The following is a 56,238-nucleotide window of genomic DNA, read 5'->3' as shown; positions in this document are numbered from 1 at the left end:
CCTCGGTGAAGCCCCACTGCCGGCGCACCGCGAGGGTGCCGAACGCCGGCGCGAGGGGCATGACCACGGCCTGGGCCGGGATCGTGCCCGGGTCGCCGCCGAGCACCATGAGCACCGCCACACCGGCGCCGACCAGCCCGCACAGGCCGATGAGGCGCAGCGAGACCCGGTCGATGGGGCCGCCGCGGATGTACGAGACCTTGGTGATGCCGCCGATCGCGAGCGCGAAGGACATCCCGAGCAGGATGATCGCCTGGGTGCTCCACACCTGGTCGCCGGAGATCATCGGGGCCAGGCCGAAGTGGAACAGCACCGTGCCGCAGCCGAGGAACGCGATGGAGCGGTCGAGCCACTGCCGCCAGCGCTCCCCCGCGCTCGTGATGCCGAGCGGGACGCGTCCCATGCCCCACATCGCCGCGAGGAACCCGGCCCCGGCGAAGCCGGCCGCGGCCGGGGGCATGACGGGCAGGATGGACGTGTCCCGGAAGCCGGCGACGGCGAGGATGGTGTAGCCGACGCCGACGGCGCCGAACGCGAACGTCATGAGCCGCCAGAACCGGCGGGCCGGGCGGCTGAGCGGGGCCCGCCGGAGCAGGTCGAACGCGGCCGCGGCGGCGATCACGGCGCCGGCGGGCAGCGCCACGAAGGACACGGCGGCGGGGCCCACGCCGGTGAGCACCCAGACGACGAACCACAGTGCGCTGGCGGCCGCGATCACGAGCGTGGCCACGACATAGCGCATCGGGGCGCGTTCGGCGGTCACGGATCGACCCATCGGCCGCCGGCCGCGCCCCTTGAAGGCTTTCCGCGCAGGTCACACCCGCTCGAAAGTTTCATCCTGGTTCCGCAACTTTCGACTCCGAAACCGCACGGCACGCCACAAACGGCCAGTTCACGGCCGATACCGCCGTTCCGGAACGGATTGACAAGCTCCGCGGCCCGATCCCACACTGCCGCCATCGACGAGCGTCGACCCGAAAGGACCCCGCATGAAGGCAAGGCTGCTCTTCGCCGGCGCGTGCGCCGCGGCGCTGGCCGCGACCTCGCTCGTGCTGGCCGGCACCGCCCACGCCGAGGCCGATCGCACGGTCACCGCGAACACGACCGGCACCCACAACGGCTACTTCTTCTCGTACTGGAAGGACAACGGCAACGTCACGATGAACCTGGGCGCCGCCGGCTCGTACAGCGTCCAGTGGAGCAACATCAACAACACGGTCGTCGGGAAGGGTTGGAAGCCCGGCTCGAGCCACACCGTGAACTACTCGGGCACGTTCAACGTCAACGGCAACGGGTACCTCGCGCTGTACGGCTGGACGACCAACCCGCTGATCGAGTACTACGTCGTGGAGAACTACGGCAGCTACAACCCGAGCACGGGCGCCCAGCGGCTCGGCTCGGTGACGACCGACGGCAGCACGTACGACATCTACCGCACCCAGCGCGTGAACCAGCCGTCGATCATCGGCACCGCGACGTTCTACCAGTACTGGAGCGTCCGGCAGCAGAAGCGCACCGGCGGCACCATCACCACCGCCAACCACTTCAACGCGTGGGCCGCCCTCGGCCTGAACCTCGGCTCGCACGACTACCAGATCCTCGCGACCGAGGGCTACCAGAGCAGCGGCAGCTCCAGCATCACGGTGAGCGAGGGATCGGGCGGCGGCGGCAACCCGACCCCGACCACGCCGGGCGTGACGACCCCGCCCCCGAACAACGGCGGCGGCGGCGCGTGCAAGGTGACGAACTCGGTGAGCCCGTGGAACACCGGCCTCACCGACAACATCACGATCACCAACACCGGCTCGTCCGCGATCAACGGCTGGGCGCTGAAGTTCAGCCTCGCGGCCGGGCAGACCATCACGTCGGGCTGGAACGCGACCTACTCGCCGTCGAGCGGCCAGGTCACCGCGACCAACGTGAGCTACAACGGCAGCATCCCGCCGGGCGGCTCGACGACGATCGGGTTCCAGGCCAACCACACCGGCAACAGCGCGGCCCCGACCGGCTTCACGCTCAACGGCGCCGCCTGCTCCTAACGCTCGAGCCCGGGCGGGAGCGGGTCGCGGTGGAGGATCACCAGGCCCGCGACCGCCCGGGTCAGGGCGACATAGAGCCGGCTCATCCCCCGCGGCTCGGCCTTCGCGATGACGCCCGGCTCCACCAGGATGACGTGGTCGTACTCGAGCCCCTTCACGAGACTCACCGGCACCACGGGCCCGGGCAGCGCCGGGGCGAGCGCGTCCGGGGCGATCACCGCGACCGTCGCCCCCGCCGGGGCCTCCCGCAGCGCCGAGTGCACCGCGGCGTGCAGATCCTCGACGCGCCGGACGTCGAGGGTGCCGCCCGGGCGGTACGAGCGCGTCGGCTCGATCCCCGCGGCGAGCGCCCGCGCCGCGTAGTCGGCGATCACCTGGGGGACCCGGTAGCCGGTCGGCAGGTCGAGGTGGCGCACCTCCCGCTTGCGCAGCCGCTCGATCAGCTGCGGCCAGCCGGTGACGGCGAGCGGGTGGGTCGCCTGCCCGAGGTCGCCAACGACGGTCATCGAGGCGAACTCCGCGCGCCGCGCGATCATCCGGCACTCCATCGGCGAGAGGTCCTGCGCCTCGTCGAGGATCACGTGCAGGTACGGCTCCGGCTCGGGCGTGTCGTCCGGCGGCGGGTCCGGCAGGAGCGGCTCGGCGAGCCGGGGCACGTAGCCCTCCTCGCCGTGCGGGTCGAAGCCGTCGCCCCAGCCGACGACCCGGTGCCCCTCGCGCCGGATGACGGCCTCGGCCCAGCGCTGGGCGGCGCCGATCTGGTCGTTGTCGATCCCGGGGCCGGCCTGGGCCATCGGCGTGAGCAGGCCGGGGGCGTACAGCTCCCAGCCGTCGCGCAGGCCGCAGCTCAGCACGAACGTGGACACGAGGCGGGGGCCGGCGCCGAGCTCCCGCAGCCGCCACTCGGGCTCGGGGGCCCGGGGCGGGGCCGGGGGCTCGCCCAGCAGGACGGCGAGCTCGTCGAGGAGCGGGACGTCGTCGACGGACCAGCCGGGCTCGTCGCGGTACGACCGCGACAGCCGCTCGGCGTCGGCCGGTTCGAGGCCGATGACCCGCCCGGGCTCGGCGAGCCAGCGCAGCACGGCCGCCGGGGTGAGCGGCGGCCACCACGCGCGCAGGAACCGCGCGAACTCGCCGCGGTCGCGGGCCTCCTCGGTGAAGAGGCTCCGGTCGAGATGCCCCTGGTCGAGCCGGGCCCACAGCGCGTCGATCAGGGCCCCGGCGGCCCGGGAGCGGGCCTCGTTGGGCTTGCCGTCGTCGCGCACCCGGCGTCGTACCGCCCGCAGGTCGTCGCGTCCGAGCGTCAGGACCTGCCCGGCGTACACCATCCGCAGTTGCTCCGGAGCCTCCGGCGGCGTCTGCCACACGAGCTCGGTCAGCACCGCCCGCATGCGCTCGTGGCCCTTGATCGCGGCGAGGGCGGCGGGGTCGCGGCGGGTGGCGGTGACCCCGTCGACGAGCTCGCCCACGGCCCGCAGGTGCACGCTGTCCTCGCCGAGCGACGGCAGGACGCGGGCGATGTAGGTGGTGAACACCGTCGACGGGCCCACCACGAGGATCCGCCCGCCGGTGAGCCGGCCCCGGTCGGTGTAGAGCAGGAACGCGGCCCGGTGCAGGGCGACCTGCGTCTTGCCGGTGCCCGGGCCGCCGGTGATGAGCGTGACCCCGCGGGCGGGCGCCCGGATCGCCCGGTCCTGCTCGGCCTGGATGGTGGTGACGATGTCGCGCATGTGCGGCCCGCGGGACCGGCGCAGCGCCGCTAGCAGGGCGCCCTCGCCGAGCACGCGCAGGTCGCCGGCCCGGTCCGGGGTCAGCACGTCGTCGTCGAGGTCGAGCACGTGCCGGCCCCGGCAGATGATGACGCGGCGGCGCACCACGCCGAGCGGCTCCCCGGAGGTGGCCCGGTAGAACGGCGCGGCAGCGGGCGCGCGCCAGTCGATGAGCAGCGGCTCGACGCCGTCGCGGACGCCGAGGCGGCCGATGCGGTAGGTCTCCCCGTCGTCGAAGTCCAGGCGCCCGAAGACGAGCCCCTCGTCCTCGGCGTCCAGGTCCCGCATCCGCGCGGCGGCGCGCAGCACCATCGCGTCGCGCTCGACCAGGCCGGTCAGCGTGCTGCCGGAGGAGCGGTTGTACCCCTCCCGCTCCAGCGCGCCCGCCTGCGCGCGCATCTGCTCGAGGCGCTCGTAGACCCGGTCGACGATGTGCTGCTCGGCGGCGATCTCCTGCGTTCTGACTTCGGGCACAGTGCAGCGTAGGTCCGTTCCGAGCGGCGAAAATCGGCATCAGGGCCGATGAGAACGGGTTGACGATTCCGTACAATAAAGACAGCGATTCCTTTCGCCGTGCGGCATCGTCTCAACCGTGGTGCAGGACCATGCCGCCTTCGCCGCCCTCGCCGAGGCCCACCGCCGCGACCTTCGCGTGCACTGCTACCGGCTCGTCGGCGCGCTCGCCGAGGACCTCGTGCAGGAGACAGAACTGACGGACAAATCCCACGTCAGAGCCGTTCACGAGCCAGACATCCCGGACGGGCTGCTGTGGGTCGGGGGTAGCTCGTAGCCGAACGTGGCAGCCAGGGCATGAACGTCAAGAAGATCTTTCGGGGCTGGTTCGTAAGCGGTCTTGAATCGAAACATCCACGCTGGTGCGATGCAGTGCACATGCAGTCCGCCGAGAGTGGCTCGTCCGGTCAATGACTCCGCAGGGTACTCGATCCCGTAGACGTTCCTCCCTCGCTCGTCGAACTCGAATACGTGCACGTCGATTTCCCGCCCCTGAGCATCACCGAGCACGAAATTCCATGCCGACTCGTCCGCCCTTGGCCTCGGTGTGTAACCTTTCGCGTTGAACCAGCCGCGCAGAGCTTTCTCATCCGCACGACTGACGGCCACGTCGAGGTCAGCGTGCTCGCGCAGCTCGAGTCCTACGAGCGCGTCAACGCACCAGCCGCCATCGACCCACACGGTGATCCCGTCAGCGGCGAGGCCGCCAACAATCTCGGTCACGTCCTGCACGGTCATCTTTGGCACGGATCCACGGTACCGGCGCGCTCCGACGCCGGTCGCTACCGGACCTGCCGGCCGCGAAAGCGCCATCTCAGCAGTGGTGGGACCGCTGTAATGCCGTGGTGTCGAAACTCGCGTACACAAGATCCAGCAACACCTGCGCGCGCCCGGCGACGCGGCGTTGCGGCTCCGGGCGGTCCGCACTGGCGGCGCTCCGAGGAGCCGATCGCGCCGCTGATCAACGCGATGGAGAAGATCGTCTTCTCGGCCACGCTGCGCGGGCCGCTGGGCTTGGAGCACTCCCGTCTCGCCGGCTCGGACCTGGCCGCCACCGTCGCCGGCCTGCGCCGGCGGCCCGGCGGCGACATCGCCGTGACCGGAGGCTCGGCGCTCGCCCGGGCGGCGGCGCGGCAGGGTCTCGTCGACGAGTACCAGCTGATCGTCCACCCGGTCGCGCTCGGCGCCGGCCGGCCACTGTTCGACGCGGCCGCGCGGCCGCGGCTGCGGGACCGGCGCGACTACGACAACGGCGTGCTGCGGCCGACCTACGTCCCGGCCGACGCCGGCTGACCCGGGCTCAGGCCGCGGCCGGGCCGGCGGGCAGGGCCGGGACGATGGTGAACACCTGATCCAAAGCGGTCATCCGGAACGTGCGCAGCAGGCGCTCGTGCGGGCTCACCAGCGTCAGGCCCTGGCCGCGGCCGGCCAGGCGCTGGTAGACGCTCACGAGCACGCCCAGGGCGCTGGAGTCGATGAACTGCACCGCGGCCACGTCGACGCAGAGGGCGGCCTCGTGCTCGTCGAGGATCGCGTGCAGGTAGCGGCGCAGCTCCGGCGAGGTCGCGATGTCGAGGTCACCCGCGGCGGTCACCACCGTGGCGCCCGCTCCGGGCCGCACCGACAACTCCACGAGGTCCCCACATCCGCGTCACCGGCCCGGTCGGACCGTCCGCCGATGGTAGCCCCCGGGTGACGCGAAGTGCGCCACCGCGATCGAGCGCGTCAGCGTTCCGCGGCCGTTCACCCGGAAGGCGTACGTCAGGTGTTGGCGTTGCGCGCGGCCACGGGCCAGCGATCGGCCACGCGGCCGCCCGAGACCGCGATCAGCTCGTCGGCCAGGTTGACCGCGGCGCAGACGTGGTTGGGCGCGACGCGGAGGACGTCGCCTCGGGCCGGTACCGCGGCGTCGCCGGGAAAGGTGACGGTGGCGTGGTGCTCCGACAGCGCCGTGATCCTCGCCTCCGGCCGGTCCGGGAGCCGCCCGCCGCCCGTCACCCACGGCGGCTGGTCGGCGCCGAGCGCCTTGCTGCCGGCGTCCAGGATGGCCCGGGGGCCGGTGACGCTGACCACGGTCGCGGCCACGGTGAGCGCGACGGCGGACCAGTCGCAGGTGCCGAGCTCGACCTGCTGCGCGTCGTTGAGCAGGTAGACGCCGGGCCGCAGCTCGTTCACGACCGAAGGATCGCTGAGCGCGGCCGTGGGGGTCGAGCCGCCGCTGCGGACTTCCGCCTCGAGGCCGGCCGCCCGCAGCGCCCCGGCGGCCTCGACCAGCGCCGCGGCCTCGTCGGCGGCGGCCCGCGCCCGGTGGCCGGGGAGGTAGCCGTGGCCCGGGAACGTGAACACCCCGCGCACGTCCAGCCCGGCCCGGGCGGCGGCCGCGGCGAGCGCACCGGCCTCGGCGGGCCGCACGCCGCTGCGGTGGTGCCCGCTGTCGACCTCGACCAGCACCGCGAGCCCGGGCACGGCGGCGGCCAGGAGCTCGGCGGCCTCGGCGGAGTCGACGCCGACCCGCAGCGCGACGCGCTCGGCCAGGGCCCGCAGCCGGTGCGCCCGGGCGGGCGAGGCCCAGATCGGGTACGCGATGAACAGGTCCTGACACACCTCGGCGAACACCTCGGCCTCGGCGACGGTCGCCACGGTGAGCCCGGCCGCCCCGTGCTCCAGCTGCCGGCGCGCGATCTGCGGCGACTTGTGCGCCTTGGCGTGCGGCCGCAGGGCGATCCCGCGCGCGGCCGCGGCGTCCGCCATCGCCCGGGAGTTGCGGTCGAGGGTGTCGACGTCGACCACCACGTACGGCGTGCTGAGCTCCATGCGCGCGATCGTGCCATGCCGGGCCGCCGGGGTCCTTGGTATGGTGCGGGCCGACCCCTCGCCCTCCCGGGAGCACCCGATGCCGACCATCCGCGCCGTCCCGGTGCTCGCCGCGCTGCTCGCGCTCCTCGCCGGCTGCACCGGTGGCACCGCCAAGTGGGTGTCGCCGCAGCTCGACCCGGGCGCCCAGGGGCCGCTGCCGGCCGCCTCCGCCAATCTCCCGCCCGCCCCCGTCGAGACCTACACCTCCCCCGCGTCCCGGACCAAGGCCGCGAAGGAGGTCACCTTCACCATCTCGAAGGGCACGGCCAGCCCGGCGACCGGCCGCGTCGACGTGTCCCAGGGCCAGGTCGTGCGCATCACCGTCACCAGCGACGCGGCCGACCGGGTGACGGTCACGGGCTACGACCGCGGCGTCGACCTCAAGCCCGGCAAGGCCGGCTCGCTCACCCTGGAGGCGACCAAGACCGGGCTGTTCCAGGTCGAGACGCGCGCCTCGCACCTGGTGCTGCTCCAGATCGTGGTGCGCTGAGCGCAGGCCGCCGGCGGCTACACTGGCAGTGATGGCCGATGATGGGCAGACCGCGAAAGTCCTGCGCGCCTGGGAGCATCAGGCGGCGGCGTACGACCGGCAGATGGCGTTCTTCGAGCGTGTCTGGTTCGGCGGCGGGCGGGAGTGGCTCACCTCCCGCGCGCGGGGACGCGTCCTCGAGGTGGCGGTCGGCACCGGGCTGAACCTGCCGCTCTACCGGGCGGACACGACCGTGACCGGGGTCGAGCTGAGCCCGGCGATGCTCGCGATCGCGCGGGAGCGGGCGGCCGGCCTCGACCGGACGGTACACCTGCTGCGGGGCAACGCCGAGGCGCTGCCGTTCGCGACCGGCACCTTCGACACCGTCGTGTGCGGGCTGTCGCTGTGCGGCATCCCGCGGCCGGGCGCCGCGATCGCCGAGATGCTCCGCGTGCTCGTGGGCGGCGGGCGGCTGCTGCTGGTCGACCACGTCGGCAGCACCTGGCCGCCGATCCGCGCCGCGCAGTGGCTGGTGGAGCGGTTCACCATCCGGGCCTGGGGCGAGCACTTCACCCGCCGGCAGCTGCCGCTCGTGCGGGGCGCCGGGTTCGAGGTCGTCGAGGTGGAGCGGCGCAAGGCCGGGACCGTCGAGCGCGTGCACGCCCGCAAGATCGTGGTGTGAGCGGCCTGGGGCGGTAGGGCGTCGGGGCCGCCCTCGCGGACGGCCCCGACTATCCACTACACGAGCTTCCAGGGGCCCCAGGGGTCACCCGGGGTCTGGTTGCGCGTCCACCACTTGGCGACGTACTTCTTGCCCTGGTACACGACGACATCCCCAGTGTTGAAGACGCGCGAAGGCGTCCACAGGGCGGTCCCGTCCGGCGTCGTGGCCATCTGCTGCCACGGGCCGTAGGGGTCGCCCGGCTTCTGGTTCTGCGTCCACCACAGCGCCGTCCACACGGAGCCGTTGTACGACACCGTGTCGCCGTTGTTGTAGACCTTCGACGCGTCCCAGGCCGGCACGGGCGGCGTCACCGGGGCGTTGAGCCCGACGACGACCGGGTCGTGGTCCGAAGCCGTGAACGGGTCGGCGCCGTTGAACAGCAGCGTGACGTTGTAGTTGTACCGGCTGTAGGCGAACGCGATCGCCTCCTGCGCGTTGATCTGCCAGACGTCGGCGCCGGTCACGAGCGCGCGAGCGCCCGCGTTGGCCAGCACGTGGTCCAGCGACCCCTGCAGTCCGTCGAAGGCGTAGGTGGCCTCCGACGGGTCCAGGGTGGAGCCCAGGTCGGTGTACCCGGCCTGGTAGAGCACCTGCATCGGGTCTTCCTGGGTGTACGAGTTGAGGTCGCCCACCAGGAACACCCGGTTCGTGCCGATCACCGACGCCTGCTGCGAGGCGAACGCCACGGTGTCCTGCGCCTCCCGGACGCGGGTCGCGTTGAACGAACCCTGGTCCTTCGCGGGAGACGACGTGTCCTGGGCGTCGCCGTCGTACATCGGGGTGCCGGAGCCCTTGGACTTCCAGTGGTTCGTGACGACCAGGAACGCGTCCGCGTCCTGGGCGCCCGCCTTCTTGAAGCCCTGCGCGAGCGGCTCCCGCGCGATCGAGAACGGCTGGCCCGGAGCCGACGACGTCAGCAGGATCGCCGAGTCGCCGACCAGCGCCACGTCCGCCGGCTTGTAGATGAACGCCGAACGGATCACGTCCTCCTCGGCGAGGGCCGGCAGCTTGTCGGCGCTCGGCGAGGGCACGTAGGCCCACACGTTCGCGCCGGCCGCCGCGTTGAGCGCGTCGACGAGCTGGGCGAGGGCCGCGTCGCGGCTCTTGCCGAACTTCGCCGAGTTCTCGACCTCTTCGAGCGACACGATGCTCGCGCCGAGCCGGTTGATACCGGTCACGATCTTCGCCTGCTGCCGCTGGAAGCTGGCGTCGTTCGCGGCCCCGCGCGGGCCGGCGCTGTTGCCCGGACCGGTGCACGACTTCACGCTGACGCGCGTCTCGGCCCGGTCGACGTACCACGTGCAGGTGCCCATCCCCGCCGCAACGTACTGCTCCCCCGTCAACGGGAAGTAGTTCTGCACGTTGAACGTGGCCAGGCGCAGGTTGCCGCCGACGTTGGCGGGCTGCGCGTTGGCCGTGCGGGTGTCGCTGAAGGTCGCGACCGCGTGGCCGTCGTCGGTGACCTGGCTCGTCGGCTGGAAGTTCCAGAGCGAGAAGCGGTACTCCAGGATCACCGGCTGGTGGAACGCGACCTTCGAGCCGACGCTGACCGGGTTGGTCGGCGTCAGCCACGGCAGCGCAGTGCCGGTGTTCGAGCCGGTGCTGTAGTTGACGCTGGCACCGTCATCGAGGGTGATCTTCCGGGCGGCGTTGTCCGCCACCACGGCCTGCGCCTCGGGGCTGCCCGGCTTGCCCACGTCGGTGGGCTGCCGCAGCGGGGCGTCCCCGGCGACGAGGGTGAAGGAGCCGTACCAGTTCGCGTCGTAGTTGTCCGACACGGTGAACGTGCCCTGCGGCGCGATCAGCTCACCCTCGTGCGCCTCCTTCTGCGCGTCCGTGGTCAGGCTCGACCACGGCAGCGTTGCGGGCACGACCGCCGGCAGCGGCGTGGCGAGCTTGGTCACCGACGGCGAGGAGATCTCGGTCTCGCCCTGGAACTCCTGGACGGTACCGCTGACCCGCACGCTGTCGCCGATGCTCACCTGCCCGGCCGAGATCGACCCGAACACGAAGACCGCGTCGGAGGCCCCGGGCGTCGTGTCCGCCGCCTCGGTGCCGCCGCTGCCCCCGGTCTGCAGGAAGAAGCCGTTGAAGCCGCCGGTCGTGTAGACCGCCGTCACAACGCCTTCGGTGGTCACGAACCGGCCCGCGTACGGTGACGTGTCCGTGTTCGTGCCCTGGATCGCGGCGATCGCCAGCACCTCGGTCGCGGCGTTCACCGTGAAGGTGAACGTCGCCGAGGCGCTCGCGCCGGCGGCGTCGGTCGCGGTGACCGAAACCGACGACGAGCCGGCCGCGCTGGGCGTGCCGGTGACGACCCCTGCCGACGAGATCGAGAGCCCTGCGGGCAGGCCCGTCGCCGTCCAGCTGTACGGCGTCGTGCCCCCCGTCGCCGCCAGGTTCAGCGGCGTGATCGCGGTGCCGGTGATGGCGCTCTGCGCGCCGGGGTTCGTCACCGCGAGCGGGCTCGTGCCCCCGTCCGAGGCCGCGTTCTGCGGCTCCGGCGTCGCCGTGTGGAAGTCGGCGGCGTTGTTGTCGGTGTCGGCGCCGGCCGTGTCCCGCTGGTAGCTCAGCACCAGCGAGTTTCCGGACGTCACGGACCCCTCGGGGGAGTTGCTGGTACCCCAGCCGATCTTGTCGATGACCGAGCTGTCGGTCGGCAGGACACCCGAGGCACTGGCGGCGAGGTAGAGCGTGCCGCCCCCGGCGCCCGGGTTGACGCTGGTGCCGGTGTTGAGGTCCGCCGCTGGCAGCGGCGCCCCCGGGTTGGTGCTCGCCCCGTTGCTGGGCAGCTGAATCAGGAAGTGACCGTGCGCGGCCACCGTCCCGGACAGCGCGAACACCTGGGAACCGCTGGGCACGACGGTGCTGGTGGGCGCCCGGTACTGCAGCGTGCTCCCACTCAGCGCGATCGGGCTCGCGGTCGGGTTGAACAACTCGATGAACTTGTTCAGATAGCTCGCACCCGACGAGCCGCCGTTGACGTAGGCCTCACTGATCACCAGGCCCGTGCCCGCCGGGTTGGCGGACGCGGGCTCGGCGAGCGCAGGTAACGCCAACCCGGCCATGGACAGGGATAATGCGACGGAGACCCGCCGGACGAGCACACGGGACATAGACCCGGACCTCCAGTGGTCGGTTTCTTGTTTCCGCCGGCCCGAAGGCCGACCTCGGGACGTTAAATGTCCTGATGCGACGGTCGGCAGACGAAGGCTGAACGGCGTGTAAACCCTAAGGCAGATCGACGAGGCCGAACCCGATGGTAGGGCGGGGTGTAGGGGTCTTGGGCGGGGTCAGATTTGTGACTGGTCCACAAGACGGTCGGCCAGTTCGGCGGCGGCCTCGGGCGTGAGCTCGCCGATGCCGAGGAGCGCGCGGACGTACAGCGGGGCCAGGATGTGGTCGACGACGTCGATGGCCTCGGGGGCCGCCTCGCCGCGGTCGCGGGCCCGCTGGAGCATCGCCTCGAACTGCCGCCCGCGCCCGGCCACGAACGCGTCCCGTGCCTGGACGTTGGTGGTGGACAGCGCCACGACCAGCCGCAGCATCGCGAGCCCGGCGGGCCCGCTCACGTCGCGGGCCACCCCTTCGGCGTAGGCGCGCAGGTCACCGCGCAGGGTGCCGGTGTCCGGCATCGGCGAGTCCGCGGTCAACCGGGTGATGGCGACGTCGGCGACGAGCGCGTCCAGGTCGCCCCAGCGCCGGTAGATGCTGGTGTCGGCCACGCCCGCCCGCGCCGCCACGTCGCCGACCGTGAACGCGCCGTGCCCGCGCTCCGCGACCAGCTCGGCGACGGCCTGGTGCACCGCGGCCCGGACCCGCGCGCTGCGCCCCCCGGTACGCCGGACCTTCTCGTCTTCGCCCACGCGGCGAGCTTAACGCAGCTCACAGTTGCGTTAGTACCGCCGGCGCTTCTATGTTCTTAACGCAGTGCACGACTGCGTTAACCGAGGAGAAGAGCCCGATGACCACGATCGTCGACCGCATCGAAGCCGCCATCGCCACGACCGGCACCGTCGTGCCGGGCCTGGGCCCCGCCCTGGACGCCCCGTCGCTCTGCCCCGGCTGGACCCTGCGCGACGAGCTCAACCACCTGGTCGGCGGCATGCGCATCTTCGCCGCGGAGCTGTCCGGCACGGACGCCGGCGGCGAGCACGAGTCCGACTGGCTCGGCGACGACCCGGCGGCCGCCTACGCCGCGGCGGCCACCCTGGACGGCGAGGCGTGGCGGCGCCCGGACGCGCTGAGCGGGACGGTGCGGCTGGGCTTCGGTGCGATGCCGGCACGGATGGCCACCCTCATCCACCTCACCGAGCTCGTGGTGCACGGCGCCGACCTGGCCGTGTCCACGGGCCGCACCGACCGCCTCGACGCCGAGCAGTGCGCGTATCTGCTGGCCACGATGCGCGAGATGGGCATGGAGGCGTTCCGCCGGCCGGGCATGTTCGGCGCCGAGCTGCCCTGCCCCGAGGACGCCCCCGCGCATGAGCGCCTGCTGGCCTTCCGCGGCCGGGAAGTGGCCTGACGGCTACTCGCGCTCGGCGCGGCGCAGGCCCCCGGGCGGGGTCCACCACTCGACGACCAGCAGCGTGGCCTCCGGGTTCAGGTGGGTGTGCACGACCTCGGTGATGTCGGCGTGGAAGCGGTCGCCGTCGGGCTGCTCGCCGGTGCTCGTGAGCACCGCGCGGCCGGCGATCTTGGCCTCGCCCGGCCACTCGGCCTCGGCGCCCTCGACCGGGTCGACGGTCGCGCTGTGCAGGGCGAAGCGCGGCTCGCGGCGCAGGTCGACGCCCTTGCGCGCGCCGGTCATGGAGCCGAACACGAGCTCGCCCGCCTCGAACTGCGCCTCGATGCCGCTGATGCGCGGGCCCCCGCCGGAGCGGATCGTCGCGATCGTCTTGTGCCGGTGCGCGTCGAACAGGGCGCGGACCCGCCGGGCGAACTCGGGCTCGGCGCGCTCGACGTCCTGCCATGCCGTCATGCGCCCCATGATTCCACCTCGGCGCCGCCGGAGGTGCATTGTGGACACTCGGCGGCCACGCGCAAATCGCGCGCGGACGCGGGAGCGCTCGGCGATACTGTCGGTCATGAAGCTGGCCGAGGCTCTCGCGCTGCGCGCCGCCGCGGTGCGCCGGGTCGAACAGTTGCGGGCCCGGATCGCCGCCAGCGCCCGCTACCAGGAGGGCGAGCCGCCCGTCGAGGACGCCGCGGCGCTGCTGGCCGACGCCGGCGAGACGCTCGGGGAGCTCGAGGGGCTCATCCGGCGCATCAACCGTACGAACGCCACCGTCGAGGTCGAGGGCGGCACGCTCACCGACGCGCTCGCGCGCCGGGACGTGCTGCGGATGCGTCACGCCGTCGTGACCGGCGCGGCCCAGGCGGCCGCCGGCGACGCCCAGCGCGGCCATCGCCAGCTCCGCTCCGAACTCAAGATGATCGTGGCGCTCCCGGTCGCCGACCTGCGGCGCGAGGCCGACGACCTGGCCCGCCAGCTGCGCGAGGTCGACACGCTCATCCAGCGCACGAACTGGGAGGCCGACCTGCTGGACTGAGGCGCGGAGCAGGTAGCCGACGTGGAGGCGCGTACCACCGAGGGCCGGCGGTTTCCGACCCACGCTGGTGCGCCAAGGGCAGGCGCGGGGGTTCGACTCCCCCACCCACAACGCACGCCCAGCACGGCACACAAGTGACGGTGCACGGAGCACGGCACACAACCAGGTGCGGATCCACGGCGGCGAGGGCGGGCAAGGGGTACTCCGCGCCGCACAGCCGACGGCCGGGCGGAGTGGTCAGGAATCGAGAAGCGGCGGCGGCATCGTGACCCCTAGCGTCGGCGGCATGAACAAGTGGGTTCGCCAGGTGCATCGCTGGCTGTCCGTCGCCTTCACGGTGACCGTCGTCGTGTGTTTCGTGGCCATCGCGCAGCAGGATCCCGCCGCCTGGATCTTCTATCTGCCGTTGCCGCCGCTGGCATTGCTCATGCTCACGGGGCTCTACATGTTCGTGCTGCCCTACGCCAGAAGGCGCCGCGAGGCCCGGCCGGTGTAGATCGGCGGGGCCGGCCGGGAACACGGGCCCGGGGTGCGGGCAGTCATCGGTATGTTGCACTACATGGCCGACCCGCGGGAGGGGCCGCCCGACGTGGCGGACCTCTTCGACCGGTACGGCGCCGAGCTGCGGCACTACTGCGCGGGCCGGGTCGGGGGCACGCTGGCCGAGGACATCGTCGCCGAGACGTTCCTCATCGCGTTCCAGCGCCGCGACAAGCTGCTCGACGGCCCGGTGCGGGCGTGGCTCTACGGCATCGCGTCGAACCTGCTGCGCCGGCACCGCCGCACCGAGACCCGCGCGCTGCGGATGCTCGCCCGGACCGGTCACGATCCATTGGTACCGGACGTTGCCGACCGCGCCGTCGACCGCGCGCACGCCTCGGCGGTGAGCCGGGAGATGGCCGCGGTGCTCGCCCGGCTCCCGGCCCGCCAGCGCGACGTCCTGCTCCTGTACGCCCTGGCCGACCTCGACTACGACACCATCGCGCGCACGCTCGGCATCCCGCTCGGGTCCGTGCAGTCGGCACTGTTCCGCGCGCGGACGAAGCTGCGCGCCGCCCTGGCCGCCGCGAACTCCGAGGGGGAGCTGTGAGCACCGACGACCGGTCCGACCTGAACGCGGTGCGCGCGCTCGCCTCGCCGCGCACGGCCACAACGTTCGAGGAGCTGACCCGGCTGCGGTACCGGGTCCTGCACGGCGACGCCCCACGCACCCGCCGCCGGGCCTGGCTCGCGCCACTCTCCGCGGCCGCCGTCGCCCCACGCACCCGCCGCCGGGCCTGGCTCGCGCCGGTCGCCGCGGCCGTCGTCGCGCTCGCGGTGCTCGCGGGCGTCGGCGTGGCCCTGAACCGCGGCGAGCCCCAGGGACCCGGCCTCGCCCCGGCGCCGTCGGGCACCCTGGAGCTGGGCGCCACGATCGACCCGCGGGCCGGCTGGGACGACCTGGTGCGCGCGGCCGGCGAGACCGAGCCGCTCGCGGCCGGCGGCCAGGACCAGCTGCACGTGCGCATGACCATGCTGGTGCCCTCCGGCGGCGGCAGCCCCGAACTCGTCCCGCAGGTGCGCGACACCTGGTACGAGGTGCGGGGCATGATCCCGGTCCGCGACCTGTTCGACGGGCGACCGGCCGGGCCGGGGCCGAACGGCGAGGACGAGACCGGGCTCGAACGGCGGAACTTCGCCGAGGCCGGGCCGGGCGTGGTCCACCCCACGCCCGAATGGCTGGCCGGGCTGTCGCCGGATCCGTCGGCGCTGCTGGAGCAGCTCGGTTCCGGCGAGTCCGCGGACGCCCTGTGGAGCACCTGCACGTCCCTGCTCCTGCGGGTCGATCCCCTGCTCCCGAGCGGCGTGCGCGTCGCGCTGCTGCGGCTGCTCGACCGGATCGACACGCTCGTGCTGCAGGAGGTGACGGTCGGTGGGCAGCGCATGATCGGCGCCGGCCTGCCGACCGGCCAGAGCCTGGCGATGGTGCTGTTCGACCCGCGCACGGCGCACGTCACCGGCTGGGCCCACCTGACGCGGGGCGGCTACGGCCCGTCATCGTCGCCGGGCGTGCGGGACACGCGGCCGTCGCCACGGAGTGTGCGGGTCGACGATCAGCGGCTGTACGCGTACGAAATCGTGCAGCGCTGATCCGTGGTGAGGTTCGACGGCGCCGTTGCCGGGGCGCCACCCAGCGTCAAGGTTCGCCCCGCGCAACATCCGGCATCTGTCGGACTTCCCCGCCCGGCCGTACCCTTGGGCTCAGATATCGATGCTATCCAATAGAGCTTCACAGGGAGGAGCGGGGGAATGTCCATGCCTCAGCGAGGCCGCCGATGGTCCGGCGTCGCCGCGGCGGCCGCGGCGGTGTGCCTGGCGGCCGTGTTCGGTGGCGGCCCGGCCGCGTCGGCGTTCAGCCCGGCGTCGCGCGCCGGCAGCTGCGCCAGCCCCGGGCAGAAGCTGGCCAACCCCGGCTTCGAGCTCGGCACTGTTGCCTGGACCGGCGGCGCCGGCGTGATCGGGCAGTGGGCCCAGGAGCCGGCCTTCTCGGGCAACTACAACGCGTTCCTGGACGGCTGGGGCACCGTGCACACCGACACCCTCAGCCAGACCGTGACCCTGCCGGCCGGGTGCTCCGTCGCCACGCTGCGCTTCTGGCTGCACATCGACACGTACGAGTTGACCACCGTCAACGCCTACGACAAGCTGACCGTACAGGTCAACACGACCACGCTGGCGACCTACAGCAACCTGAACAAGGCCGCCGGCTACGCCCTGAAGACCTTCGACCTGGCCGCGTTCGCCGGGCAGACGGTCACCGTCCGGTTCACCGGCACCGAGGACAGCTCGCTGCAGACGTCGTTCGCCGTCGACGAGACCGCCCTGTTCGTCTCCTGAGTCGCTACCCCGAAGCCAGCCATGTGAAATTTACGCGGCGGACGGTTCGGCTCACGCCGCGGACCACACGGTCACCTACCGCTGGATAGACATGAGCCTATAGGTGTCTGACGATGGAATTTCCGCCGGGTACTCCGAAGGGTGCCGCCGTGAAACGTTTCCTGACCGTCTCCGTCGCCGTCGTCATCGCCCTGACGCTCGCCCCCGCACCGGCCCACGCGGACACACCGGTGACAGCGCCCTCGCAACTGGAAGCCGTCCACGTCTCCGACACCGGCGCCGACCTGTGGTGGAACCGCAACGGCGCGGCCGCCTACGACGTCGCCGAGGTGCTCGCCGGCGGCCAGTGGTCCGAATACCGCCGGAACCTGACCGGTGCGCTCGCGCTGACCGGACTGACCCCGGGCGCCACCTACACGTTCCGGGTCTACTCCGTCCCGAAGCCGGGCCTGGATCTCGCCAACAGCGAGCCGTCGGCACCGGTCACCTTCACAACCCTGCCCGGGCCGGACACCCAGCCGCCCAGCACCCCGACGGCGCCCACGTTCAGCGCGGTCACGCCCACCTCCTTCACGGTCTCGTGGGCGGCCGCTACCGACAACGTCCAGGTCACCGGCTACCAGCTCCAGCGGCTGTTCGGCACGACCTGGGCCACGGTCGCCACGGTCGCGCCCGGGTCGCGCACCTACGCCTTCACCGGACAGACCCCGGCAACGGCCTATACCTTCGCCGTGATCGCCGTCGACGCCCGCAACAACCAGTCCGCGCGCTCCCCCGCCGCCACCGTGACGACGCCGGGCGCCCTCACCTGCCAGGTCGCGATCAGCACCTCGCTTCCCACGATCGCGGTGACCGTCCTGGTGCAGAACACGACGCCGGACCCGGTGACCTCCTGGTCGGTCCGGTTCACCCTGCCACTGACGATCAGCATCACCGGCGCCTACAACGCCACCGCGACCCGGGTGGGGACGGCCGCCACCCTCACCCCGGGGCCCGGACTCACCACGATCGCCCCGGCCGGCGGCGTCGCGGTGGTGAGCGTCGGCCTCTACACCGTCACGCCGTACACGCCACCCAGCAACTTCAGCGTCAACGGCATCACCTGCCGGTGAGCTCCCAGCCGCGGCGTCCCGGTCTTCCTGTACGGAGTCCGGTGAGGTGGATGCGGACGAAGCGGCGCCAGGCGGTGTCGTCTCCGTCGGGCGAGGCGGCGACGACTCCTCGGAGCGCGACGATGAGTGCCTTGATGTCGTCTCCGGTCACGCCGGGCGCGAGGCTTCCCGCGTCGACCGCCTTCCGCGTGAGCTGCCGGACCTTGTCCGCCGTCTGCGCCCTGACGTCGTCGCCGGTGACCCGGTCGGTCAGGGCGGCGGCATAGCGCCGGTTCTCGGCGGTGAAGGCTCCGGCGAAATCGAGGAACCGCTCGAGCCCGGCGCCGGGGTCGGGATCCGCGAGGGCGGCCGCGGCGGCTTGGTCCATTTCCTCGATGAACAGTTGCGCGATGGCGTCGAGCAGTGCGTCTTTGCTCGCGAACCGCCGGTAGATCGTGCCGACGCCCAGGCCCGCGCGCAACGCGATCGACTCCATGCTCGCCTGGGGCCCCTGCTCGGCGAAGACCGCACGGGCGGCGTTGATCAGGATCTCGTCGTTGCGCAGAGCGTCCCGGCGGGGCGCACGGGACGGGTTCGAGCTCGAGGCCATGTGGTCAGCCTATCAAAACGGAATACTCCTTCACCTTAGTGCTATGGTGAATCCATATTCCGTTTCGACCCCAGGGGCTGCTCATGCGGACGACCACCGGCTGGCAGAGTCTCGACCCGGCCACCAACGCCCTGACCCGCGTCACCATCGAACGGCGCGACCTGCGCCCGGACGACATCGCCGTGCGCATCGACTACTGCGGCGTCTGCCACAGCGACCTGCACCGCATCCACGGCATGCTCGGCGAGCAGAACCTCGTGCCCGGCCACGAGGCGACCGGCGTCGTGGCCGCGATCGGCCCCGCGGTCACCGGGTTCGCCGTCGGCGAGCGGGTCGCGATCGGCACGATCATCGACGCTTGCGGTGAATGCGCCATGTGTACGGCCGGGCAGGAGAACTACTGCCACAACCGCCCGACCACCACGTACGGCGGGATTGACCGCATCGACGGCACCCCGACCAGGGGCGCCTACAGCCGCGAGTACGTCCTGCGCGAGAAGTTCGCCTTCCACCTGCCCGCCGGCCTCGACCCGGCCGCCGCGGCGCCGCTGATGTGTGCCGGTGTCAGCGTCTGGGAGCCGCTGCGCGCAGCGGGCGTCGGCCGGGGCACCCGCGTCGCCATTGCCGGTCTTGGCGGGCTGGGCCACCTGGCCGTCAAGCTCGCCGCCGCGCTGGGTGCGGAGGTCACGGTCCTGAGCCGCAGCGCGTACAAGGAGCAGGACGCCAAGGACCTCGGAGCGACAGGGCTGCTCGTCACGACGGACGACGCCCAGGTCGCCGCCGCGCGGGGCCGCTTCGACTTCATCCTCGACACCATCTCCGCCGACCACGACCTCTCGCCGCTGATCGGCATGCTCGACCTCGACGGCACCCTGTGCGTGCTCGGCAACCCCCTGCTCGCCGGGCCGAAACTCTGGGAGCTCGGCGCCGGCCGCAAGAAGATCACCTCCTCGGGCACCGGCGGCCTGCGGCAGACCATCGAGGTGCTCGGTTTCTGCGCCGAGCATGCCATCACCGCCGATGTCGAGATCCTTCCCTCGAGCGCCGTCGAGACGGCCCTGGACCGCCTTGCCGCAGGCGATGTGCATTACCGCTTCGTGCTGGACATGTCGGACCTCGACGCAACCGCCTGACCACGCGCTCGACGATGCGCGCAACCGCACCACCCGGTGAGGGGGTGAGGCGATGGGGGACAGCCGGTATGCCCGGGTGCGGAAACCCGCAGCCGGAGAGTCCCGCTGGCGTCGACGTCCCGTAACACCGTCCGAGCGAGTGTGGACCTAGACCTTCCACACCCCCTTTGAGCAGGTGATTACCATGACTACTCGCCAGGTCGACCCGGTGCTGAGCATGGCTCTGTTCGTCTCCGACGCCTCGAAGACCAGCGACCTGGACGACGCCATGGTCCGCGAAACTGTTGATCGCACGCTCGAGCAGCTCGGGCCGGACGAGTGCTACGCCCGGGCCGCCGAAGTGTTCGGCGACCGCTCCGACGTCGCTCTCGGCCGGATCCAGTGGGCGCGGGCCCTGTGCGCCCGCGCGTTCGCGCCCGCGCTCGCCGGCGCGGCTGCCTGACGCTCCGGAGCGACATCTGATCCGAACCGACAGCGCCGGCACCGCCGGCGCTGTCGGCGTGACCGGGGTCAGGGCCGGCGCAGCCCCGGTGTCGTGCCGCTGACGGCGGCGACCCGGCCGCCGGCGAGCTGGAGCAGTGAGACCGGCACGCCGGGAGCTTGCGCGATCGCCGGCCAGTGGGCTACCGACCCACCGGGCCGTAGCCGCCTGAAGGCTGCGGCGCATCGCCGAACAGTCGTCCTGCATGCCCCGCACGCCGCGGAAACCCATCGCGATGGCGAACTGCTCGGTGGCGTGCGCCGGGCCACCCCATTGGACCAGCCCCTTGCAGAGGTTGGTCGCTAAACCACCTACCGGAGACCTCTTCAGCTATCGATCACCGCCACACCGCAACATCGACCCGTTACGAAACACTGGCTAGACGATCGTCGGCTTGGGTTTCGCCGTGGCCCTGTGGGTAGGTCTCGACATATTCGGTCAGCCTGTCGTGCCGAGTGTTGAGCGTTCGGGTTGGTGACGTTGCGGACCGCAAGGTGCGGTCCGACCTGACACGAGTTCCTGCGACGGGAGGTCGACGAGATGACTGCGGCTAAGCAGGAGAAAGGTGCGGTGATCGTCACCGGCGCGAGCCGGGGCATCGGCGCCGCGATCGCCGAGAAGCTGGCCGAGGACGGGTACGGCGTGGCGGTCAACTACTCGGCGGACGCGGCCGGCGCCGAATCGGTCGTCTCCACCATCCGTGGCCGCGGCGGCCGGGCCATCGCCGTACGCGCGGACGTGGCGGCACCGGATGCGGTCGCGGACCTGTTCGAACGCGCCCAGCGCGAGCTGGGGCCGCTGGCCGCACTGGTCAACAACGCCGGAACAATCGGCGAGCAGGCCCGCATCGACGAGCAGAAGGCGGACGAGCTGACCCGGCTGATGCAGATCAATATCGTGGGCCCGATGGTGTGCGCCAAGTACGCGGTGCGAGCGATGTCGACCGCGCACGGCGGCAACGGCGGATCCATCGTCAACATCGCCTCGGTCGCCGCCCGGGCCCTCCCCGGCGCACAAGGACTTGCGCCGTACCAGGCCACGAAGGGCGCAATGGTGACGTTCAGCCGTGGCCTGTCGAACGAGGTTGCCCCTGAAGGGATTCGCGTCAACAGTGTCTCGCCAGGCGTCATCGAGACGGACATGGCGGGGGCCTCAGGAATGACGGAGGCCGGCGCGAGCAGCCCGCTCGGCCGCGTAGGCCGGCCCGACGAGATCGCCGATGCCGTGTCGTGGCTCGTCTCGCCGGCGGCGTCGTACGTCACCGGCACCGACATCACCGTGTCTGGCGGGCGATGACCTGTACAGGTTCTCTGGTTCAACCTCCCGGCCACGAACCGTGCAGACGAACAAACAGGCACCGCAATCACGGTCGGCGATCGGCATAGCTCGATATGTGGTGGTGGCGAACGCCGGCGTGACCAGCGCGACGGCGGCGACGACGCCGAGCGCCACCGCCGAGCCGAGTGCTCCTGCTCTCATCTGGTGATCTCCTACCGAGTGCGATCTCGGCGCCGGGGGTGGCGCCTACCCGGCAGGCGTGCCATGCCGCGCCATGACGGGGAATCACCTGACCGTACGTACCGATCTCCTCCCCCATGGTCACGGTCACAGGGGGATGAACGGCATCACCGGCCACCTTTATGGGCGATCTGCGGCATCGGCGGCCCTGACTAATCTAGGGCGATGCCGCCCCGCAGAATCGATGCCGACGAATGCAGGTACGACGGCGACACCTACGCTGACGTGTACGACGACTGGTACGACAGCCAGCTGGACACCGCAGCGGCGGTCGCGTTCCTGAAGGATCTCGCACCGTCCGGCCGGGCACTGGAACTCGGCGTCGGCACCGGCCGGATCGCCGTCCCGCTCGCCGCCGAAGGCCTGGACGTGACCGGCGTCGACACCTCGCCGCTGATGCTGAAACGCTTGACGGATAAGGGCGGCACCGTCACCGGCGTACAGGCCGACATGGCGTGCGTCGACCTGCCCGGCGGCTTCGACCTGATCTACGTGGCGTTCTCCTCGCTGTTCCTGCTCGACTCCCAGGATGCGCAGGTCGCGTGCTTCGCCCGGATGGCGCGGCTGCTCTCGCCGGGCGGCCGGGTGGTCGTCGAGGCGTTCGTACCGGACGCCACCCGTTACCGGCAGGACCAGAACGTGTCCCTGGAGAACATGACCGCCGGCTCGGTCCGGTTCGAGCTTGCCGAGCACGATCCGGTCGAGCAGGTGATCCGGGCGACTCGGGTGCACATCGGTGACAGCGGCATCCGGCTCTTCCCGTACCGGTTGCGCTACGCCACGCCGTCCGAGCTGGACCTGATGGCCCGGCTATGCGGGCTGCGGCTTGCCGGGCGTGTCGGCGGCTACGACCGGCGCCCCTTCACCCGGGACAGCCGTTCCCACGTGTCCGTGTACCGGTCGGACGACGCATGAACGAACTCGACGACCTCCTCGCCGCCGTCGACCGGGACGCCGCACGCGACCGGCACACCCTGTGGTTGACCGCGAACGAGGGCCTGATGTCCCGCAGCGCCGCCCGCTACCTGGACTCCGACTTCGCCAACCGGTACTTCAGCGGCGGCGGCGACGAGGACGCCGTGGTCACCAACCCGTACACGCCGTTCATGTCGCGGGGCCGTCCCGGCCTAGCCCGGCTGGTCGCCACCGCTGGATGGCGCGCGGCCCGAATGCTGGACGCCGCCGCCGTCAACCTCGACTGCCTGTCCGGTATCCACGCCATGACCTGTGCCATCCTCGCGCTCACCGATCCCGGCGACACGGTGATGTCGCTGGAGGTCGGCGACGGCGGCCACTACGCCACCCAGCACATCGTCCGCCGGTGCGGGCGGCGCTGGGTCCCCGCCCCCGTCGATCCCGGGACCTGGCTGGTGGACACCGGACGGCTGCGCGCCGACGGGGTGCGCCTGCTCTACCTCGACGGGTCGTATGAGCTGCGCCCGCAGGACGTACGGGCGATCCGGCGCGCGCTGGGCCCCGACGTGCGGCTCGTCTACGACATCAGCCACAGCCTGGGACTGGTGATGGGTGGCGCGCTGCCCAGCCCGCTCTCCCTCGGCGCCGACGCGGTCTGCGGCAACACGCACAAGACACTGCCCGGACCGCATCGCGGCCTCATCGCGTACCGGGAAAAAGATCTGGCGGTCCACGCCGACGGGATCATCGGTGGTGGTCTCTACTCCAGCAACCATCCGGTGACCCTGGCGGCCCTGTGCGTCACAATCCTGGAGATCGACCGCTGGGGAAAGGCCCTGGCACGGCAGACCGTCGCGAACGCCCGGCATCTCGCGGCCGCGCTAGCCGACCGCGGCTGGCCGGTGCGGCAGACCGGACCCGGCACGCACACCGACACCCACCAGGTACACGTGCTGTCCGAGAGCCTCGGCGAACACCGCCTGCTCTACGGACGGTTCTCCGCCTCGAACATCGCGCTCGGCTTCGACAACTGCCTGGGCCGGCGGACGTTCATCCGCCTCGGCACCCAGGAGGTGACCCGGCGCGGCATGACCGGGCAGCACCTGGACGCTATCGCGGACCTGCTGTTCGCGGCCGGAACCGGGCGGGACGTCTCCGCCGAGGTGGCCCGGATCGCGTTGGGACACCAGCGGGTCCACTTCTCCTTCGACTGTTCTCCCGATCAGGAGTGCGCGCAATGTCAATGACCGAAGACCGGATCCGGGACCGTACCACCGCCATCGCGCGCCATCTGAACGGCATCGCGGCCATGGACCGGGAAGCCGCCAAGTTCCTGCACCTGACCGCCAACGAGAGCCTGCTGTCCCGGACCGCCCGCCGCGGCCTCACCCTGCCACTGGCCGACCACTACTTCATGGGCGGCGGCGACGACCTCGGCATCGTGGACTTCCGCCCGTTCACGTTCCGCGGCCTGCCCGCCGTCGGTGACCTGGTGGACGCCGCGTCCGACGCGCTGCGCACGCTCCTGCACGCCGCCGACGTGAACCTCAAATGCCTTTCCGGGGTACACACGATGATGTGCGCGATCCTGTCGCTGACCGAGCCCGGCGACGGCGTGATGACTGTCGACATCGGACACGGCGGCCACTTCGCCACCCCCGTCATCGTGCAGCGGACCGGACGGCGGCACTTGAGCACGAGGTACCGATTGGACGATCTGCGCTTCGACGCCGAACGGATCGCCGAAGACTTCCACCGGGCCGGGGCGAAGGCGCTGTATCTGGACGTGTCCTACTACCTGAACCCGCACAACCTGCGGCAGATCCGCGCCGCGCTCGGCGACGAGGCGGTCATCATCTACGACGCCAGCCACACACTCGGCCTGATCATGGGGGGCCTGTTCCAGGCGCCGCTGACGGAGGGCGCCGACGTGCTGGTCGGCAACACCCACAAGACCCTGCCCGGACCGCAGAAGGGCCTGATTGCGTTCCGCGACCCGGAAATGGCGCAGCGGGCCACCACCATCATCAACAACGGGCTGGTGTCCAGTGTGCACACCGGGAGCATGGTCGCCCTCGCGATCACCATCCTGGAGATGGAGGCGTACGGCCGGGCCTACGCCAGGCAGATCGTCGCCAACTCCAACGCTCTCGGCGCGGCCCTGGAGGATGAGGGCTGGACGCTGCGCCGGGCCAACACCGGACGGGTGTCGGAGAACCACCAGGTGCACCTGCTGATGGGCGATCAGGGCGAACGCTACCGCACGCTGTACGCGGGCCTGGTGGACAACCTGATATCGCTCAACTTCGACAGCACCCTCGGTGCCGGCGTGTACGCGCGGCTCGGCACCCAGCGGATCACCCGCGCCGGCATGGGCCCGGACGAGATGCGTCAGGTCGGCGCACTGCTGAGCCGGGCGCTGCGCGGCGACGACGTACGCTGCCGGGTCGCCGAGTTGAACGCCGGATTTCCCCGCGTCGCCTACTCCTTCGACGACCTCGCCGAGGTACAAGGGTGGCTCGGATGAGCGTGCTGACCGACCACGGCATCGTCGACGCGGGCGACCCCCTGCTGCACGAGAGCGGCGCACCGCTCGACCCGGACGCCTTCTTCGACGGATCGGCCCGTTTGCTGCGCCGCGTCGGAGACCATGTGCGGGACGTCGTGATTCCATCGTTGTGCGGGCGGAACGGGCGGTGGCATCCGACCGGCTTCATGGTGTACCCGTTGGGTGCGCATCCGGTCTTCGGCACGTTGCGGCTGCACATCTGGCCGGCCGGGACACGGCGGCGGGTCATCCAGGGGCGCGGCGATCTCGGGCCGATCCACGACGGTGACATCCACGACCACGCGTGGAACATCACCTCGCTGGTGCTCACCGAATACCACGACAACATCTACTCCGTCGGCGCGGCGACGGGCGTCGCGTCCGATGAGGAGCTGTTCCGGCGGTTCTCGGTCGCCTACCGGCCCGGCAGCTACCAGTCGTTGGTCACCGACGGCAGTCAGGTTCTCGCGCGGGCGGTCGAGCACCGGGTGGTCGGCGGCGGGGAGATACACACCATCCGGGCCGGGGTGTTCCACGCGCCGGTGGTGCCCCTCGACGTGACCGGTGCGACGCTCGTGCTCAGCTCCCCGCGCGTGCAGGCCACCGGACCGAATGTGCTGATCGGCGGCGTCGGCGACGCGGTGATGGGTGCGCGGACGCCGGTCACCGTCCGGGACGCGCAGGCGGCTCGGGATCAACTGATGAGTGCCGCATGACCGCAGTGCAGGTGCTGCGATCCGGTTCGCCGCGCGTGCCGTGGTTGACCGGGCTGCGGTTCGACGACGCCGTGCTGCCGGCCGGATCCGCTTCGGTCACCGTGCTGTGTTGTCTCGACGGGCCGTTCGATCCGGTGCTGCTGCGGGAGTGCCGGCGGGTGCTGGACGACCGGGGTGTGGCGTTCTTCGGGTCCACAGTGGACCCGGCAGCGCTTTCCGATGCCGGTTTCTGCGACCGGTACGTCGCCCCGGCGCCGGCCGCGCTCACGTCCGAGCGGCAGGTGCTGATCACGCACGCCGGTCCACGCCTTCCCGCGCCTCCTGCCGTTGCGCGTTCCGTCACGTCCAACGCGCCGGCGCAACGCACCACGATGGTCATTCCGGTACGCAACGAGCGGCGCAACCTGCCGACGTTCTTCGCGTTCCTGGAGAACGCCACCAACGAGCTGGACTCCACCCGGGAGTTCGTGGTCGTGGTCAACGGGTGCACCGACGGCTCCGAGGAGGTGGCCCGGGACCTGGCCGCCGAGTCCACTCTGGACGTACGGGTCGTGACGTCGCCGCCAGGGATCGTCGCGGCCTTCCGGACCGGCATTTCGCAGTCCACAATGGACGGCTTCGTCGGCAAGCTGGACGCGGACGTCATCGTGCACCCGCGCCTGCTCGACGCGCTCGAATCGCACCTGGTCGCCGACGACCGGCTGTGGGTGACCCACGCCGAGCCTCTGCCGGCCGACTCGTTCAGCCGGTTCAGCGAACCCGACCACCGCGCGGAGAGCGCCAGCCCACGGCGCTACTTCAACGGCAAGGCCAGCCTCTACCGCGGCAACCCGTTTCAGTGGAAGGACGTGGACGGCTTCGCCGCGCGGCTACGCGCCGAGGACGTGTTCTTCTCCTTCTACCTGACCTGGTTCGCCGGACTCGACGCGATCGGCCTGGCACCGGGTGCGTACGTGTACCAGAAGACCATCCGCGACCTGCCCGACCTGGTCCGGATGCTGTCCCGGACCAGGTCGGAGATCGGCCGGCTGGTCCGGGCGTTCCCCGGTTTCGCGCTGCTCAACCCGGTGTTCGACCAGAAGGTGTTCAGCCCGGCCTGGGCCGAACTGCTCGCCGAGGCCGCCGCACTGACCGAGGACACCGAGGAATGGCTGTGGCTCGAATCGACGAAGTAGACCTGCTGGTCGTGGGAACTGGACCGGTCGGGTGCGCGATCGCGCGTACCGTGCGCACCCTGGCGCCCGGCGTACGGATCCTGCTGGTGGACGCCGGTACGGCGGGGACCGGCCAGCACCGGGACAACGTGGAACCGCCCGGGCCGCCGGAGCCGCCCGTCTTCGACACCGGCCAACACGCGACGGGTGCCGAGCCGAGACCGGCCACCAGCCCGGTATTCGGCCCGGACAGCGACCTGCCCGGATACGCGCAGGCCACCCGATCGGGCGGGCTGGGAACCACGTGGACCTGCGCCACCCCGACACCCGACGGGACCGAACGCGAACCGGCCATCCCGGCACCGGAGTGGGCGGCCGCACTGGCGGAGGCGCGGCGGCTGCTGCGGGTTCGGCCCGACTCGTGGCCGCGGGTCGACGGGCTGCTGGACGCACTGCGGGCCGGGTACCCGGATCTGCCGCCCGACCGGGGTGTTGCGATGATGCCCACCGCGATGACCCGCACCGGTGACCGTCCACACTGGACCGGACCGGCGGACATCCTCGGCGACGTGAAGTCGTTCGAGATCTGGTCGTCGACCACATGCCGGCGCCTGATCCTGCGAGCCGGACGTGTGGTGGCCGTGCACCTCAACGACACCGAGATCCGGGTGGGTGCGGTGGCGGTAGCGGCGGACGCGGTGCGCACACCCCAGTTGCTCTGGGACTCCGGGATCCGCCCCGCCGCGCTGGGCCGATACGCCGCCGACCACCTGCAGTTGCTCGCCGCCGTCGCCTGGCCGGGCAGCCGGGTGCCCGCGCGCTGGGGCCGGGACCGCACCGCGGCAATGCTCTGGGTGCCGTACAGCGACCGCCACCCGTACCACGGCCAGGTCATGCTGTTCGACCAGAGAGCCGAGGACGACGCGATGGTGGTAGGCCTGAGCTGGCTCGTCCCGCCGGTGATCGACGCGGGCAACCACCTCACGTTCGACCCCCCGCACGTCACCTACCCGCTGAGCGACGAGGATCACCGCCGGGTTCGCGGGGCCACCGACGACATCCGCCGTGCCATGGTGGCCCTCGGCGATCGGGTCCTGCCCGGTGGCGAACCCCGGCTGTTGCCCCGCGGATCGTCGCTGCACCTGACCGGGACGGTACGGATGGGTGGCCGCCCGGACGGGACCAGCGTCTGTGACCCGCACGGCCGGGTATGGGGCGTGCCGAATCTATTCGTGGCCGGCAACGGGGTGCTGTCCGCCTCGACCGCCGGCAACCCCACCCTGACCAGCGTCGCCCTGGCGCTGCGATCCGCGGCCGCGACGGTGCGCAGCCTGAAGCCCTGAAGGACGGACATGTCCACCAACCCTGTCTTCTCCTGCCTGCGACCCGGATCGGAACTGCACCGGACGTACTTCGCCGGCTCCCTGGGCGGGTACGCGGACCGCCTGCTGCGTGCCCTGTCCGGCACCGACGAACCGTCGGCCGTCGCGGACCTGCGGCAGGCGGCGAAACTGTCCGGCCCGGCCGGTGTCTACGACGGCCTGGCGATGCTGCAGGCCGCGCTGATGCCGGAACCGGAACGGCTCGCCTGGGGCCGGTACATGTCCCCGTACTCCCTCGCCACGGCCATCGCAGCGCACGTGCCGTCGGGCGGCGCGGTGGTGGATCCGGCCGCCGGCATGGGCGCCCTCCTGGCCGCCACGCGCGGCGGATCCGGGCTGGAGAAGAGCCCCGACCTGGTGCGCTGCGGCCGTTTGGCGCAACGCCTGTGCCCCGACGACGCCCCGTTCCGGCTCGACGAGGGCGACGCGTTCGACCCGTCTGAGGGACCCCGCGCCGACACCCTGGTGGCCAACCCGCCATGGGTACTGCGTGCGGAGCTGTCGCCGCAGGCCCTGCACCGCCTGGCGGCCCAGCCCCGGTACGCCGACCTTCTCCGGCACGAACGGTTCGACGTGTGCGTGCCTCTTCTGGTCGAGGCGGTGTGCACCCGCCTGAAGCCGGGCGGCCGGTTCGCCGCAGCCCTCCCGGTGTCCATCGCCACCGAACGCATCTGGACCCGCTTCCGCAACGGCGACTTGTTCCAGCGGTGCGGCGCCGCGGTGTCGCTCGGGTTCGTCGACCCGCCGGATCCGAGCGCCTTCCCGATCCAGTTCACACTATGCGTCGGTCAGGTGTCCGCAGACTGACGCCAGCGGCACCACCCCGGCCGCCACCGTGGTGTCGATCGGGTCGACCGGGCACTACAAGGTCCTGTTCCCCGGAGCCGGTACCCCGGCGGCGTGGTCCACGTGAGGTTGTCGCGGGTGTGGCCGGCCTCGGCGAGGAATCCAGCTGGGCGACGGCCACTGGATCGGGCACGGCCGGGCGACGGATGGCCAGTTCGTCGATCACGACGTGGTAGGTGGGCCGCCGAGGCGTTGGACCAATGGCCACCGCGCCGCGGTTACACGCCGGCTGGTGGCGGACTTCCACACGTCCGCCACCAGCCGGATCGGCGACACCTACCGCCGGGTCAAGGTCGCCTCACCCTGGGCTGGGTGGAGCGGGCCGCCGTCGATGTCCGACGCGCGGCGCCAGTGGTCCGAGGTAGGCGTTGCGGAGTAGCCACTCGGTGCTGTTACCACCAGCCGCTGCAGCTGGTGTTGCATGCACGCAGCAGAAGCTTGCGCACGTCGGTGTAGCTGCCGCTGCCGGTGCCGCCCCGACCCGTCAGGTTGTAGACCAGGCCGTCCTGGCTGGCCTGGACGTACACACGGGACGATGCGCTGTTCACCGAGAGCGTGCCGTAGTACAGGCCGTCGCCGTCGGGGTCGTTCCAGCTCTTGCACACAGAGGCCGTACCGCCGCCGCCGGCGTACAGTGTCGTGCAGCCGCTGGCCGCGTGGGCCGCAGTGGCCGGCACCGCGACCGAGATGCCAGCCACGGCGGCCGCGACGGCCAGGGACTTGACCAGTTTTCCAGGCATTGTTCCTCCCGATTCTCGACGCGGGCATCCGCGTCCAGACACGTCGCGCCGGCTCGATGGCCGCAATCGCGTAGCGCTCCCGATGGCTGAGACGGCTGTCAACGTGTCGACATCAAGAGGATGGAATGCCGGTATAGAGTTAATGCTTAACGAATTCCTAATTGTCGATGGGCGGCCCGGTAGCAGCATGATCGATACGCCGACGGAGATTCGTTTGCTGGGGCCGGTGGAGATCCACGTCCAGGCACGGGTCCTGCCCATCGGCCCTCCTCAGCAGAGACTGGTGCTGGCCGCGCTGGCGCTGGACGCCGGCCGCACGGTACAGGTGGAGAGCCTGATCGACCGGGTCTGGGACGAGGTCCCCAACGGAGCGCGCCGGACGCTGCACGTGCTCATCGCTCGCCTGCGCCGCATCCTCCAGCACGGCGACACGGTGGTCGCGCCAATCGTGCACCGTTCCGGTGGATATGTCCTTGACATCGATCCGCGTCTAGTCGACATACTCCGCTTCCGCAACCTCGTGGAGCGCGCCAACGAGCCGGACTGCTCACCCCGCGACGAAGTCCAGTTGTTGCGCGAGGCCCGGCAGTTATGGCGTGGAGATCCGCTTGCGGATCTGTCCGGAAGATGGGCGTTCGGTATCCGCGACACCTGGTTGCAGCACCATGTGGCCGCCGTAACGGCCTGGGCCCGGGCCGAGGTGGCGGCCGCCAACCCGGCCGCCGTCATCAGCCCGCTCGTGGAGCTGACAGCCGCCTATCCGCTCGTCGAGTCCTTGGCCGAGGTTCTGATGCGGGCGCTGTTCGCCGTCGGCCGCACTGCCGATGCGCTGGACCGTTACCTGGCGACCCGGCAGCGCCTCGCCGACGAGCTCGGCGTCGACCCGGGGCCCGATCTGGAGGGGACCTACCGGGCGATCCTCCGCGGCGATCTGGAGGTCCGGTCAACCCGGACGCCCGCGTCCCAAACGGCAGCACCGCGGCGGGTAGTGCCGGCGCAGTTGCCCGCCGATGTGGCAGGGTTCTCCGGCCGCATCGAAGAGCTCGGCCAGATCGATGCCGTTCTGGCCCACGCCGGCGCGCCGGACTGGGACAGGTATCCGACGGCCGTGCCCATCCTGGTGATCTCCGGCACGGCGGGGGTAGGCAAGACCGCCCTGGCCATCCGGTGGGCGCACCGGGTCGGTGACCGGTTCCCCGACGGTCAGCTGTATCTGAACCTGCGCGGATACGACCCCGATCAGCCGATGACCGCAGCCGACGCGCTGGTCCGGTGCCTGGCCGCGCTCGGGATACCCAACGCCGAGATCCCGGTGGACCTGGAGGACTGCGCGTCGCGGTACCGCACCGAGATCGCCGGCCGCCGTATGCTGATCGTGCTGGACAACGCCTCGTCCGTCGAGCAGGTGCGGCCGCTGCTGCCCGGCACCGGCTCCTGCGCGGTGCTGGTCACCAGCCGTGACAGCCTCGCCGGCCTGGTCGCCGTGCATGGCGCCCGCCGGCTCGACCTGGAGCTGCTGCCGCACTCCGACGCGATCGCCCTACTCCGGCGCCTGATCGGGGCTCGTGTCGACGCGGCCCCGGCGGCGGCCGCCGTTCTCGCGGACCAGTGCGTCCGGCTGCCGCTCGCCCTGCGCATCGCCGCCGAGCTCGCCGTCCTGCACTCTGCCACACCACTGGCCGACCTTGTCGCCGAGCTGGCGGACCGGCAGCAGCGCCTGGACCTGTTGGACGCCGGTGGCGACCCGCGCGCCGCGGTGGCTGCGGTCTTCTCCTGGTCGTTCCAGCATCTGCCGCCGGCAGCGGCCCGCGCCTTCCCGCTGCTGGGCCTGCATCCCGGCCCCGACCTCGATGTCTACGCAGCGGCCGCCCTCGCCGGCACGACCCTGGCGCAGGCACGCCGTATCCTCGGCGTGCTGGCCCGTGCCAACCTCGTGCGTACCACCAACGCCGGCCGGTACGGCATGCACGATCTGTTGCGCGCCTACGCCACCAGCCTGGCCACCGCGGACGCCGCCGCCGAGGAACCGCAGAGTTCGCTCGGCCGACTGTTCGACTATTACCTCGCCGCGGCGGCGTCCGCGATGGACGTGCTCAACCCCGCCGAAACGCATCGCCGCCCCCGAATTCCACCGCCCGCTACGCCCACCCCCGAGTTCGCCGATTCGGACATGGCCCGCAAGTGGCTGGACGGCGAGCGGTTCACCCTCGCCTCGGTCACGGCCTACACTGCTGCCCACGGGTGGCCGGACCATACCGTACGGCTGTCCAACACCCTGTTCCGCTATCTCGACAACGGCTACTACACCGATGCGCTAGTCATCCACCGGCACGCCAACGGCGTGGCGGAGCGTAACGGCGATCACGTCGCGCAGGCCCAGGCGCTGCTCAATCTCGGCGTGACGGAGGCACGGCTGGCTCGCTATGCAGCGGCGGCCGACCACCTCAGACGATCGATCCTGCTGCACCGTCAGGCCGGCGATCTGATCGGAGAGGGCCGGGCGTTGAGCAATCTCGGCAGTGTCGAGCAACGGCTTGGTCGCTACCAGGCGACCGTCGAGCACAACGAACAGGCTCTGGCGCTGTTCCGAAAAGCCGGCGACGTGATCGGCGAAGCTCGCGCGCTCGACAACCTGGGCTTCACCGAACGACTGCTGGGCCGCTACGAGGAAGCCAGCGCGTACCACGGCCGTGCCTTGGCGCTGTTTCGCGAGGCCGGCGACGTGATCGGCGAAGCCGCCTCACGGGACAACCTCGGCACCGCGCAGCAGCTCCTAGGCCGCTACGAAGCCGCCGAGGAACAGTTCAGTCACACACTTGCGCTGTACCGCGGACTGAACAATCCCCGCGGCCAGGCCTGGGCAAAGCACAGCCTCGGCGATCTCCATACCCGCCTGGGCCGGGCCGATGAGGCCGCCGAGCATCACCGGCAGGCCCTGGCCCTCTTCCGTGAGATCGGTGAACGGGACGGCGAGGTGTGGGCGCTCAACGGCCTCGGGGAGGCCGTCCACAACGCCGGCCGACCGTCCGAGGCCCTCGTTCACCACCGCAACGCCCTGTCCATCTCGACCGAGACCGGCGCGCGGGACCAGCAGGCCCGAGCCCACCGCGGTCTCGCCCGCGCCCACCACACACTCAGCGACACCACCCGTGCACAGGAACACTTCGCAGCGGCTCTCGCCCTCTACACCGATCTCGACATGCCCGAAGCGAACAACGTACGCACAGATCTCGCCGCCCTGGCCGCGCGTAGCCCCTTGACGTCTCCGTCCGGGCCTGGAGGTCCCTCCGCCCCGGCGACCGCATCGCGTTCGCGACCCCGCCACTGACCGAGTTCCGCCTCGCCGCGGGGCATCCTGCTGCCAACGGACATCACCCAGCGGCTCGCCGGGGCGGGGACGGCGCGCAAGGCCCGTCCGGGCGCAGCGGGCGTCAAGCCGGCCGCCGCAGCAGTGCGCGCATGACGCCGGCCGGCGGGTGTGCACCGACGAAGACGTGCCTGCGCCCGGGCCGCCGGTCCCAGACGTGGGTGCGCCTGCCCGCCGGCTGGCGGATCGTGCACACCCACGCCTCCCGCGAGCGTCAGGGCACGAACACGACCCGGTCCGGCGTTCCGGCGGCGGTCCACGCCGGCCCGATCTCGGCCAGCGGCACGGCCCGGGCCCGGACCTCGATCGCGCCCTCGGTCACCGCGGTGGCCAGGGCCGGCAGCTCGGCGACGATGTCGCGAGCCGGGACCGAGCCGATGCCGCTGCCGACGATCTGCAGCCGGGCCGAGCGCAGCGCCGCGGACGGGATGGCCGCGCTCTGGCCGGCGACCGAGCCGATCTGCACCCACGTCAGCGGCGCGCTCCGGTCGCCCCGGGCGGTGAGCATCGGGATCAGGGCGGCGGCTGTCGGCTCGCCCCACACGTAGTCCAGGACGACGTCGACGTCGGCGGCGCGCTCGAGCTCGTCGAAGGTGACGGTCGCGTCCGCGCCGAGGGCGCTCAGCGCGGCCAGGCGGACCGGGTCGCGCCCGGCCGCGACGACCTCGGCCGCGCCGGACAGCTTGGCGATCTGCACCGCCATCCGCCCGGCGTTGCCGGTGGCCCCGAGCACCAGGACCCGTTGCCCGGCGGTGAAGCCGATGCGGCGGCGCAGGGCGATCCAGGAGGACATGGCCGGGTTCATCGCGGCGGCGATGCGCACCGGGTCGACGCCGTCGGGCAGGACGACGCTGCGGCGCGGGTCGATGAGCGTGCGCTCGGCGAACGTGCCCAGGACGGTGTCGTCGAGCACCGCGTAGCGCAGGTTGCCCTCGCCGTCACGCACGACGCCGTCGACGCCGGGGACCAGCGGGAAGCGCCCGGCGCTGGAGTAGTGCGCGCCGGTCGCCCGGGATCGGGTCAGGTGGTGCAGGCCGGCCGCGAGGACCTCGACCGGCAGCTCGCCGTCGCGGCCGGCGCCCGGGTCGGGGTGCTCGCGGTAGACCGGGACGGCGTCGGGGGACGTGAGGACGGCGGCGCGCATGGAACCCTCCAAGGCAGATGGTTTGCATTACCAATATTCTCTCATGATGGTTGGTACTGCCAATCATGTCAACTAGGATGGCCGCATGACATCCGACGACGACGCGCTCATCGACGGCCTGGTCCGCAGCGCCTTCCAGGTGATGGGCGCGCTGACCCGCATCGGGGCCGAGCACGACCTGTCGCTGACCCAGCTGCGAGTGCTGGGCATCCTGCGCGACCGCCGGGCCCGGATGACGGAGCTGGCCGCGCACCTCGGCCTGGACAAGTCGACGCTGTCCGGCCTCGTCGACCGGGCCGAGCGCCGCGGCCTGCTGGCGCGCGGCCGCAACCCCGGCGACGGCCGCGTGGTCGACGTCTTCATGACCCCGGCCGGCCACGAGCTGGCCGAGCGCGTCGAGGAGCAGCTCCGCCGCGCCCTGGCCCCCGCCATCGAGCGGCTCGACCGCGGCCGGCGCGACGACCTCGCCGGCCTGATCGAGCCGCTCGTCACCCCGCCGCTGCCGGTCGAGGTCCGCCCGGCCCCGCGGCGCTGACCATGACGGCGTCATACGGGGCGGCACTGAGCGCCGCCGCTACCTCTGGACCGGCGCCAGGACTGTCGGCCCTGCCGCGGACTGCCGCGGACGAGGGCGGCCCCCCGTCGCGGTCATGAGCGGCGCGTCAAGAAGTCGCCGGTGACCTCTCCCTTTGCGGGTCCGCACACGGCGCCTCGCGGTCGATCGATCACGCGGTTCAGCTGAGGCCGTACGCCTGCGTCTGAACGGCTTCCAGGAAGGCGGTCAGGGCGGGCGTCCGGGGGCCGTCGCGGGTGACGGTGAACAGGCGGCGGCGGAGGTCCGTCTCGGCGATAGGGCGCACGGCGATCGCCGCGTCGTCGCGCGGGATGGTCAGCGGCGGCAGCAATGCGACGGCGCCGGTGGCGCGGACGAGTTCCAGTTGGACGTCCGCGTCGCTGGAGCGGTGGCGGAGGTCCGGCTCGTACCCGCCGAGCGCGCGGCACGTGCCGACCACCATCGCATGGTGGCCCGTGCCTTCGGCGGACGCGGTCCAGACGTCGGCGCGCAGGGCGGCCACCGGGACCGAGGTTGAGGCAACGGCCAGGGGGTGGGCGGCGGGCAGGACCAGTCGGAGCGGCTCCTCGTACAGCACCTCGAAGCGCAGGCCCTCGGCTCGGGGGCGGGGGTGGCCGTCGTACTCGTCGCCGATCACCAGATCGACCGTGCCCAGGCGGAGGCCGGGCAGCGACTGCTCCAGTTCCAGCTCGAAGATCTCCACGCGCAGCCGCGGGTGCTCGGCCTGCATCCGGGCCACGGCCGGGATGAGCAGCCGGCGGGCCGCGGACTGCAGGCCGCCCGCGCGGACCGTGCCGCGGACCTCGCCGCTCAGCGCCGCCAGGTCGGCCGTCGCCGCCTCGGCCGCGGCCAGCAGCAGGCGGGCGTGGCCGGCGAGCAGGCGGCCGGCGTCGGTGAGGCGCACGCCGCGGCCGGCCTTCTCGAACAGCCGCGTGCCGGTCTCCTTCTCGAGCAGGGTCAGCTGCTGGGAGACCGCGGAAGGGCTGTAGCCGAGCGCCGCGGCGACCGCGCCCAGCGTGCCGCGCTCCTCGAACTCGCGGAGCAACCGGAGACGGCGAAGGTCCATGCAGAAAATCTAACGAATCAGCTCCACGAATCGTCACTGGACCCGATGAGTATGGTGGCCCATGCTCGACGCCGTGGGACCCGCACTGTGTCTGCTCTCCGCCGCGTGCTTCGGCGCGATGGCCATCTTCGGCAAGTTCGCCTACGCCGCCGGGGTCACCCCGGCCACGGCACTGCTGGTCCGCTTCACCATGGCCGCGGGGATTCTGGCGGTACTCCTGGTGCTGCGCCCCACCCTCCGCCGCACAGGCCGGGCGCTGCGCCGCCGCGCCGTGCTCATCGCCCTCGGCCTCGGCGCCGTCGGCTACGCGGCGCAGGCCGGGTTCTACTTCGCCGCACTGGAGGTGATGGATGCGGCGCCGCTGTCCCTGATCCTGTACACGTACCCGGTGCTCGTCACGGTCGGCGCGGTACTGCTGGGAAGGGACCGCCTGACGTCCAGGCGCACGGCCGCGCTCGTGGCGGCGTCCGGCGGCACGCTGCTCGTGCTGCTCGGCGCCGCCGGCGGCGGTTTCCGGCCCCTCGGCGCACTGCTGGGCCTGGGCTCGGCGATCACCTACACGGTGTACATCCTCGTCGCCGACACCGTCGTGGACGAGCTGCCGCCCGTGCTGCTCACCACGCTCGTGATGACCGGCGCGGCCGGCACCTTCGGCGTGCGGGCGCTGCTCACCGGGGACCTGGGCCTCGGCTTCCGGCCGGTGGGATGGTGGTGGCTGGGCTGCATCGCGGTCGTGTCCACCGTCATGGCGGTGCTCGCGTTCTTCGCGGGCCTGCGCCGGACCGGCCCGTCGACGGCGGCGATCCTCTCGACGTTCGAGCCGGTGGTGACCGCGGCCCTGGCGGCCGTCGTGCTCGGCGAGTCGCTGACGCCTGCCCAGCTCGCCGGCGGCGGCCTTGTGCTGGCCTCGGCCGTGGTCCTGCAGATGGGTCAGACCATGAGATCGGCGTCGGGCACGGTCGCCGTCCCGGCCCCGACGAGCACGACGACACCGGTCTCGTCGCCCATCTCCAGGTCCTCGTCCGTCCAGCGCAGCGGCAGGTAGCCACCGAGGGCGACGTGACTGACCACTGAGCCGTTCCGCGGCATTCAAGTGCGTGCTCATCCAGGACCTCGACTCGGGCACCGCAACCTGGCCGTAGTGATCGAACTCGCTATGTCTCGAAGTGCATTGTGGCGAGTGCGTCCTTGGCGGCATCCTGTTGCGGTGGCGGAGGCCGTGGCCAGAGAGCCAGCGGGGCGGCGATGGCCGTTCGCGGCGCGGGAAGGGCTGCTCGATCAGGTCTTGAGCGCGCTGGGTGCGGCGGCGCTCGGGGGCCCACCGACGGCCGTCCTGCTGTGCGGGGAGGCCGGGGCGGGTAAGAGCCGGCTCGCCGAGGAGAGCGTCGAGCGGCTGGTCGCCAACGGGCGGCCCACCGCCCGGGTCACCGCCAGCGCCAGCCTGGCCCAGATCCCGCTCGGTGCGCTGGTCGCGCTGCTCGGCAGCGGCCCCGGGGGCAGCGCCGCGCTGGGTGAGGTCGGGCGGGACCCGCTGCGGCTCTTCGCGCTCGCCCGGGATGTCGTGCTTGCCCGCGGTACCGGCGGACGGCTCTTGCTGTTCGTGGACAACCTGCCGCTGCTCGATGCGGCGTCGGTCGCGCTGGTGGCTCAGCTGCTGCACGCCGGGCTCGCCGATCTCCTGGCCACCCTGCGGGCCGGGGAGCCGCTGCCGGACGCCTTTCTCGCGCTGTGGAGCGGCGATCGGGCCGTACGGGTGGACGTACCGCTGCTCAGCCGGGCCGACTGCGACCGGGTGCTCGCCGCCGCCCTCGGCGCGCCCGTCGCCGCCCGCAGCGCGGCCGAGCTGCACCGGGCCAGCGGTGGCAACGTACTGTTCCTGCGGGAGCTGGTGCTCGGCGCCCGCGCCGCGGGGACCCTCGTCCAGGTGGCCGGGGTCTGGCGGCTCAGCGCGGCACCCGGCGGGACGCCTGCGCTGCGGGACCTGATCGCCGCCCGGCTGCGCGGGCTGGACCCGGCGGAGCTGACCGTGCTCCAGCGCCTCGCGCTGTGCCAGGGCCTCGCCGTCGACGAGCTGCCCGGCCCCGACGACCGGCGGATCCTGTCCCGGCTCGACGAGGCCGGGCTGGTCGGCGTCGAGGAGATGGGTGAGCGGCTGTTCGTACGGCTCGCGCATCCGCAGTACGCGCCGGTGATCACGGCCGGGCTCTCCCGGCTGCGGGCCGCCGACCTCCTGCTCGAACAGGTCGCCCGGCTCGAACCGGTGGCCGGCGAACCCGCCGACCAGCTGCGGGTGGCCATCTGGCGGCTGAGCGCGACCGGCTCCGCAGACCCGGGGCTGCTGCTGCGCGCCGCGCGGGTCGCCCGCGCCGGGCACGACTTCGCGACGGTCGAGCGGCTCGTCGCCGCCCGGGACGGCGTCACCGACGATGACGCGCCGGAGGCCCTGCTGCTGCTCGGCGAGGCCCAGCGCGAGCTCGGGCGCCCCGCGGAGGCCCTGGCCACGCTGCAGCGGGCGGCTGAGCTGCCGGCCTCCGCCCGGCTTCGGGTGCGCATCGCCACGGTCCGCGCCGCCGTGCTGGCGTACCAGCACCAGCGCACCGACGCCGCGCTCGCGGTGCTGCGCGAGGCGCGCCGCGCGGCCCCCGGCCACGAACCGGCGCTGGTGACGGTCGCCGCGACCCTGCTGGGCAGCGCGCACCGGACCGCCGAAGCCCTGGCCGAGCTGGCCGCGGCCGGGCCACCCCACCGGCTCGGCGTCGACGACCGGGCCCGGTGGGCGGTGGCGGCGGCCCGGGCCTACACGGCGGCCGGCCGCGGTACCGACGCCCTCGCCGCGGCGGACACCGCCGTCGCCCTCACCAACGGCGACGCGACCCCCACAACCCACACGACCGCCGGCCACAGCGCCGACGCCCTCGCCGCGGCCGACACCACCGTCGCGCCTGGGGGCGGCGAGGCGGGTCTCGCGGGGCAGCCGCACCGGGCCGGGCCGCTCATGGTTCGGGCCGAGGTGCTGGCCGACGCCGGGCGGATCGACGAGGGCATCGCCGTGGCGCGGGTCGCGCTCGTGCGGGCCGTGGACGACGGCGTCGAGCGGGTGGTGTGCTCGGCCGAGTGGTGGCTGGCCCGCAACCTCCTGCTCGCCGGGCGGCCGCGTAGCGCCGCGCGCTGGTGCCGCGACGTGGTCAGCGGCGCGCGGGTGCACGAGCTGCCGACGCTGCTGCCGCTCGGGCTGGCCGGGCTCACGGTCGCCTCGGCGTGGCTCGGTGACGCCGCCGGGGCCGCGGCCGCCTGGGCACAGCTCGCCGCCGGGCCGGATAGCGCGGCCGAGCCCCGGGACCCGTGGCTGGCCGCGGCGGAGGCGTGGTGCCAAGCGGTCAACGGCGACGCCCGCGCGGCGGTCGGGACGCTGGTCCGGGCGGCCGACGCGGCCGTCGAGCGGGGTCACGTCGCGGCGGCCGCGGCGCTGCTGCACGACGCGGCCCGGCTGGGACAACCCGGCGTGGCCGCGGCCGGCCTGGCCCGGCTGGCCGAGGCGGCCGACAGCCCGCTCATCGCCGCCCGGGCCGCCTGCGCGACGGCGGCGGCGCGGCGGGACGACGCCGGGCTCACGCTGGCCGCCGAGTGGTTCGAGCGGCAGGGCGCCCTGCTGTTCGCCGCCGAGGCGGCCGCGGCCGGGGCACAGGCCGCCCGCGCCGCCGGCTCGGCCCGCCGGGCGGCGGCACTGCTGGCCCGGGCGGCCGCGCTCGCCGCCCGGTGCGAGGGCGCCGCCACCCCGGCGCTGGCCCTCACCGAGCCGGCGCAGGCGCTGACCCAGCGGGAGCGGGAGATCGCCACCCTGGCCGCGGGCGGGCTGACGAGCCGGGACATCGCGCAGCGGCTGCGGCTGTCCGTGCGCACGGTCAACAACCACCTGCAGGCCGGCTACGGCAAGCTCGGCATCACCGGCCGCGACGAACTGCACCGGGCCCTCGGCCGCACCGCATAACAACAGCCAAGCCACGCCAGACGGCCGCGCAAGACGAGCCACCCGGACGCGCCGGTCGGCGGTCAGTCCACGACGGCGGGGCGCAGGGCCTCGATCCGCTCGACGACGGCGCTCACCGCGGCCGGCTCGACCCCCAGATCGCGCAGCGAGGCGGCCAGGTGCTCGCAGAGCCGGTCGAACGCCTCGCCGGTGATCGCCCGGCCGGCGTGGGCCTCGGCCAGCTCCCGCCCCGTGTAGAGGGCGGGCCCGTCCAGCGCTGCCGCCAGGAAGGCGTGCTGGTGGGCCCGCAACCGGCCGAGGTCGATGCCGGCGAACCACGGTGCCAGGTCCGGGTCGGCCACGATGCGCTGGTAGAGCACCGTGACCGTGGCCCGGATCACCGTGGATCCGCCCAGCTGTTCGTACAACACCGGCGGCCGTCCTTTCCGCGTCCCAGCGGTACGAACTGTACTGCCGCGGGTCAGCTCAGCGGCACGACGTCGGTGAACGCCAGGCGCTTGGCCGGCCCCGACCCGTCGCCGTTGACCGAGGCGGTGAGCGTCTCGAACTCCTCGACCACCAGCCGGCCGACGCTCGACGGGGTCGGCATCGTGCCCTGCCACACGGCGACCGCGCCACCCGGCTGCAGGGCAGCGGCCAGGGTCACCGGCGGTGCCGCCGCGCCCGCGTCGACCCAGCCGAGCTCGCCGCCCACGCCGGGGTCGCGGACCTGGGCGGTGACGACGACCGTGCCGGGGCCGGGGCCCGCGCCGGTGGCCTGGAACGCCGGGCCGGTCATCGTCACCTTGGCCTGGCCGGGGCCGGCCGCGTCCCGCTGCACCGTGACGGTCCGGTCGGGGGCCAGGTTGGCGAAGTCCAGCACGACGGGCGCGGACAGCTTGCAGCCCTGGATGGCATCCGGCTGGTACCGCACCAGCGCCAGGCGCACGAACGGCGTGTACCCGGGGCCGAGGCTGACGTCGATGTCGCAGTACCACAGCCCGCGGGCGGGGTCGTAGGCCACCGCGTGTCCGGCGACGTCGACCGGCTCCGGCGCGCCCTCCAGGTCCAGCGCGGTGCCCTGGACGACCGCGTTGGGGAACGAGTTGACGGTCGGCCCGGCCGGGAGGTTGCCGGCGGTGAGGTACACCGGGTCCTCCCCGACGAGCGTGGTGAGCGCCTTCATGCGATCGCGGGCGCCGGCCGCGGCGGGCGTGCGGTCGATGACGACGCCGAGCAGCTCCCCGTCGCCGGAGGTGAACCACGGCCGCTCGAGGTACACGCGCAGGCCCCCGCCCTTGCGGATGCTCGTCGTCGTGTCCCCGGCCACGGTGCGGTTCCAGCGGTACTGCGGGATCGTGTACGCCACCACGGGCGCCGCCGGCTTCGCCGTGGCCAGGATGTTGCGGGTCACCGGCGCCGTGGTCTCCCGCGTGAACGGCGGCACCGCGTAGTCGACGGTCACGGTGTGCCCGAGCGGGATGCCGGACGGGTCGGTCCGGGCCAGCGTGCCGGAGTCGAGGTCCACGGTGTAGTCGCGGCCCTCGGCGTATTCGCCGTGCTCGTCGCAGACCCGCACCGAGCCGGGGGCGAGGCCGTCGACGTCCAGGACGACCTTCGCCGCGCCGAGCGTCACTTCCTTGCGCTCCGCGAAGAAGTGCGTGAACGCCGAGGTGGCGACCGCTTTGTAGGTGACGGTGCGATGCCGGGTGTCGCCGAACTCGTGGCGGGCGCTGATCGGCAGCGATTGCTCCATGTCGGGGTCGTCGGTCACGGTGAAGCCGAACGCGGCCGCGGTGACGGTCCGGCTGACCGGCGCCGGGGTGCCCGGCCCGCGGTCGACCTGCTCGGTCCACTCGCCGTAGACGTCGACCCGGGCGGTGCTGGCCCGGTGCAGGTCGAGCACGTCGGTGTAGGCGGCGAAGGTGCTGCCGGCCGCCCGCTGCGGCTGGAACGCGCCGAACTCCGGGGTGGCCAGCGGCTGGCGCACCGCGTGGACGAGGGTCAGGGTGCGGTACGGCGTCATCATCCAGTGCCGCCCCTCGACCGCCGCCTGGTGCAGGGCGGCCAGGGTGCCCGCGGAGGGCTTCGAGTCCTCGATGAGCTGCCAGACCGCCAGCTGCGGCAGGTCGTCGTCGTAGACGTAGCAGCTCACCCGCAGCTCGGTCCGGGCCGCCTTGGGCAGCGACACCTTCAGCTCCTGGGCGGCCGGGTCGTACGCGGCCCCGGGCGCGCCCTCCTGCACCTTCATGCGGACCGGCCGCTGCTGGAACCAGGGGTCGCCGGCGTTCGGCGCGAAGCTCGCCTTGAACACGCCTGCCTGTCCGGGCAGGCCCTGGACGGCGACGCCGCGGGCGATCGGGTCGGGCAGGTACGGCAGCTCCAGCTGGTCGACGTCGAAGTGCACCTGGTCGATGCGGCCCGGGTCGGGGCTGGCCTGCTTCGATGCCTCCAGCGACCCGCCCTCGCGGGAGGTGATCTGCGCCCAGGCGGCCGGGTCGAGCGCGCCGCCGCTGTCGAAGCGGCCGTGCTGCTCGGCGACGATCTGTGCGCTCTGTGGCGGTACCAGATGGGCCTGGGTGTCGCTCTTGGCCGGGGTGTCGTAGTTGGAGCGGATGACGAGCCGGCCGACGTCCTCGCCGGTGGTGCGCGCCCGGCGCAGCGCGACGACCGGCGACTGCACCGGCTCGTAGCGGCCGAAGCGTACCGGCGGGGTGAGCGTGGCCGGGTCGGCACCGGCCGGGCTCGCGGTGAAGCGCACGGAGCGGCCGGCGATGTCCACCGCCCGCATCCGGAACCGGTAGGTGCGTCCGAAGCGCAGCGCCGGCAGGGTGCCCGGCGCCGCGCGGAAGCTGACCTGCAGCGGGTACACCGTCGGGTTGGGCTTCTTCTCCGGCGTCTTGTCGACGTTGTCGGCCGGGTCGATCGCCGTGCCGGGCTTGGGCGCGGAGAGGCTCCAGCCGTTCCAGCGGAACATGGTCTCCTGCAGGTACAGGTCGGGCGACGACCCGTCGGCGGCGCTGGTCGTGCCGAGGGTGAGCGTGCCCTCGTCGGTGATGTCGAGATCGGTGCCGGTGCCGGTGAAGGTGTACTTCCCCTGCCGGGCGTTGAGCTGATGCCACGCGTTGGTCACGGTGTCGTACACGTCCACGCGGTAGCCGCGCACGAGGTCCTCGGCGTCGAGGAGCACCGGCTGGTTCGCCTCGGCCGCGTCGTAGATCTGCTTGGCCCGCTGCAGGTCGGCGGCGAGGGTGGCGGCCCGCCCGACGCGGGCCACGGAGAAGCCGCCGGTGCGCAGGCTCGGCAGCGAGTACGAGTCCGGCTGGCCGGCGTAGACGTGCTCGCGCGAGCGCTGGAGGTTCACGGCCAGATCGAGGGCCTTGACCGCGGCGCCGTCCGGGTCGACGCCGATCACCGCGTACCGGGTCGGGTCGCCCAGCGGCAGCAGCCCGCCGACCAGCTCCGGGGCGGCGGCGCGCGGCGCGGCGGTGAGCGCGCCGGCGGCGATGCGGACCCGGACCCTGGGCAGCTGGTCGGTGCTGGCGGCGATCGACGGCGACCAGGACGGCACGGCCGACAGCTGCCCGTCCAGGGGCCCGGCCGGCAGCGCGGTGCTGGGGATCTGCAGGTCCACGACGATGCCGAGCAGGCGCTGCAGCTCCGGGTAGTCCGAGGTGAGCGCCAGGATGTCGTGGAAGTCCAGGTCCGGCGGCTTGATCTCGACGAGCTGCTCGCCGCGCGGCCGGTGGAACCGGCGCAGCTGCCAGAAATCCAGCGCGGGGGCGGGCGCGCCGGGCGGGACCGCCTTGTTCTGGTTGAGGATCTGCTCGATGATCTGCTCGGCGTTGCGGGTGCCGGTCTCGCGGTCGTAGCTGATCGGGCCGAGCAGGTCCGGCCCGGTGAGCTCGGTGTACGACGGGAAGGCGGACGGGTTCGTCACCGCGAGGCGCTGGTAGCGGGTCAGCAGGAACTGCGTCACGTTGCGGACCGGGTACGAGCGGATCTTGCGGTTCGCCAGATCGTTGAACGCCTGCGGCCGCACGTAGGTCTTGCCCGGCAGCAGCGCCTTCCACAGGTCGCTGCGCGGCTTGGACACCATGGTGGCCGGGATGAGCTGCGGCTGCGGGGCCTCCAGCCGCAGCGCCCAGTCGATCCTGCCCAGGCGGGCCGGCCAGTCGAGCCAGTCCGGGAACATCGACAGCGACGGGCGGGGCAGGTTCTCGTCGGTCCGCAGCCGCGGCGCGACGTGGACCGAGACGACGGTCGTGCGGGCGGCCGGGGTGCCCGGCACCGTGGGCACGGCGGTGAAGACGACGGCTTGGCTGCGCATGGTCTCAGGCTCCGATCGGCGCGAACGCGCTGGCGTAGTCGTCCCAGTAGCTCTGGGCGGGCATCTGGTCCAGGAAGGTGGGGTCGGCCTCGTCGCCGCGGAACTTCTTCTCCGCGTGCAGGCTGACGCTGGCGTTGAAGAAGCCGACCTGCACCTCGACGGTGAGCGTCGCCTGGCCGATCATCTTGTTGCCCTGCGACTGGTAGGTCAGGCCGAGGTACATCTCGATGGAGAGCGAGACGATGCCGGCGAAGGCGGTCAGGCCGCCGTGCATCCGCACGTAGCCGGTCAGCTGCAGGGCCTGCTTGCCGTGCGGGTCGATGTCCAGGCGCAGGTAGATGCCGGCCATCGCCTCGATGTTGCCGCTGGCCACGCCGAAGTCGGCCTCCAGGTGCGCGCCGAACTCGAGCGCCACCTCGAAGAATTCCATGCCGTCGGTGCCCACGCCCATCGTGAGGTAGCCACCGCCGCCGAAGCAGTACACCGACAGCAGGAACGGGTTCTCCCGCTCGGCGAAGTGGAACAGGAACCGGACCGGGCGCGGGCCGTTCTGGTTGCCCACCGCCATGAGCGGCAGGACCACGCCCATGCCGAACATGATGTTCTTCAGCGTGAACACGCCGACCGTCAGCGGCGGCAGGGTCGCCTTGAGCCCGACCTCGATCCGGTCGTCGAGCTTGTGCACGAGCACGCCCGGCTTCGGCTGGCCCGCCGGCGTCACCGACTTCATCTTGTCGGCGAGCTTCTGGATGTACTGCAGCACGCCCTTGAACCGCACGTCCCCGATCGACGGGTCGACGACGGTGTCCTTGCCGGTCTCGGCCTGGAACACGAACCGCTGGAAGTCGATCTCCAGGAAGTTCTCGATGTCGCCGAGCAGCCGCAGCGTGAACGCCGGCTTGTTGTCCAGCGCCGGCTGCGGCTGGGTCTGGTCGCCGTCCGGCAGGTCCTTGACGAGGTTCCACGGCTCGCGGTTGAGCAGCAGCGCCTTGAACGTGAAGTGCTTCTCGGCGGGATTCGCCGGGTCCGACGCGACGGTGATGTCGATCTCGCAGTACGTCGTGTCGGTGAACTTCAGGATGCCCAGGGGGTCGCCCTCGCGCAGCTTGGGGCGCAGCGAGAACGTCTGCGCCTCGCTGTTGTGCGGGCCGTCGATCGGCACCGGGCCGAAGCCGTCGCTGCTGCGCAGGGCCATCGCGCCGGTCCCGGTGGCGCCGTCGGTAACCGAGACCGGCTGCACGACGTCGCTGAGCTTGATCCCGCCCAGAATCTGCGGGTCGTTGGGGGCCGCGGCCAGGATGGCGGGCGTGTCGACGGTGCCGCCGGCGAGCGTGGCCGGGTCGCCGCCGGCCGGGCCGAAGAGCCGGGAAAGCATGGTGATGCTCAGGCCCGGGGTCAGCGGCCCGCCGCGGTCCGAGCCGATGCCGAAGCCGACCGGCTTGACCAGTGCGGCGAACACCTGGCCGGCGTTTTGGGCGCCGAAGCCGTACTTCAGGTACCGCTGGTCCACCTCGAGGTCGACCGGCCCGAGGTCGGCGCCGCCGAGGTGCTCGGCCGCGGCCAGCCGGATCGTCGCGCCGGAGAGCACCGGGTGGCAGCGCGGCTGGTCGTGGGCGAGGAACTGCGCGTCGGCCGGGCCGGCGACCGGCGCCTGGGCGGCGAAGGTCAGCGCGACGGCCTGCACGTCGGTGTCGCCCGGCTCGGCGCTGGGGGCGAGCCCCACCGTCTGGCCGTTCAGCGGCCGGCGGCGGATCGGGTCGCTCGCCGCGAGCGCGTTGTAGGCGGCGCGGACCTGGCCGGCCGAGGCCTCGGCGAACGCGATGGTGGAGTCGACGAACACGGCCGGCGCGGTGAAGTCCACCGCCCGGCCCACGTGGTCGATGCCGGTGAAACTGAACTGGTACGGCGCCCCGCCCACCTTGGGCAGCAACGCCGCGCCACCGAGGGCCGGCACGAACGCGGTCGCCGGGTCGAGGTCGGGCGTGATCGAGGTCAGCAGGTCGATGCGCTGGAACGGCAGGCCGCGGCCCCCGTCGGCCTGGGCGAAGCCGGCGAAGGCCTGGCTGCGCCGGCGGACGACGAGGAACGAGCGCTGCCGCAGGTAGGCGGCGCGCTTGCCGCCCGGCGTGCCGGCGATGCGCCGCTCGGTCACCGTGACCAGCGCCGCCTGGTGGCCGAAGGGCAGCAGGTACCCGCGGCTTACCACCCGGACGTTCATGTCACGGCCCAGCGTGGTGCGGTGCTTCCAGTCCAGGATGGACAGTACGTTCGCCGGCGGGTTCCAGGAGCCCTGCAGATCGGCCGAGGCGCCCTGCGGGGTGAGCACGAGCCGCCGCACGTCGATCGGCTGCGGCGTGTACCCGGCGATCGCGTAGTCGGCGGTGGCCCGCACGATCTGCAGCCGGTCCCGGGGCGTGAGCGTCGCCCGGAACGGCTGGCCCGGGGCCGGGATCGTCGCGCCGTCGGGCGCGCTCTTCGCGCCCGGGCTGCCGGCCGGCAGCAGCCAGGCCGGGAAGTCGGGGTCGGTCGCCCACAGCGCCCGGACGGTGCGTTCGCCGCCCTGCTCGTCGACGGTCCCGTCGGGCTTGGCCACGCCGAGGCGGGTGTGCCACAGCTCGGTGCGGCCGCCGTGCTCCGCCGGCTGCGTGGCGTGCGCCCATCCGGCCTGCGCGTGCGGTGACAGCAGCAGGCGCCACGGTACCTCGATGGCCGTCTCCTGCAATCCCGGCGCGGTGATCGGCAGCGGCCCACCGGCGGGCGTGTCGCGCGGCAGCGCGGCCGGCGCCACCTTCAGCGCAAACTGGCCCCAGGTGAGCATCGTCGTGTCGTCGAACGGGATCGCCGCCATCGTCGGCGGCACCTCGAAGGCGAGCCGGCTCGCCGCGGACAGCCGCGTCGCGACCGGCCACGCCGGGGCGTCGGCGGCGCCCGCGCCGGTCGGGTCGGGCTCCCGGAACGCCTGCTCCTGCAGGTGCTGCGGCGGGAAGACGACCACGACGTAGGCCGGCGCGGCCGGGTCGATGCGCAGCAGCACGGGCCCGCTCGCCGGCCGGGACAGGGTCAGGTTGTAGGCGTCGAAGCGCAGGTTGAGCTGGTCCTCACGGCGGCGCAGCACGCGCGAGAAGCTCGGCGCGCCGGGGTCGGCGGAGGTCTTCACGAGCGGTGCTGTGCCGTCGCCGTCCAGGCCGGCGCCGGCCAGCGCGGCCAGGGCGCCCGCCTGCAGCCCGTAGCCGACGACCCGGCGGCGGGTCAGTCCGCGCCGCGCCCGCCGCTGTTGCTCCTCCATCGCGTCTCCTCAGGTCCGCTGGTCTCTTGCCGCAACCAGCCAACCCGCGCCCGGCCGGGACGGCCTGAGCAAGGGATACTCACCCGGGCCGCCCCGGGTACCTGTGACGCGCCCGACACCGGGCCCCTGAGCAGGGCGCCGAGGCGGTGGCCAGGGCCGGTTCACCGCACGGCTGTCGCACCCTCGACAGTTGCCGGCGCGCGTCCGGCCGGGGCTACCGTCGCGGCATGGCCCTGACCACGGCGGCTGTGGAGCGCTCCGAGGCATCCCGGCGGCGCCTGGAGGCCATCGCCTACCGCATGCCCGGGTTCACGGCCGAGGCCGAGGACGCCGTGCAGGAGGCGGAAGGTGTCCATGACTAGTGGCGACGCTCGCCGCCGGGTCTCGCCGGTGGCCGCCGACCGGCACCTCCCCGTCACATACCGATGCGCGACATCGTGTCCCTGAGCAATACCGCCGTCATGATGAGCACCGCTTGCTCAGGCGCGCGGGCCGGGATGGCGGCCAGCATGGTTCCAACGCAACGACATCCATCACGGAGGTACACATGACGCTCAGCCGCGCCGGCGCAGTCCTCGCCGGCCTTCTGCTCGCGGTCGTCGGCCTGGCCGGCCCCGCCCAGGCCGGCATCATCGTCCAAGACGCCACCTTCCCGCCCGGCCCGACGGCGACCGGCGTCACCACCAACGACGCCTACCCGCCCGGTCCGACGGTGACCGGGGTTGCCACCCACGACGCCCCGGCGCCGTCGGCCATCGGCCCGGAAATCTGACGAGCGTCCGGCCCGGCGGCCCGGCCCCGGCCGATCGGTTCGCGACCGCAAGGTCGCGCCCGGCCGGCCGGGGCCAGGCGTCGTGGGCCGCGATCCGGTCGCGGACGGCGCTGAGGCAGCCGGCCGCGCGATGACCGGCTCGACCGGCGCGGCGAACAGCTTCGCCGCCACGTTCACCACGGCGCGCTTCGGCGGCCGGAACGACTCGCCCAGCCCGGTGTTCGACGAACACCGGGCTGTGTCGTCCCAGTGCAGTCGCCCCGTCCGGCCGCCAGTAGGGCGCCACGCGCTCGTGGACATCGACCGCCTCGTCCGGGTCAGTGCTCCGGCCGGTGCGCTCGAACCGCATCCGCAGCGCTATGCCGCCGTTGGACAGCCGCCATCCCCTGTCTGGCTCCCCGTCGCAGGCCGCTGGCCGCCCTGGCCGGCTCCATGCTCGGCTGGCCGTTGTTCGGCCTGCTCGCCGGCAACGCCCTGGTGCCCGAGCGACCCGCGGACATCGCCGCGCACCTGGTCGGCTTCGCCGCGTTCGGCGCTGTGCTGTCCGCGACCGCGACCGGGATGAGGCGACGACCAGCGTCCCCGGCAGCATCGATGCGCTGAGTGCCGCCGGCGTCGAACCTTGCCCGCGCCCCGCTCCATATGGTGAAAAAATCCTCGACCCCGCATCCGGCCCCGGCAACATCACTTGAGAACGCACACGTTATCGCTGGATAGAGTGCGAATCATGCCCGATGAGGACCCGCCGCTTCGGACTTGGTCAACTCTATTTGTCATTGTCCGCAACAAATCTGGAAGCGGCCGGGATTGCACGCCACCGACACACCTGCAAGACTGGTGCGCAAGCGCTGATCGTGATGGGAGCCCATGGCGTCCGTCATGTGAATGGGCACGGTGGCAGCGCTGCCTCATCCTCCTTTTGACGCTGGTCAGGTTCAGCTCGCCTAACGACCCAGGCAGGGAGTAGAGCATTGGAAGCTGTCGTCCACGAGCTTGTCGAGGACAATTTTACGACCCGCGACGTCCCGGACTTCGGTCTATCGGAAACCGATTATGGGCGCGCACTGGACAATATGGTGCAGGCCAACGTCGATGTGATCGTCCATACGAGCCGGGGCGACGTCCTGCTGGGATACCGCAAAGACATGCCATTGCGCGACATGTTCTGGGTCTTCGGCGGCCGCATGAAACTGGGCGAGACCCTCATCGACACTGCTGTGCGGGGCCTCTCCCGCGAGGTCGGTCTCGATGTCGACCGGGACCGGCTGGTGTTGGACAACGTTTACAACGTCATGTGGGGAACCAGAACCGCGCCACCCGAGGAGCACGGATTCCAGACCCTCCTCACCTTGATGAAATACGAATGCAGCGACAGCGAGGCTTCATCCCTCAGCGCCGCGGACAACACCCATGCCTGGATTCGATGGTATTCCCCGGTCGAGCTGCGCGATTTCTGCGTATCGGGCTCTGAACAGCTCCACCCGTTCCTTCCCATCGTCTTGAAGAACGCGGGCCTGTTGCCGGCGGCATAGCTCGAGGGCGCGATTCCGGCTCTTCGAAGACAGCCGCCGACGACCCGGCCGCGCCCTGCGAACGACCGTCGGAGGCGCTCGACACATTCGCTGATTCCTGGAGGCATCGTGTGAACTGCCGTTCCTGTCAAACCTCCGGCCTGACCGAAATCCTGGACCTCGGCAACCAGTACCTCAGCGATTTCCGAGACGACGACCGCCGACCGCCGCAGTGGCCACTGGTGCTGATGTTGTGCCGGCGGTGCGGGCTGGTCCAGCTCCGCGACACGACCCCACGAGCGTTGATGTACCACGACCGGTACGGCTTCCGGTCCGGGGTCAACGAGGCGATCCGCGAAGACCTGCGCAGCGTCGTGGACGACGCCCTGCGGCGACATCGCGGCGCGCGGTGGTGGCTCGACATCGCTTGCAACGACGGCACCCTGCTGTCATTCGTGCCCGAGCGCATCCACCGGGTCGGGGTCGACCCGGTGGCGACGTTCGAACCGGAGTCACGGCGGCACGCCGACCGCATTGTCGTGGACTTCTTCGACCCGCGGCGGTTCGTGTCGGGCGGGACCAGCACGACGTACGAAGCGTTCGACGTCATCACCAGCATCTCGATGTTCTACGACCTCGACGACCCGAACGGGTTCGTGGCCGACGTGGCAAGCGTCCTGGCGCCGGACGGGATCTGGGTGATCCAGCAGAACTACGCACTGACCATGTTCGAACTCGGGGCGGTCGACAACGTCTGCCACGAGCACATCACCTACTGGACGCTGGCCGCCCTGGAGCACCTGCTCCACCGGCACGACCTGGAGGTCAACGATGTGCTGCTGTCGGGCGTGAACGGTGGCTCCTTCCGTACGGTGGTGTCCCGCCGCGGCAGCCGGCCGGTCAGCCCGGCGGTGGCGGCCCAACGGCAGCACGAGGCGCGGGCCCACCTCGATCGGCCCGACGCGTGGGCGAAGTTCGCCGTGCGGGTGCGCACGGCGTTCGACGACCTGCGCCGGCTCATTGACACGATCAACGCCGCCGGTCAGCGCTGCTACATCTACGGCGCCAGCACGCGGGGCGGAACGATCTGGCAGGCCGCCGGCCTGACCGTGGACGACCTGCCGTTCGCGGTGGAGCGGCAGGCCGCCAAGATCGGACGGAAGATCGCCTCCATCGGCGTGCCGATCATCTCCGAGGAGCAGGCCCGCGCCGACCATCCGGAGTACATGCTCGTGGCGCCGTGGTTCTTCCGGGACGTCTTCATCGACCGGGAGCGCGACTACCTGCGGGCCGGCGGTCGGCTGATCTTCCCGCTGCCGGATCTGGAAGTCGTGAGCGCCTGACCGGGCCCGGCATCGGGTCCGCGGGCGACCGTCGAAGCGGGAGTCGACCAGCCGGCTCCCTTGAGGAGTTCCAGTGCCACGTGCACTCATCACGGGAATCACCGGACAGGACGGCATGTACCTCGCCGAGTTCCTGACGGCGAAGGGATACGAGGTCTTCGGCCTGGTCCGGGGCCAGCAGAACCCCAAAGCCCCCGCCGTGCGACGAGCCGTACCGCCGATCCGCCTCGTGGACGGCGACCTCCGCGACCTGCCGAGCCTGATCGCGGCCCTGGAGATCGCCCGACCCGACGAGGTCTACAACCTCGCAGCAATCAGCTTCGTGGGGATGTCCTGGAACCAGGCCGAACTCACCAGCGAGATCACCGGGATGGGAGTGCTGCGGATCCTCGAGGCGGTCCGCATCCACACCCAGAACGACATGTCGAAGGTCCGCTTCTACCAGGCGTCGAGCTCGGAGATGTTCGGCAAGGTCCACGAGGTGCCGCAGACCGAGACCACGACGTTCCATCCGCGCTCGCCGTACGGCGTTGCGAAGACGTTCGGCCACTACATCACCGTCAACTACCGCGAATCCTACGGTGCTCACGCGTGTTCGGGGATCCTGTTCAACCACGAGAGCCCACGCCGGGGCCAGGAGTTCGTCACCCGCAAGGTCACGCGCGGGGCGGCCCGCATCGCGCTCGGGCTGCAGAGCGAGCTCGTCCTGGGCAACCTCGACTCGCGCCGGGACTGGGGCTTCGCCGGCGACTATGTCGAGGCGATGTGGTTGATGCTCCAGCAGGACGAGCCGGACGACTATGTGATCGCCACCGGCGAGACGCACTCGATCCGGGATCTGCTCGACATCGCCTTCAACCGGGTGGGCATCGCGGACTGGGAGCGCCATGTCCGGCAGGACCCGAACCTCTTCCGCCCCGCCGAGGTGGACCTGCTCATCGGCGACGCCACGCGGGCCCGGGAACGCCTCGGCTGGAAGCCGCGCGGCGACTTCCGCTCCCTCATCGAGACGATGGTCGATGCCGACCTGGCCGACTCGAGCCGGGAGGCCTCAGCCTCGACAAGGAGGACCTCTGACGATGGGCGCCACCAACGTCCCGACTACGACGCTGGGCTCCGGCCTCACGATGCCGTACCTGGGCCTCGGCACGTGGACGATGACTGACGCCGATGCCGCGGACACCATGCCGGTGGCCGCCGGCCTCGGCTACCGGATGATCGACACGGCGGCTCTGTACCAGAACGAGCGAGGGGTGGGCCAGGGGGTCCGCGGCGCGGGCACACCGCGGGAGGAGTTCTTCATCGTCTCCAAGGTGCGCGGCCGTGATCACGGATACGACCGTACGTTGAAGGCCTTCGACGAGACACTGGACCGCCTCGACATGGACTACCTCGACCTGTACCTGATCCACTGGCCGATGCCCGGGCGGGGCCTCTACGTGGAAACGTGGAAAGCTCTCGTCAGGATCCTCCGCGACGGGCGTACGAAGGCGATCGGCGTCTCGAACTTCACGCCGACGTACATCGACCGCATCGTCGCCGAGACGGGCGTCGGGCCGGCGGTGAACCAGATCCAGCTGAACCCGCGGGTGACGCAGCGGGCGTCCCGCGCGTACGCCGCGGAGCACGGGATCGCACTGCAGACGTGGCGACCGCTGGGCCAGGGCGACCTGCTCGCCGAGCGGGTGGTCCAGGACAGTGCCGAGCGCCACCGCAAGACGCCGGCCCAGATCGTGCTGCGATGGCACCTGGAACACGGCCTGAGCCCACTGCCCAAATCGGTGCGCCCTGACCGGCTGGCCGCCAACATCGACGTCTTCGACTTCAGCCTCACGCCCGCGGAGATCGACGCGATATCCGGCCTGGACGGGACCGAGATCGCCGACGACCCGGCGACCACAGAGGTCGACTGACCAGGACCGCCGCCCGGGGCTCGGTCCGACGCCGGCGCGGATGCGGACGGGCAGCCGCGCGCGCCCGCGTCGGCGGGGTTCTCGGTACGCTGGAGCCTTGGCGTGCGGCGCCCGCCGGTCCTGACGCGGGCTCCGCCGGTGACCGTCCGAGCAGATGTCGGAGGTTCGCGTGGCTCTACAGGATCCAATGCCCAACCTCGGCATCCTGTTGCGATACGTCCATCTCGACGGGGCGGTCTCCCGCACGGTGCTGGCCGAGCGGATGGGCCTGAACCGCAGCACGATCATGTCCCTGACCGCCGAGCTGCTCACTGCCGGACTGGTCCGCCAGGAGACGCCGGCCGAGACCGGCCGGCCGGGGCGCCCGTCGCTGGTGGTGCGCCCCGAGCGTGACCGGGTCCACGTGCTGGCCTTCGATGTGGCCGTGGACCGGGTGACCGCGGCCAGGGTGGGTCTGGGAGGGTCCGTGACCGACCGGCTCGAAGCGGTGCGGCCCAGGGCCGGAGCCGATCTCGACCGGGTCGTCGAGGTGCTGGCCCGCTTCGGCCGTCGGCTGCACGACTCGGCGCCGCCCGGTTCGGCCTGCGTCGGGATCGGCGCGTCCTACTGCGGCATGATCCGGCCCGCTGACGGCATGGTGCGCTTCGGCCCTGACCTCGGCTGGGTGGACCAGGCGTTCGGCGCCGAGCTCTCCCGGCGGCTCGGCCTGGGCCTGCCGGTGACGGTGGGCAACGAGGCGCACCTGGGCGCCATGGCCGAACAGCAGCGCGGCGCCGGCATCGGACTGCAGAACCTCGTCTACCTGCACGGCGATGCGGGAGTCGGCGGCGGGATCATCGTCGGCGGCAAGCTGCTCGACGGCGACGGCGGCTACGGCTGCGAGGTCGGCCACATGGTGATCAACCCCTACGACGGGCGGGCCTGTGGTTGCGGATCCCGGGGGTGCTTCGAGGCCGAGGTGGGCGAGCGAGCCCTGCTCGACAAGGCGGGGAGGCCGGCGACGCAGTTCGGCCGTGACGCCGTGCGGGCCGTCGTCGACGACGCCGACCGGGGCGATCCGGCCGCGTTGGACTCGGTGCGGCGCATCGGGGACTGGCTCGGCATCGGCGTCGCCAATCTCATCAACCTGTTCAACCCGGCCATGGTGATCTTCGGCGGGATGCTGCGCGACGTCTATCCGGCCGCGATGGCGCAGGTGCGTCACCGCATCGCGAGCAACGTCCTGCCGGTGGCCCGTGAGCGGGTACAACTGCGCACCTCGGCGCTGGGTGACGACGCGACACTCGTCGGCGCCGCCGAGCTCGGCTTCGCCCCGCTCCTGGCCAACCCGCAGCACCTGCTCACCCATGCGATGGCGGCGCCCGCCCGGCCCGCACGGGCGCACGCGCGACGCCATGGTGCGGGCGCGGGCAAGCGGGGCGTCGCCGAGGTGAGCTCCCCCGCTTGAGCCGCGGCTCGGGCGACCCGCGCCGTCGCGGTCGCCGCCGCCCGGCGCGTCGTGCTGTGACCGAAAACGTTCGCCGGGTAGCGGGCTGGCCCCATCGGCGTTGGCGTTCGCAGCGGACGCGGGCGCGCCCGCGGCGCTGGGCGGGCAGCACGTGGGGGTGGCGGCGTTGCGCCAACGCAGGTACTGGTGCAGCGTGCGGGTGGCGACGGTGCGGCTCGGGCGGTTTGACCCGGCGACGACGAACATGCGCAGTGGTCCGAAGTGCGCCTCGATCGGGTTGGCCCAGGACGAGTAGGTCGGGGTGAAACACAGCTTGACTCGGTCGCGGGCGGCCCAGGGCTCGGATGGCCTTGCCTTTGTGCGTAGACAGGTTGTCCAGGACGACGTAGACCGGCGCGCCGTCCGGCCGTGCAGCAGGTTGAGGTAGCCCCGGCGCTCACCGACGGCAGCCATCAGCGAAGACCCGATCTGCTGGGAGAGCAGCTGGAGTTCTATGCGATCCAGCCTGGGGACTCCAACCGGATGGTGTCATGGCCGACGAACGTCGTGAGCTGTTCTTCGAGGCGAGCGAGATCATCGTGGCCGAGCTGGTCGGCCCACGCCCGTCGCAGGTCGTCGAAGACTGATTCGCCTGCGTGCATGACCTGATGTCCCAGGTCTGTCACCCGTATCCGCTTGCGTCGCCTATCGACGGAGTCCTCCTCGACGGCGACCCAGCCGCGCTCCACGAGAAGCGCGATCGTCTTCGCCGCCGCCTGCTTGGTGACCGAGAGCGCCCGCCCCAGCTCGGACGCAGTCTCAGCCCCGAGATCAATCGCGCTCATCGCATAGTGCAGCGAGGGGCGGACGTCCTCGTATCCGCGCGCTTCGAGTTCGAGCACGGCGGCGTCGACGAGCTTCCGGTAGCTGCCCAACAACAGCAAAGCGAGGTTCGGGCCGGGTCTGATCACGGGATCAGCATAGGCGGAGGTGTAGACAACGACAACCATGTTGTCTATGGTCATTGGACAACACGGTTGTCTAATGCCTGAGGAGGGCTCCACCGTGACTACGACATATCCGACTCCCACGATCGCCGGGGTCAAGCATCACGCGGCCGCCGTCAACGGCACCGAACTGCACTATGTGTCCGCCGGCAACGCCGGATCCCCGATCCTGCTGGTGCACGGATTCCCAGAGAGCTGGTGGGCATTTCGCAAGGTCATCCCCCTGCTCGCCAAGACCCACCGCGTGTTCGCGGTGGACCTGCGCGGCTTCGGCGACTCCCTGCCCGCCGAGGGCGACTACAGCAGCGCCACCGCGGCGGAGGACCTGCACCAGTTGATCGGCCACCTCGGCGTGGGACCGGTGCACCTGACCGGACAGGACATCAGCGGCGGAACGGTGTTCCGGGTCGCCGCGACGCACCCCGAGGACATCGCGAGCCTCACCGCGATCGAGATGGGTCTGGCCGGGTTCGGTCTGGAGGGCTTCGCGGACGTCACACACGGCGGTTCATGGCACATTGGCGTCCTGGCCGCACCGGGCATCCCCGAGATGTTGCTGGTCGGTCGGGAGCAGGAGTTCTTGGGCGGGTGGGCGTTCC

General features: G+C 72.1%; 51 protein-coding genes and 2 pseudogenes (2 of these 53 only partly in view). 35 read left to right on the top strand and 18 right to left on the bottom strand.

The features are described from left to right. Window positions 1–763: the 5' end (the start) of a putative bifunctional diguanylate cyclase/phosphodiesterase gene (locus AC6JBM_RS14795; RefSeq protein WP_497984190.1), read on the bottom strand. 1,520 nt of this gene lie to the left of the window's left edge; 763 of the gene's 2,283 nt are visible here — the first part of the coding sequence; its start codon is at window positions 761–763; the stop codon falls past the left edge of the window. A 226-nt stretch (window positions 764–989) separates the two neighbouring features. Here AC6JBM_RS14795 and AC6JBM_RS14790 point away from each other — a divergent pair, with 226 nt between their 5' ends. Further along, window positions 990–2,039: a glycoside hydrolase family 11 protein gene (locus tag AC6JBM_RS14790; RefSeq protein ID WP_497984189.1), complete on the top strand. Its 1,050-nt coding sequence runs from the start codon at window positions 990–992 to the stop codon at window positions 2,037–2,039. Here AC6JBM_RS14790 and AC6JBM_RS14785 read toward each other — a convergent pair. The 3 genes from AC6JBM_RS14785 to AC6JBM_RS14775 all read right to left on the bottom strand — a co-directional run bounded on the left by AC6JBM_RS14785 (window position 2,036) and on the right by AC6JBM_RS14775 (window position 5,059). Further along, window positions 2,036–4,282 (bottom strand): HelD family protein, encoded by a 2,247-nt coding sequence (locus AC6JBM_RS14785; RefSeq protein ID WP_497984188.1) that lies wholly within the window; start codon window positions 4,280–4,282, stop codon window positions 2,036–2,038. The genes AC6JBM_RS14790 and AC6JBM_RS14785 overlap by 4 nt on opposite strands. Before the next feature lie 112 nt (window positions 4,283–4,394). Beyond that, complete coding sequence (locus AC6JBM_RS14780) at window positions 4,395–4,535, bottom strand: hypothetical protein (RefSeq protein ID WP_497984187.1); 141 nt, start codon at window positions 4,533–4,535, stop codon at window positions 4,395–4,397. A gap of 11 nt (window positions 4,536–4,546) precedes the next feature. Further along, the gene (locus AC6JBM_RS14775) at window positions 4,547–5,059 is read right to left on the bottom strand and encodes a nucleotidyltransferase domain-containing protein (RefSeq protein WP_497986456.1); all 513 of its coding nucleotides are present in this window, start codon (window positions 5,057–5,059) and stop codon (window positions 4,547–4,549) included. 231 nt (window positions 5,060–5,290) lie between these two features. Between AC6JBM_RS14775 and AC6JBM_RS14770 the strand changes: the two genes are divergently transcribed. Then, entirely contained in the window at window positions 5,291–5,614 is a 324-nt protein-coding gene (locus tag AC6JBM_RS14770; RefSeq protein ID WP_497984186.1) for a dihydrofolate reductase family protein, read from the top strand. A 7-nt stretch (window positions 5,615–5,621) separates the two neighbouring features. On the opposite strand, the gene AC6JBM_RS14765 is transcribed toward AC6JBM_RS14770, so the two are convergent. After that, the gene (locus AC6JBM_RS14765; RefSeq protein WP_497984185.1) at window positions 5,622–5,954 is read right to left on the bottom strand and encodes an STAS domain-containing protein; all 333 of its coding nucleotides are present in this window, start codon (window positions 5,952–5,954) and stop codon (window positions 5,622–5,624) included. Between the two features lie 128 nt (window positions 5,955–6,082). After that, the gene (locus tag AC6JBM_RS14760; RefSeq protein WP_497984184.1) at window positions 6,083–7,135 is read right to left on the bottom strand and encodes an alanine racemase; all 1,053 of its coding nucleotides are present in this window, start codon (window positions 7,133–7,135) and stop codon (window positions 6,083–6,085) included. 79 nt (window positions 7,136–7,214) lie between these two features. On the opposite strand from AC6JBM_RS14760, the gene AC6JBM_RS14755 reads away from it, so the two are divergent. Beyond that, window positions 7,215–7,667, top strand: a complete 453-nt coding sequence (locus AC6JBM_RS14755) for a hypothetical protein (protein ID WP_497984183.1) — start codon at window positions 7,215–7,217, stop codon at window positions 7,665–7,667. Window positions 7,668–7,698: 31 nt separating this feature from the next. After that, on the top strand, window positions 7,699–8,328 hold the full coding sequence (locus tag AC6JBM_RS14750) for a class I SAM-dependent methyltransferase (RefSeq protein ID WP_497984182.1): 630 nt from the start codon (window positions 7,699–7,701) through the stop codon (window positions 8,326–8,328). 56 nt (window positions 8,329–8,384) lie between these two features. On the opposite strand, the gene AC6JBM_RS14745 is transcribed toward AC6JBM_RS14750, so the two are convergent. Both AC6JBM_RS14745 and AC6JBM_RS14740 read right to left on the bottom strand, forming a co-directional pair. Beyond that, a complete protein-coding gene (locus AC6JBM_RS14745; protein WP_497984181.1) occupies window positions 8,385–11,438 on the bottom strand; it encodes an ExeM/NucH family extracellular endonuclease in 3,054 nt (1,017 codons plus the stop codon). A 225-nt stretch (window positions 11,439–11,663) separates the two neighbouring features. Next, entirely contained in the window at window positions 11,664–12,236 is a 573-nt protein-coding gene (locus AC6JBM_RS14740; RefSeq protein WP_497984180.1) for a TetR/AcrR family transcriptional regulator, read from the bottom strand. Between the two features lie 98 nt (window positions 12,237–12,334). Between AC6JBM_RS14740 and AC6JBM_RS14735 the strand changes: the two genes are divergently transcribed. Continuing rightward, window positions 12,335–12,895 carry a TIGR03086 family metal-binding protein gene (locus AC6JBM_RS14735; RefSeq protein ID WP_497984179.1) on the top strand — a complete coding sequence of 187 codons (561 nt, stop codon included), beginning with the start codon at window positions 12,335–12,337 and terminating at the stop codon, window positions 12,893–12,895. A gap of 3 nt (window positions 12,896–12,898) precedes the next feature. Here AC6JBM_RS14735 and AC6JBM_RS14730 read toward each other — a convergent pair whose 3' ends face one another. Further along, entirely contained in the window at window positions 12,899–13,351 is a 453-nt protein-coding gene (locus AC6JBM_RS14730) for a pyridoxamine 5'-phosphate oxidase family protein (RefSeq protein WP_497984178.1), read from the bottom strand. A gap of 106 nt (window positions 13,352–13,457) precedes the next feature. Here AC6JBM_RS14730 and AC6JBM_RS14725 point away from each other — a divergent pair, with 106 nt between their 5' ends. From AC6JBM_RS14725 to AC6JBM_RS14700, 6 genes are all read left to right on the top strand, one after another. Further along, on the top strand, window positions 13,458–13,922 hold the full coding sequence (locus AC6JBM_RS14725; protein WP_497984177.1) for a DIP1984 family protein: 465 nt from the start codon (window positions 13,458–13,460) through the stop codon (window positions 13,920–13,922). A 286-nt stretch (window positions 13,923–14,208) separates the two neighbouring features. Then, window positions 14,209–14,418 (top strand): hypothetical protein, encoded by a 210-nt coding sequence (locus AC6JBM_RS14720; protein ID WP_497984176.1) that lies wholly within the window; start codon window positions 14,209–14,211, stop codon window positions 14,416–14,418. A 63-nt stretch (window positions 14,419–14,481) separates the two neighbouring features. Further along, window positions 14,482–15,012, top strand: coding sequence for an RNA polymerase sigma factor (locus AC6JBM_RS14715; protein ID WP_497984175.1), 531 nt, complete (start codon window positions 14,482–14,484; stop codon window positions 15,010–15,012). Next, the gene (locus tag AC6JBM_RS14710) at window positions 15,009–16,052 is read left to right on the top strand and encodes a hypothetical protein (RefSeq protein ID WP_497984174.1); all 1,044 of its coding nucleotides are present in this window, start codon (window positions 15,009–15,011) and stop codon (window positions 16,050–16,052) included. The genes AC6JBM_RS14715 and AC6JBM_RS14710 overlap by 4 nt, the downstream gene beginning before the upstream one ends. Before the next feature lie 165 nt (window positions 16,053–16,217). After that, the gene (locus AC6JBM_RS14705; protein ID WP_497984173.1) at window positions 16,218–16,799 is read left to right on the top strand and encodes a hypothetical protein; all 582 of its coding nucleotides are present in this window, start codon (window positions 16,218–16,220) and stop codon (window positions 16,797–16,799) included. 149 nt (window positions 16,800–16,948) lie between these two features. Beyond that, window positions 16,949–17,911: a fibronectin type III domain-containing protein gene (locus AC6JBM_RS14700; RefSeq protein ID WP_497984172.1), complete on the top strand. Its 963-nt coding sequence runs from the start codon at window positions 16,949–16,951 to the stop codon at window positions 17,909–17,911. Here the strand turns inward: AC6JBM_RS14700 and AC6JBM_RS14695 are convergent. Beyond that, the gene (locus AC6JBM_RS14695; protein ID WP_497984171.1) at window positions 17,898–18,500 is read right to left on the bottom strand and encodes a TetR/AcrR family transcriptional regulator; all 603 of its coding nucleotides are present in this window, start codon (window positions 18,498–18,500) and stop codon (window positions 17,898–17,900) included. The two genes, AC6JBM_RS14700 and AC6JBM_RS14695, sit on opposite strands and share 14 nt — an antisense overlap. An 83-nt stretch (window positions 18,501–18,583) precedes the next feature. On the opposite strand from AC6JBM_RS14695, the gene AC6JBM_RS14690 reads away from it, so the two are divergent. The 10 genes from AC6JBM_RS14690 (at window position 18,584) to AC6JBM_RS14645 (ending at window position 29,154) form a co-directional block, all read left to right on the top strand. Next, a complete protein-coding gene (locus AC6JBM_RS14690) occupies window positions 18,584–19,633 on the top strand; it encodes an NAD(P)-dependent alcohol dehydrogenase (RefSeq protein WP_497984170.1) in 1,050 nt (349 codons plus the stop codon). A gap of 184 nt (window positions 19,634–19,817) precedes the next feature. Next, on the top strand, window positions 19,818–20,075 hold the full coding sequence (locus AC6JBM_RS14685; protein ID WP_497984169.1) for a hypothetical protein: 258 nt from the start codon (window positions 19,818–19,820) through the stop codon (window positions 20,073–20,075). Between the two features lie 609 nt (window positions 20,076–20,684). Beyond that, window positions 20,685–21,410 (top strand): SDR family oxidoreductase, encoded by a 726-nt coding sequence (locus tag AC6JBM_RS14680; protein WP_497984168.1) that lies wholly within the window; start codon window positions 20,685–20,687, stop codon window positions 21,408–21,410. Between the two features lie 387 nt (window positions 21,411–21,797). Next, complete coding sequence (locus AC6JBM_RS14675; RefSeq protein WP_497984167.1) at window positions 21,798–22,547, top strand: class I SAM-dependent DNA methyltransferase; 750 nt, start codon at window positions 21,798–21,800, stop codon at window positions 22,545–22,547. Beyond that, window positions 22,544–23,794, top strand: a complete 1,251-nt coding sequence (locus AC6JBM_RS14670; RefSeq protein ID WP_497984166.1) for a PLP-dependent aminotransferase family protein — start codon at window positions 22,544–22,546, stop codon at window positions 23,792–23,794. The genes AC6JBM_RS14675 and AC6JBM_RS14670 overlap by 4 nt, the downstream gene beginning before the upstream one ends. Beyond that, window positions 23,785–25,074: a PLP-dependent aminotransferase family protein gene (locus tag AC6JBM_RS14665; RefSeq protein WP_497984165.1), complete on the top strand. Its 1,290-nt coding sequence runs from the start codon at window positions 23,785–23,787 to the stop codon at window positions 25,072–25,074. The genes AC6JBM_RS14670 and AC6JBM_RS14665 overlap by 10 nt, the downstream gene beginning before the upstream one ends. Beyond that, window positions 25,071–25,811 (top strand): hypothetical protein, encoded by a 741-nt coding sequence (locus AC6JBM_RS14660; protein WP_497984164.1) that lies wholly within the window; start codon window positions 25,071–25,073, stop codon window positions 25,809–25,811. The genes AC6JBM_RS14665 and AC6JBM_RS14660 overlap by 4 nt, the downstream gene beginning before the upstream one ends. Next, on the top strand, window positions 25,808–26,986 hold the full coding sequence (locus tag AC6JBM_RS14655; protein WP_497984163.1) for a glycosyltransferase family 2 protein: 1,179 nt from the start codon (window positions 25,808–25,810) through the stop codon (window positions 26,984–26,986). The genes AC6JBM_RS14660 and AC6JBM_RS14655 overlap by 4 nt, the downstream gene beginning before the upstream one ends. Then, complete coding sequence (locus AC6JBM_RS14650) at window positions 26,965–28,308, top strand: GMC oxidoreductase (protein ID WP_497984162.1); 1,344 nt, start codon at window positions 26,965–26,967, stop codon at window positions 28,306–28,308. The genes AC6JBM_RS14655 and AC6JBM_RS14650 overlap by 22 nt, the downstream gene beginning before the upstream one ends. Before the next feature lie 9 nt (window positions 28,309–28,317). Next, window positions 28,318–29,154 (top strand): hypothetical protein, encoded by an 837-nt coding sequence (locus AC6JBM_RS14645; protein WP_497984161.1) that lies wholly within the window; start codon window positions 28,318–28,320, stop codon window positions 29,152–29,154. A 431-nt stretch (window positions 29,155–29,585) separates the two neighbouring features. On the opposite strand, the gene AC6JBM_RS14640 is transcribed toward AC6JBM_RS14645, so the two are convergent. Continuing rightward, window positions 29,586–29,933: a hypothetical protein gene (locus AC6JBM_RS14640; protein ID WP_497984160.1), complete on the bottom strand. Its 348-nt coding sequence runs from the start codon at window positions 29,931–29,933 to the stop codon at window positions 29,586–29,588. A 187-nt stretch (window positions 29,934–30,120) separates the two neighbouring features. Here AC6JBM_RS14640 and AC6JBM_RS14635 point away from each other — a divergent pair, with 187 nt between their 5' ends. Continuing rightward, a complete protein-coding gene (locus tag AC6JBM_RS14635) occupies window positions 30,121–33,261 on the top strand; it encodes an AfsR/SARP family transcriptional regulator (RefSeq protein ID WP_497984159.1) in 3,141 nt (1,046 codons plus the stop codon). 253 nt (window positions 33,262–33,514) lie between these two features. Here AC6JBM_RS14635 and AC6JBM_RS14630 read toward each other — a convergent pair whose 3' ends face one another. After that, window positions 33,515–34,444, bottom strand: a complete 930-nt coding sequence (locus tag AC6JBM_RS14630; RefSeq protein ID WP_497984158.1) for a quinone oxidoreductase family protein — start codon at window positions 34,442–34,444, stop codon at window positions 33,515–33,517. Between the two features lie 85 nt (window positions 34,445–34,529). Here AC6JBM_RS14630 and AC6JBM_RS14625 point away from each other — a divergent pair, with 85 nt between their 5' ends. After that, the gene (locus AC6JBM_RS14625) at window positions 34,530–34,979 is read left to right on the top strand and encodes a MarR family winged helix-turn-helix transcriptional regulator (protein WP_497984157.1); all 450 of its coding nucleotides are present in this window, start codon (window positions 34,530–34,532) and stop codon (window positions 34,977–34,979) included. Window positions 34,980–35,178: 199 nt separating this feature from the next. Here AC6JBM_RS14625 and AC6JBM_RS14620 read toward each other — a convergent pair whose 3' ends face one another. Further along, the gene (locus tag AC6JBM_RS14620) at window positions 35,179–36,084 is read right to left on the bottom strand and encodes a LysR family transcriptional regulator (protein ID WP_497984156.1); all 906 of its coding nucleotides are present in this window, start codon (window positions 36,082–36,084) and stop codon (window positions 35,179–35,181) included. 73 nt (window positions 36,085–36,157) lie between these two features. On the opposite strand from AC6JBM_RS14620, the gene AC6JBM_RS14615 reads away from it, so the two are divergent. Together AC6JBM_RS14615 and AC6JBM_RS14610 are read left to right on the top strand one after the other, a co-directional pair. Further along, window positions 36,158–37,129, top strand: coding sequence for a DMT family transporter (locus AC6JBM_RS14615; RefSeq protein ID WP_497984155.1), 972 nt, complete (start codon window positions 36,158–36,160; stop codon window positions 37,127–37,129). Between the two features lie 111 nt (window positions 37,130–37,240). Continuing rightward, window positions 37,241–40,072 (top strand): helix-turn-helix transcriptional regulator, encoded by a 2,832-nt coding sequence (locus tag AC6JBM_RS14610; protein ID WP_497984154.1) that lies wholly within the window; start codon window positions 37,241–37,243, stop codon window positions 40,070–40,072. A gap of 62 nt (window positions 40,073–40,134) precedes the next feature. Here the strand turns inward: AC6JBM_RS14610 and AC6JBM_RS14605 are convergent, their stop codons facing one another. From AC6JBM_RS14605 to AC6JBM_RS14595, 3 genes are read right to left on the bottom strand one after another with little or no spacing between them, the layout of a single operon-like run. Beyond that, on the bottom strand, window positions 40,135–40,482 hold the full coding sequence (locus tag AC6JBM_RS14605) for a group I truncated hemoglobin (RefSeq protein WP_350624544.1): 348 nt from the start codon (window positions 40,480–40,482) through the stop codon (window positions 40,135–40,137). 50 nt (window positions 40,483–40,532) lie between these two features. After that, entirely contained in the window at window positions 40,533–44,381 is a 3,849-nt protein-coding gene (locus AC6JBM_RS14600; protein WP_497984153.1) for a hypothetical protein, read from the bottom strand. A gap of 4 nt (window positions 44,382–44,385) precedes the next feature. After that, entirely contained in the window at window positions 44,386–47,667 is a 3,282-nt protein-coding gene (locus AC6JBM_RS14595) for a hypothetical protein (RefSeq protein ID WP_497984152.1), read from the bottom strand. Window positions 47,668–47,894: 227 nt separating this feature from the next. Here AC6JBM_RS14595 and AC6JBM_RS14590 point away from each other — a divergent pair, with 227 nt between their 5' ends. From AC6JBM_RS14590 to AC6JBM_RS14550, 9 genes and pseudogenes are all read left to right on the top strand, one after another. Next, a complete protein-coding gene (locus AC6JBM_RS14590; protein WP_497984151.1) occupies window positions 47,895–48,029 on the top strand; it encodes a hypothetical protein in 135 nt (44 codons plus the stop codon). Window positions 48,030–48,214: 185 nt separating this feature from the next. After that, the gene (locus AC6JBM_RS14585) at window positions 48,215–48,439 is read left to right on the top strand and encodes a hypothetical protein (protein WP_497984150.1); all 225 of its coding nucleotides are present in this window, start codon (window positions 48,215–48,217) and stop codon (window positions 48,437–48,439) included. A gap of 432 nt (window positions 48,440–48,871) precedes the next feature. Beyond that, complete coding sequence (locus AC6JBM_RS14580; RefSeq protein WP_497984149.1) at window positions 48,872–49,042, top strand: hypothetical protein; 171 nt, start codon at window positions 48,872–48,874, stop codon at window positions 49,040–49,042. 368 nt (window positions 49,043–49,410) lie between these two features. Beyond that, window positions 49,411–49,971, top strand: a complete 561-nt coding sequence (locus tag AC6JBM_RS14575) for an NUDIX domain-containing protein (RefSeq protein ID WP_497984148.1) — start codon at window positions 49,411–49,413, stop codon at window positions 49,969–49,971. Window positions 49,972–50,081: 110 nt separating this feature from the next. Further along, window positions 50,082–50,249 (top strand): annotated as a pseudogene (locus AC6JBM_RS14570) (class I SAM-dependent methyltransferase); the annotation flags it as partial. A 6-nt stretch (window positions 50,250–50,255) separates the two neighbouring features. Next, window positions 50,256–51,293, top strand: coding sequence for a class I SAM-dependent methyltransferase (locus AC6JBM_RS14565; RefSeq protein ID WP_497986455.1), 1,038 nt, complete (start codon window positions 50,256–50,258; stop codon window positions 51,291–51,293). 73 nt (window positions 51,294–51,366) lie between these two features. Continuing rightward, window positions 51,367–52,458, top strand: coding sequence for a GDP-mannose 4,6-dehydratase (locus AC6JBM_RS14560; RefSeq protein WP_497984147.1), 1,092 nt, complete (start codon window positions 51,367–51,369; stop codon window positions 52,456–52,458). After that, on the top strand, window positions 52,451–53,206 hold the full coding sequence (locus tag AC6JBM_RS14555) for an aldo/keto reductase (RefSeq protein ID WP_497984146.1): 756 nt from the start codon (window positions 52,451–52,453) through the stop codon (window positions 53,204–53,206). The genes AC6JBM_RS14560 and AC6JBM_RS14555 overlap by 8 nt, the downstream gene beginning before the upstream one ends. A gap of 187 nt (window positions 53,207–53,393) precedes the next feature. Next, window positions 53,394–54,653 (top strand): ROK family transcriptional regulator, encoded by a 1,260-nt coding sequence (locus AC6JBM_RS14550; protein WP_497986454.1) that lies wholly within the window; start codon window positions 53,394–53,396, stop codon window positions 54,651–54,653. 73 nt (window positions 54,654–54,726) lie between these two features. Here AC6JBM_RS14550 and AC6JBM_RS14545 read toward each other — a convergent pair. Together AC6JBM_RS14545 and AC6JBM_RS14540 are read right to left on the bottom strand one after the other, a co-directional pair. Beyond that, window positions 54,727–55,065, bottom strand: a pseudogene (locus AC6JBM_RS14545) (transposase); the annotation flags it as partial. Window positions 55,066–55,144: 79 nt separating this feature from the next. After that, window positions 55,145–55,657, bottom strand: coding sequence for a MarR family winged helix-turn-helix transcriptional regulator (locus tag AC6JBM_RS14540; RefSeq protein WP_497984145.1), 513 nt, complete (start codon window positions 55,655–55,657; stop codon window positions 55,145–55,147). On the opposite strand from AC6JBM_RS14540, the gene AC6JBM_RS14535 reads away from it, so the two are divergent. Next, a protein-coding gene (locus AC6JBM_RS14535) for an alpha/beta fold hydrolase (protein ID WP_497984144.1) crosses the window boundary here: on the top strand, window positions 55,650–56,238 show its 5' portion. 359 nt of this gene lie beyond the right edge of the window; only the first 589 of its 948 coding nucleotides appear in the window; its start codon is at window positions 55,650–55,652; its stop codon lies beyond the right edge, outside the window. The genes AC6JBM_RS14540 and AC6JBM_RS14535 overlap by 8 nt on opposite strands.

Source organism: Dactylosporangium thailandense, from assembly GCF_059739745.1.
Note: the sequence above shows the minus strand (reverse complement) of the source record. Positions and strands in the feature narration are given on the sequence as shown.

Bases quoted from the DNA above. Each gene is read 5' to 3' on its own strand.
- AC6JBM_RS14625 (WP_497984157.1), top strand. From the start codon at position 34,530: ATGACATCCGACGACGACGCGCTCATCGACGGCCTGGTCCGCAGCGCC.
- AC6JBM_RS14635 (WP_497984159.1), top strand. From the start codon at position 30,121: ATGATCGATACGCCGACGGAGATTCGTTTGCTGGGGCCGGTGGAGATC.
- AC6JBM_RS14590 (WP_497984151.1), top strand. From the start codon at position 47,895: ATGGCCCTGACCACGGCGGCTGTGGAGCGCTCCGAGGCATCCCGGCGG.
- AC6JBM_RS14645 (WP_497984161.1), top strand. From the start codon at position 28,318: ATGTCCACCAACCCTGTCTTCTCCTGCCTGCGACCCGGATCGGAACTG.
- AC6JBM_RS14755 (WP_497984183.1), top strand. From the start codon at position 7,215: ATGCCGACCATCCGCGCCGTCCCGGTGCTCGCCGCGCTGCTCGCGCTC.
- AC6JBM_RS14675 (WP_497984167.1), top strand. From the start codon at position 21,798: ATGCCGCCCCGCAGAATCGATGCCGACGAATGCAGGTACGACGGCGAC.
- AC6JBM_RS14705 (WP_497984173.1), top strand. From the start codon at position 16,218: ATGCCTCAGCGAGGCCGCCGATGGTCCGGCGTCGCCGCGGCGGCCGCG.
- AC6JBM_RS14770 (WP_497984186.1), top strand. From the start codon at position 5,291: ATGGAGAAGATCGTCTTCTCGGCCACGCTGCGCGGGCCGCTGGGCTTG.
- AC6JBM_RS14600 (WP_497984153.1), bottom strand. From the start codon at position 44,381: ATGCGCAGCCAAGCCGTCGTCTTCACCGCCGTGCCCACGGTGCCGGGC.
- AC6JBM_RS14775 (WP_497986456.1), bottom strand. From the start codon at position 5,059: ATGACCGTGCAGGACGTGACCGAGATTGTTGGCGGCCTCGCCGCTGAC.
- AC6JBM_RS14565 (WP_497986455.1), top strand. From the start codon at position 50,256: ATGTACCACGACCGGTACGGCTTCCGGTCCGGGGTCAACGAGGCGATC.
- AC6JBM_RS14655 (WP_497984163.1), top strand. From the start codon at position 25,808: ATGACCGCAGTGCAGGTGCTGCGATCCGGTTCGCCGCGCGTGCCGTGG.
- AC6JBM_RS14725 (WP_497984177.1), top strand. From the start codon at position 13,458: ATGAAGCTGGCCGAGGCTCTCGCGCTGCGCGCCGCCGCGGTGCGCCGG.
- AC6JBM_RS14550 (WP_497986454.1), top strand. From the start codon at position 53,394: ATGCCCAACCTCGGCATCCTGTTGCGATACGTCCATCTCGACGGGGCG.
- AC6JBM_RS14695 (WP_497984171.1), bottom strand. From the start codon at position 18,500: ATGGCCTCGAGCTCGAACCCGTCCCGTGCGCCCCGCCGGGACGCTCTG.
- AC6JBM_RS14540 (WP_497984145.1), bottom strand. From the start codon at position 55,657: ATGACCATAGACAACATGGTTGTCGTTGTCTACACCTCCGCCTATGCT.
- AC6JBM_RS14760 (WP_497984184.1), bottom strand. From the start codon at position 7,135: ATGGAGCTCAGCACGCCGTACGTGGTGGTCGACGTCGACACCCTCGAC.
- AC6JBM_RS14665 (WP_497984165.1), top strand. From the start codon at position 23,785: ATGTCAATGACCGAAGACCGGATCCGGGACCGTACCACCGCCATCGCG.
- AC6JBM_RS14720 (WP_497984176.1), top strand. From the start codon at position 14,209: ATGAACAAGTGGGTTCGCCAGGTGCATCGCTGGCTGTCCGTCGCCTTC.
- AC6JBM_RS14690 (WP_497984170.1), top strand. From the start codon at position 18,584: ATGCGGACGACCACCGGCTGGCAGAGTCTCGACCCGGCCACCAACGCC.
- AC6JBM_RS14790 (WP_497984189.1), top strand. From the start codon at position 990: ATGAAGGCAAGGCTGCTCTTCGCCGGCGCGTGCGCCGCGGCGCTGGCC.
- AC6JBM_RS14580 (WP_497984149.1), top strand. From the start codon at position 48,872: ATGCTCGGCTGGCCGTTGTTCGGCCTGCTCGCCGGCAACGCCCTGGTG.
- AC6JBM_RS14660 (WP_497984164.1), top strand. From the start codon at position 25,071: ATGAGCGTGCTGACCGACCACGGCATCGTCGACGCGGGCGACCCCCTG.
- AC6JBM_RS14715 (WP_497984175.1), top strand. From the start codon at position 14,482: ATGGCCGACCCGCGGGAGGGGCCGCCCGACGTGGCGGACCTCTTCGAC.
- AC6JBM_RS14745 (WP_497984181.1), bottom strand. From the start codon at position 11,438: ATGGCCGGGTTGGCGTTACCTGCGCTCGCCGAGCCCGCGTCCGCCAAC.
- AC6JBM_RS14585 (WP_497984150.1), top strand. From the start codon at position 48,215: ATGACGCTCAGCCGCGCCGGCGCAGTCCTCGCCGGCCTTCTGCTCGCG.
- AC6JBM_RS14630 (WP_497984158.1), bottom strand. From the start codon at position 34,444: ATGCGCGCCGCCGTCCTCACGTCCCCCGACGCCGTCCCGGTCTACCGC.
- AC6JBM_RS14610 (WP_497984154.1), top strand. From the start codon at position 37,241: ATGTCTCGAAGTGCATTGTGGCGAGTGCGTCCTTGGCGGCATCCTGTT.
- AC6JBM_RS14620 (WP_497984156.1), bottom strand. From the start codon at position 36,084: ATGGACCTTCGCCGTCTCCGGTTGCTCCGCGAGTTCGAGGAGCGCGGC.
- AC6JBM_RS14555 (WP_497984146.1), top strand. From the start codon at position 52,451: ATGACTGACGCCGATGCCGCGGACACCATGCCGGTGGCCGCCGGCCTC.
- AC6JBM_RS14735 (WP_497984179.1), top strand. From the start codon at position 12,335: ATGACCACGATCGTCGACCGCATCGAAGCCGCCATCGCCACGACCGGC.
- AC6JBM_RS14670 (WP_497984166.1), top strand. From the start codon at position 22,544: ATGAACGAACTCGACGACCTCCTCGCCGCCGTCGACCGGGACGCCGCA.
- AC6JBM_RS14730 (WP_497984178.1), bottom strand. From the start codon at position 13,351: ATGACGGCATGGCAGGACGTCGAGCGCGCCGAGCCCGAGTTCGCCCGG.
- AC6JBM_RS14685 (WP_497984169.1), top strand. From the start codon at position 19,818: ATGACTACTCGCCAGGTCGACCCGGTGCTGAGCATGGCTCTGTTCGTC.
- AC6JBM_RS14595 (WP_497984152.1), bottom strand. From the start codon at position 47,667: ATGGAGGAGCAACAGCGGCGGGCGCGGCGCGGACTGACCCGCCGCCGG.
- AC6JBM_RS14750 (WP_497984182.1), top strand. From the start codon at position 7,699: ATGGCCGATGATGGGCAGACCGCGAAAGTCCTGCGCGCCTGGGAGCAT.
- AC6JBM_RS14640 (WP_497984160.1), bottom strand. From the start codon at position 29,933: ATGCCTGGAAAACTGGTCAAGTCCCTGGCCGTCGCGGCCGCCGTGGCT.